The following is a 55586-nucleotide window of genomic DNA, read 5'->3' as shown; positions in this document are numbered from 1 at the left end:
ATGCACCAGGACCGCTTTGCGTTCCGCAAGAGGTTCGCCAAGGAGGACCGCTACCAGGCGTTGCTGGACATCCTCGGGGAGGAGGGGGAGTGGGGCCGCTCGCTGCCCGCCGGGGTGGCGCAGGGCGTTGCGCTTGCGCACGAGTACAGGGCGGTCGCCGGCGGGCCTTCCGCTCGAGGGCAGCTGGGACAACGGTTCCTACGCGCGGCGGTGGAACGTCCCACCCGAGGTGGAGACATCTCCTGCCGGATTCCAGCAGCGATCCAGGCGGCGCGGGAGAGCTGGCGGTCGCGTCGGCGATGGCGGCGTGGCCTGCCCGTACGCGAGAGCGACCGGCACGATGCCACCAGTTTCCCGATCAACCACCACGAGCCGCTGCGCTTCGAGCCGCTACCGCTGGAACCGTCCATGCCGCATAGCTCATGGTCGCCTCAGTCGCAGTGCTTTCCGCGTCCAGAGTGTTCCGCCCGCTCTGGACGCTGTCCTGGCCGAGCCCGATGTCGCGGCCGCCGAGCGCATAGTGCTCCCGGGGAGACATCGCTGCGGGGCCGCAGCCCGTAGAGGTGCTGGACCGCCTCGTCGAAATCGGCGAGCGCGTGATCTGGGTGCGCGGCAAAATCCGGCGACGGACGACGACGGAGTCGAGCCAGAAGCCATGCCTCAGCCGGAACTGACGACCCCGGCTCCTGCCCTTCGCTCATCGCTGCTCGTCGAGGTTGAGGAGTTTTTCGGCGGTCTGGCGCATTTCGACCTTGCGGATCTTCCCAGTCACCGTCATTGGGAACTCGTCCACGACGTGGACGTAGCGGGGGATCTTGTAGTGCGCGAGCTTGCCGGTGCAGAACTCCCGCAGCGCCTCCACGGTCAGGGCCTTGGCGCCCTCGCGCATGCGGATCCAGGCCATCAGCTCCTCGCCGTAGCGCTGGTCGGGGACTCCGATGACCTGGGCGTCGAGGATGTCCGGGTGGGTGTAGAGGAATTCCTCGATCTCGCGGGGGTAGATGTTCTCGCCACCTCGGATCACCATGTCCTTGATCCGGCCGGTGATGCTGACGTAGCCGTCCGCGTCCATCACCGCAAGGTCGCCGGTGTGCATCCAGCGGGCGGCGTCGATGGCCTCCGCGGTCGTGTCGGCTTGCTGCCAGTAGCCGAGCATCACCGAGTACCCGCGGGTGCAGAACTCGCCCGGCGTGCCGCGCGGCACGGTCAGTCCGGTGGCCGGGTCGATGATCTTGACCTCCAGGTGCGGCCCGACCCGGCCGACCGTCGAAACCCGGCGCTCCAGGGAGTCGTCGGCGCGGGTCTGCATGGACACCGGCGAGGTTTCGGTCATGCCGTAGCAGATCGAGACCTCCGCCATGCCCATCCGGTCGATGACCTGCTTCATCACCTCTACCGGGCAGGGCGAGCCGGCCATGATCCCAGTGCGCAGCGACGACAGGTCGAAGGAGTCGAAGTCCGGGTGGTCGAGCTCGGCGATGAACATCGTCGGCACCCCGTACAACGACGTGCACCGCTCCGCCGCGACCGACGCCAGCGACGCGGCGGGGTCGAAGCCCGTGGCGGGGATGATCATGGCGGCGCCGTGGCTGGTGGCGGCGAGGTTACCCATGACCATGCCGAAGCAGTGGTAGAAGGGCACCGGGATGCAGATCCGGTCGTCCTCGGTGTAGCCGCAGAGCTCACCAACGAAGAAACCGTTGTTGAGGATGTTGTGGTGCGACAGCGTCGCGCCCTTGGGGAATCCGGTGGTGCCGGAGGTGTACTGGATGTTGATCGGGTCGTCGGTGGACAGCCCGATCCCGCCCAGCCGGACCGGATCTGCCGGGCTGGCCGTGAGAGCAGTCCACTCCGGGGTGTCGAAGAAGACCGTCTGCTCCAGGCCGGGGCACCTCGGGTGGATCTCCGCCACCATTGCGGCGTAGTCGGAGGATTTGAACGACTGGGCGGAGACCAGCAACCGGACCCCGGCCTGGTTCAGCACGTACTCCAGCTCGTGCACCCGGTACGCCGGGTTGATGTTGACCAGGATCGCGCCGATCTTGGCCGTGGCGTACTGGATCAGCGTCCACTCCGCCCGGTTCGGCGACCAGATCCCCACCCGGTCGCCCTTGCCGATCCCGGCATTCAGCAGTCCCACGGCCAGCGAGTCCGCCGCCGCGCCGAACTCCCGGTACGTCCACCGCCGCCCCGAGGCGCACTCCACCAGCGCGTCCCGATCCCCGAACTTCGCCACCGCCCGATCGAGGTTGGCACCGATCGTTTCCCCCAACAACGGAACCTCGGAAACACCCGAGTCGTAGGACAGCTGCTCGGTCGCCACCTTTGCCTCCCGAAAAGCGATGCTCAGCAGTAGTCGCAGACAGTAGAGTCCTTCGGCGCAATCCGTCACGCCCGGATGGGGGTAATGTCCCGGGACACCCGCCGCAGTGTGTACGCGTGGAACTCACCACTGGGCACGAACGGCATCGAAACGTTCACCGTGCTGCCGTGGATCTTCGTCGCTCATCCGGCGTAGTCGCGGAACGCCGCTCGACAACGGCAAGTCGGCGGCCGATCGCGACGCTTCCAGCTGCCCGAACTCCGCTGCCCGCTCGGTCAGGACGCCGACCCGCTGGCGGTCCACGATCCGGCAGGTGCTGTCGGCGAGCGCGACGCAGAAGGTGGTGCCTTCCAGCCGAATGGCGAGTTCGTCCAGCACCGGCCCTGCGGCCCCCATGAACGCCTGGCTGTTCACCCAGGGGCAGTGCTGCGTCGCGGGCACCCGGTTGTTCGTCGAGGACGACATCTTCGACGAGTTCACCGCCACGGTTGCCGAAGCGGCCAGCGAGGTCAAGATCGGCCCGGGACTGGACCCCACCACCTAGCCCGGCCCGCTGGGCTCGCAGGAGCAGTTCGGAACGCGTCACCGTACGTCGAGGAAGGCCTGTCGGACGGGGCGCGGGCGCTGACCGGCGGCAAGCGCTGTGGTGAAAGCGGATTCTTGGTGGAACCGACGGTGCTGGTGGACGTGCAGCCGCAGTTCAGCGTGGTGCGCGAGGAGATCTTCGGACCGGTGGTGGCCGCATTGCCGTTCAACGCCGCGCAGGGCGTCGCCGCCTCCGCCAACGAGAGCGTGTACGAGCTGGCAGCGGGGGTGTGGACCCGGGACATCTCCAAGGCGCACCGGGTCGCCATGCGGCTCAAGGCGGGTTCTGTTTGGATCAACAAGTACAACGGTTTCGACACCGCGCTTCCCTTCGGAGGTTTCGAGCAGTCCCGGTGGGGGCGAGAGTTGGGGCCGGACGCGATCGACCTCTACACCCAGACCAAAGCAGTCAACGTGGCGCTGTGATCGGAGGAATTCGGACTTGAAGACCAAGGCAGCGGTCCTGCGGGAAGTGGGCAAGCCGTTCGAGATCGTCGAACTGGACCTGGACGGCCCGGGACCGGGCGAGGTCCTGATCAAGTACACCGCGGCCGGGCTGTGCCACTCGGACCTGCACCTCACCGACGGCGACCTGCCGCCCCGGTATCCGATCGTCGGCGGGCACGAGGGCGCCGGGATCATCGAGGAAGTGGGGCCCGGCGTCACCAAGGTCAAGCCCGGCGATCACGTGGTGTGCAGCTTCATCCCCAACTGCGGCACCTGCCGCTACTGCTCGACCGGTCGGCAGAACCTGTGTGACATGGGTGCGACGATCCTGGCCGGGTCCATGCCCGACGGGACGTTCCGCTTCCACGGCGAGGGCCAGGACTTCGGTGCCATGTGCATGCTGGGCACCTTCTCCGAACGGGCGACGATCTCGCAGCATTCGGTGGTCAAGGTGGACGATTGGCTGCCGCTGGAGATCGCGGTGGTGGTCGGCTGTGGGGTGCCCAGCGGTTGGGGCACCGCAGTCAACGCCGGCAGCGTCCGGGCCGGTGACACCGTGATCATCTACGGCATCGGCGGGCTGGGCATCAACGCCGTGCAGGGTGCGGTGCAGGCGGGGGCCAAGTACGTGGTCGTCGTCGACCCCCTGGAGTTCAAGCGGGAAACGGCGTTGAAGTTCGGTGCCACGCACGCGTTCGCGGATGCCGACGAGGCCCAGGCGAAGGTCACCGAGCTGACCTGGGGACAGGGCGCGGATGCGGCGCTGATCCTGGTCGGGACGGTCGACGAGACCGTGGTGTCGAAGGCGACCGCGGCGATCGGCAAGGGCGGCACCGTCGTCATCACCGGCCTCGCCGATCCGGCGAAGCTCACGGTGCACGTCTCCGGCGCGGACCTGACGCTGAACGAGAAGACCATCAAGGGCACGCTGTTCGGCTCGTCCAACCCGCAGTACGACATCGTGCGGCTGCTGCGCCTCTACGACGCCGGGATGCTCAAGCTCGAAGAGCTGATCACGACGCGCTACACGCTGGAACAGGTCAACGAGGGCTACCAGGACCTGCGCGACGGCAAGAACATCCGCGGCGTGATCGTGCACGACTGATCCGCCTGCCGGCGCCCTCGGGTGCTTCGCACCAGAAGCACCCAGGGGCGCCGCAGTTCGTCGCAACGGCAGCGATCAGGCGCCCCGGGCGAAGGTTTCGACGATCTTGCTGTTGAACGAGGGCAGGTCGCGTGGGCTGCGACTGGTCACCAGCCCGTGGTCGACCACGACCTCCTCGTCGACGACCTCGCCGCCCGCGTTGCGGATGTCGGTGCGGATGCTGTGGAACGACGTCAGCTTGCGGTCCCGCACCACGTCGGCCTCCACGAGCGTCCAGGGCCCGTGGCAGATCGCGCCGACCGGCTTGCCCGAGTTCACGAAGCTCCGGACGAACTCCACCGCGCGTGCGTCGCGCCGGAGGTTGTCCGGGTTGATCGTGCCGCCGGGCAGGATCAACGCGTCGTAGTCGTCGGCCGAGGCGTCGGAGATCTCCCGGTCGACGGTGAACCGGTCGCCTGGGTTGATGTCGTGGTTCATCGCCTGGATCTGGCCGGCGTGCACCGAAACCAGCTCGGCCTCGGCGCCGGCCTGCTCCACGGCTTGGCGCGGCTGTTCGAGTTCGACCTGCTCGACACCGTCGGCGGCGAGGATGGCCACTCGGCGGCCGCGCAGTTCGTTCGCCATGTCCGATCACCTTTCCCGATGTGGATCTGCTGCGCGGTTTCCGGCACCGGCTCGACTCGCGGGTACCGGCCAGTTCCAGGGTGCGCCGCCGTGTTCGGCGCGCAACTCGGCGACGCCGCCGTTGCGGACTGACATCGGCGGGGACCCTTCGGTACGACTTGACCGAACAGCCCTTGCTAGTTCCAGACCGGGTCTGGTGATTCCCTGACGAGTCCGTTCGCGTCGAAGACGAGTAACCGGTCGAGCGAGCGCGCGAACCAGCGGTCACGGGTTACCGCGATGACAGTGCCCTCGAACTCGTCCAAACCGGACTGCAGCGCGTCGGCCGATACCAGGTCCAGGCTGTCCGTGGGTTCGTCGAGCAGCAGGTTGAGGCCTTCCAGCTCCAGCAGCAGGATCTTGAACTCGCCTGCTGCCCGCCGGAAAGCGTGTCGAACGGCCGCTGCGCGGCGTGCACGCGGGCTGCCGGAGCGAACCGAAGTCGCGTCAGGTCTTCCTGCACGAACCGTGCACGCGGCACGTTCCTGCATGCCAGCTCCAGTTGTACTGCGGAAGCGTCGACACCGAGGACGTCGTCGTGCCCGGCCAGCACGGTCGTGCATGGCTTGCCCGGGCCGCAGCCGAGACTTACCACGGAGGCCGCCGAGGAAAACCGATTCGTGTGCTCCTCGGGGAGGTAGATCCGGGGATTGTCGTGAATGCGTCTGATCCGTTCCCCGTAGCGATGCGAGATGCGGTCGTATCCCGTCTCCACCGTGTGCTTGGGGTCGGTTGCCATAGCGCGACTGTGAATCACCGACCTGCCGGGGAACCAGCGATTTCGTTGCAGTGCGCAGCCTCCGGCAGTCGGTGGGAGCCGTCAGCTAACGTGCAGATGTGACTGCTACTGAGGCAAGCGGGTTGGTCGGCATCGGGGACATCGAGGCAGCGGCCGAGAGCATCGCCGGACACGTCGTGCGGACGCCGACGGTGCCAAGCCCGGGCCTCGCCGAGCTGCTCGGGGCGCCGGTCACTGCGAAGCTTGAGCTCCTGCAGCGCACTGGCTCGTTCAAGGTGCGGGGAGCGACGGCGAAGCTTAACGCGCTGAGCGAAGCCGGACGCGCGGCTGGGGTCGTCGCGGTGAGCGGCGGAAACCACGGGATCGCCCTCGCGGTCATGGCCGGTGCATTGGAGATCAAGGCGACCGTCGTCATGCCGCGCTCGGCGCCAGCGCGCGCCGTCGAGGTCGCTGAGGCGGCCGGTGCCCTCGTCCGAGTCACCGACGACATGGCTGCGGCGTTCGCGCTGATGACGGAGTTGCAGGCCAGCGGGCTCACCCTCGTGCACCCGTTCGACGATCCAGTTGTCATCGCAGGTCAGGGCACGGTTGGCCTGGAGTTCGCCGACGACGCGGATGACGTCACCGACGTGCTGGTGAGCATCGGTGGCGGCGGTCTGATCGCCGGCGTCGCAGCGGCGCTGCGCGCGCGGCGCCCCGATGTGCGGATCTGGGGAGTGGAGACCCGCGGTGCGCAGGCCATGTCCGAGGCGCTGGCAGCCGGCGGTCCGGTGCCGGTGGAGCTGTCGTCGGTGGTGTCCACGCTCAGTGCCCCGGCGGTCTCGCAGCTGACCTACGACCACGTGTCCACATTGGTCACCGATGTCCTGGTGGTGCCCGACGCCGAAGCGGTGCAGGGGACCCTCGATCTCGCCAACCACGCGAAGGTCTGGGCCGAGCCGGCCGCGGGATGCCTCCTCCCGGCCGCCCGACGCGTGCTGGCGGAGGTCGGGGCCGAGGCCAAGCTCGGCCTGGTGGTCTGCGGCGGAAATGCGACGACCGGGGACGTCGCTACCTGGGCGGACCGCTTCGGCCTGAGCTGACCCCGACCCGTCGCGCCCACAGTCGAGCAGGCCACCAAGGTTCGCTGGTGGCCGCAGCGCCTCGATGCTGCCGAACTCTGGTGTACCCGGGCGTACCGGGCGGTGCTTTACGCACCGCGGATGCAGAGGGGGCTGTGATGAACGAGCGGTCATGGGAGCGGGCGGGTGCGGTCAGGGGGCTGGTCGCCGCCGTGTTGTTACTGGTCAGCGTGCTCCTCAATCCCACGCCGCCGGCCAGCGACGAGGCGGTCCTGACCTTCTTCTACGTTGCCGCGCACCGCTCAACCGTGTTGCTGGCGGCGTTGCTCATGACAGTTGCCGCCGTGGTGTTCCTGTGGTTCGTGGGGCGCCTTCACCACCGCGAGCAGCTGTGCGGCGCCGTGGGCGGGCAGTTCGTCGGCCGCTGCAACGGCGCTTGCCAGCGTGTCGCGGGCGGTCTCGGCGACCGCTGTTGGAGTCGCCGCAGGAATCGCGTCCCCGGCCAGCTGGGCACGGTAGACGGCAGCTCCGATGCTGCCCGCGATCGCCACGCCGACGGCTATGCCCAGTTCGTCGCCGGTCTCGGCCGAACCGGAAGCCGTTCCCGCACGCTCCGGTGGGGCGCTGCTGATGATCAGGTCGTAGGTCAGCACCTTCGCCGGGTTCATCGCGAGGTTGAGCAACCTGAACCCAGTGACCGCGAGCCCGGGGCCGGGGGGACCGGCCGTGGCGACGACCACCAGAGCCACCACCCCCAGCGCCAGCGGTCATGATGATCCACTTTGCCCTGGTGCGGCGGGTCAGCGCAGGGACCCCGAGCGTTCCGGGGATGACGGCCAGCATCACCGGAACCGTCCACAACCCGGCCACCAACGACGACATTCCCAGCACTAGTTGCAGGTACTGCACGACGAAGAACTGGATAGCGCCGGCGATGAACACCGGGTCGCCTGCGCCCCGAGAGACATGTTATTGATCAGCGAAAGCGTCGGAGGCAGCAGCGCGGCCCCCGTGATCCCGAGCAGCGCACGTGCCACGATCAGCATCTCCGCGCTGGTGGCGAACGCGGCCAGCAGCGACGCGGCGCCGAAGGCCGCCCCGCCGGCGAGCAGCAGCTTTCGGCGGCCGATCCGGTCGCCGAGAGTGCCCGCCCATCGCCGATCAGCAGTCCCGCGATCACGAAGCCGTAGATGTCGACGATCCTTAATGAATCGTCGGGAGCCGGTAAGGAAGGTCATGCTCGGAGTCCGTCCGGGGTGGGGGAGGTTGGGCCGTTGGCGCTCGTTCCAGTCAGTCGTCGAGGAACGTCAGGTCGAGGTCGTGGAGGCGGTCCGGGTCGGTGAGGATGTCGAGCGCCACGACCTTTCCGCGGGCGACCGTGAACGCCGCGAGCGAGATCGGTCGGCTTCCCGAGATCGCAACCGCCCCGGGGGCGCCGTTGACGATCGCGGGTCGGGTCAGCTCGGCGATCTGCGAGAAGATGATCGCGCCCCCCGCCACCAACTTCGCGCCGCGCCGGGTGGTGCTCGGGCGCAGCGAGCCGCCGTCGGTGCGCACCACGACGTCTGGGTCGAGGACCGCGAGGAGACCATTGAAATCCCCGGTGCGCGCGGCCGCGAGGAAGGCGTCTACGACTTCGCGCTGCTGGGCCAGATTTGCGTCCGGGGCTGGCGCTGCGCTCTGCACCCGCCGGCGGGCCCGGCTGGCGAGTTGGCGGGTCGCAGTTGAGGTGCGCCCGACGATGGGGGCGATCTCGTCGAAAGGCACCGCGAACATGTCATGCAGCACGAAAGCGAGCCGTTCGGCGGGCGTGAGTGTTTCGAGTACCACCAGCAGTGCGAGGCCGACCGAGTCGGCCATCAGCGCCTCGTGCTCCGGGGTGAAGTTGTCCGGGCTGCTGATGACCGGGTCGGGTACGTGCACGTCCAGCGGCTCCTCGCGGCGGGCGGTTCGCGCGCGGAGCATGTTCAGGCACACCCGGCCGACGACCGTGGTCAGCCAGCCGCCAAGGTTCTCGATCTCGTCGGTGTCGGAGCGGCTGAGCCTGAGCCAGGCTTCCTGGACCGCGTCGTCGGCCTCGCTCAGCGAGCCGAGCATCCGGTAGGCCACCGCCCGTAGGTGGTCGCGGTGGGCCTCGAATCGGCCCGCCAGAAAATCCCTCTCGTCCATCGGCCACATCCCTCCGTTGCGTCGTGTCGTAGGAGTGACCCGCCGAACTCGGCCGATGTGACACGCCTACGCCGCCGACGCTTCCTGGAGGGCAGCGATCAGGCAACTTGGGGTGAAGGACCCGGCCGTGGTGCTCCTGGACGCCATGAAGGGCATCCAGCACCTGTCGAACGTCGTGGACGTCGGTGGCGTGCCGCGGCGGACCCGGAGTTGATCGGGCTGCGCGTCAGCCGGATCAACGGTTGCAACGCCTGCATCCAAGGCCGCTTCCCGCGGCATCACCGCCCGGTCACGATTGCGGCCAGATACCGGATGTGCCGCGACGGTGGCTGTCGACGAGGTGCGTGTCGACCATGCCGATCGCCTCCATGAGCGCGAACATCGTCGTCGGGCCGACGAACGCGAATCCCTTGCGCCGCAGTGCTTTTGATAACGACACGGATTCAGGTGACGTGGTGGGGATCTCTGCGATCGTCCGCGGGCGTGGCGTGGTGTCCGGTTTGAACGACCAGACGAATGCCTCCAGCCCGTCGTCGGCGCGCAGCTCGATGGTCGCGCGGGCGTTGCCGATGGCTGCTCGTATCTTGGCTTTGTTGCGTACGATTCCTGAGTTGTCGAGCAGGCGCGCGACATCGTCCTCGGTGTAGGCCGCGACGGCATCCGGATCGAAGTGGTCGAACGCTTCGCGGAAGGCGGGGCGCTTGCGCAGGATCGTCGCCCAGGAGAGCCCGGCCTGGAAGCCTTCCAGGCTGATCCGCTCGAAAAGGGCCTGCTCGCCGCGCACTGCCATTCCCCATTCGGTGTCGTAGTACTCGCGCAGCAGGGGATCGCGGGCGGCCCACGGCGGACGCGCCAACCCGTCCTCGCCGATCACGACCCCGGCATCGGTCGTGGTGTCTGCCGCTGCGGGACTCAATGTCTCGTTCTCCTCGGGTTCTCGTGGTGTGCGACCGGTACCTGGTCACACGTGCTTTTGGGTTATACCACCAGAGAATGCTCAAGGGGCCGAATCGGTGCGGTGCAGGAGGATGGTGCGGACCACTTCCCAGGTGCCGCCGTCACGGGTTGCGCCGCGCAGCCCGTCGAAGGTTCCCACGCCGCCGAGCGCGATCAGGTCTTCGGTGGCGAGGGCGGCGGTGCTGATCGTGCGTGCCGGGTTCCAGCTGGTGGAGTGCACGAGGCGCCGTCCCATCTGCACCCAGCCGGAAACCTGTGCGGTCACCACCCATGCGTCCGGGTCCTGCGCGGCGAAGCGTCGTGCCTGCCGCAGCCACGACGCGGCCCGCTCGGGCCAGTCGACGACGTCGAGCACGTGCCCGCCCCGCTGCGCCCAGGCCTGGGCGATGGCATCGGCGGTGTCCCGTGACTGGGCGTCGCGGGATGAGCCGATCACGATCGAAACCGTTCGCGGACGCAGCTCGGCGAGCAACTGGACCACAGTCTCCAGCTCGATTTCGCTGCGCGGCGGTAGAATTCCGGTCTTCGTCCTGGTTTCACGGGCCAGCGGCGAATGGGTTCGTCGCATCATCGAAGCAGTCCTCAACCGTTCTTCCACTCCCGGTACCGATCGGGCAGGCACACCGCGCAGGGCCGGTAGCCGGCCGCACGCGCGGTGGGCTCGTCCGCGAAGAACACCCGGTGCGCCACGTAGCCTCCGTCGGCGATCGCGCGCAACGCGGACGGGCAGTCGAGCCGCCCGTAGATCCTGCCGCGCCGGTAGCCGCCGAGGCGGCCTGGCACGGCGCTTTCGTACGGCCGCCCGTCGGCCCCAAGCAGCGTGTAGATCATCAGGCCGCGTCGTGGAAGACCAGTCCCAGCGTGTGGCGCCGACCGGAACGCACCGGCGAGACTCCGTGCCGCACCGGGGACGCGGACCAGCCGCGCGCCGAGCGCACCGGCCGGTCGCGAGTGGTGAACACCAGGCCGTGCCCCTGCGGGATCAGCGTTGCGGTGCCCCGGGACTGGGCGCGGGGGCGCTGCTCCACCAGTATGAACTCGCCTCCGGTGTGATCGGTTCCCGGGCTGTTGAGGTTGATCACGACCTGCAGCGGGAACACCTTGTCGCCGTACAGATCGCGGTGCAACGCGTTCCATCCACCCGTTTCGTAGCGCAGCAGGATGGGCGTGGGGCGGGCCTGCCCGGCTCGGTGGCAGCGCTCCAGCCACTCGTCGAGCGTGTCCGGCCACTCCGCTTCCCGGTTGAGCTTTTCGTACCAGTCCCGAGCGATCGGCAGCAGGCGTGGGTACAGGGCCTGCCGCAGCTTCTCCACCGGTTCTGGGAACGGTGCGGCGAAGTAGTGGTAATCGCCGTTGTCGCCGAATCGGTGGCGGCGAAGGTTGATCGTGGCGCGGAAATGCGCCGGCTCGTCCCACAAGGTCGCAATCCGCTCGCACTCGGCGGCGGTCAGCAACCGCGGCAGCAGCGCGCAGCCGTAGTCGTTGACCTCCTCCGCGACCGCGCGCCAGTCCGCGCTGGCGACCCGCTTCGCGAACCGGTCCGTCTTCGGCGTGCTCATGCTGCCTCCAGGTTCAGCATCGCTTTGGCCTCCACGCCGCCGACGTATCCGCCCGAAGTGCCGTCCGAGCGCACGACGCGGTGGCACGGCACCACGACCGGCAGCGGGTTCGTCGCGCACGCGGTACCCACCGCGCGCACCGCTCTCGGGCTCCCTGCGGCCACGGCGACCTCGGCGTAGCTGGCGGTGCGGCCGTAGGCGATGTCGGGCAGGTGCGACAGCACGTTGAGCCGGAACCCGCGCGAGAGGCGCCAGTCCAGCGGCAGGTCGAAGGTGCGCCGCTGACCGGAGAAGTACTGCTCGATCTGCCGGGCGACCTTCTCCAACCGGTCCGGTGTCCGCAGGATGCGCGGGCTGATCGTCGCGGCCAGCGACTCCAGGACCTCGTCGTGCCCCTGGCGGGCGAAGGCGACCCGCACCAGGCCGCGTTCGGTCGCGGCCAGCAGCAGCTCGCCGACCGGGGTGTTTATCGTGCGGTAGGCGACGTCGAGCAGCCCTTCCCGCTGGGCCGCGTTCACCAGCTCAATGTGCAGCCGCTTGCTGGCGTCGAAGTCGATCGCCGGGATCGCGTCGAACAGGTGCCTGTCGTCGTTCTCGTGGATCGTCATCATCACGCTTCCCCTCCCACACTCGTGGCATGTCTGTACGTCGTGCGCAGGGTCTTTATGCCGTCCGCCGCGGCCCGGCGGGCGGCATCGGTGCTGCCGCCGAGGATCGCGGCGATCTCGGCGTAGGGCAGGCCGGCCAGGTAGTGGTAGGCCACCGCCATGCGCTGCTTGGTGGGCAGCGCCCTCAGCGCCGCCCACAGGTCTCCGTCCCAGTCCTCCGGGCGGCCCGTGGTGCTGGGCCGCTCGGGCACGCGCTCGACCATCACCGGTCGGCGTGCCGTCGCCCGGGTGGCGTCGACCGCCTTGCGGTGGGCGATCGTGACCAGCCAGGCCTCCACGTTCGCGTCCTCGGTGAGCTCCGGGAAGGCGCGCAGCGCGGCCAGGAACGTCTCGGACCAGGCGTCCTCGGCGTCAGCCGGTCCGAGCACGGCCCGGCACACCCGCAGCACCATCGGGCCGTACTCGTCAACGATCTGCTCGAACGGTTTCACTTTCACTCCCCGTAGACGGCCCGGCCCAGCGGAACGTGAGATGCGGATCCGGCCCACTCCGCGATCGTCACCCGCCCGGGTGGCCCCCGCCGGTCGCACACCGCGTTGGCCCCGCGGCTCGGGCGTGGCGACCCTGTGTGACGAGCCTCTCACCGACGGCGGGAGGGAGGGCAGGAAGGGCGTGTTCACCACGGAAGTCACCGGATGCGCGGTGGCCGTCCGGCACGGTCCGCGCAAGCCCCGGCCCCTTGCCAACGGCTTCCCAGTCGGTAGCCTCCGTTGTGCTGGTGGTTCGTCCACCCCGGATCGCGACGGGAGTCGCGGCCGCGGGCGGGCGAGGCAAGAGGGAATCCGGTGCGAATCCGGAACTGCCCCGCAGCGGTAAGTGGGAACGAACGCCGTCCCCGGTCCGAGACCGGGCACAGCACTGGGCACGTGTGCCTGGGAAGCGACGGCCAGTAGGAACCCCGGCGTCGGCCGGGACGCGCCCGCGAGTCCGAAGACCTGCCACCGGTGCGCGCACCCGGTGGTGCGCGGTCCGGGGTCTCGCGGGAGGACCTGGCGGACGAACGGTTCGCGCCGCGTGACGCTGCCGGTTCGCCTACGCCTTCCCAGACCTCGGGGCATCCGTCGTCGAGCTCGCGAGGAGAGGGCGTTGACCAGCAGAATCGGATCTACCGTACTCGGCTATCCCAGGATCGGTCCCAACCGGGAACTCAAGCGCGCATTGGAGAGCTACTGGTCGTCCCGCATCGACGAGGCGGAACTGCGCGCGGTCGCGCGGGAACTGCGCGTCGACGCGTGGCGCGCGCTGCGGGACGCGGGCCTGGATTCGGTGCCGGGCAACACGTTCTCGTTCTACGACCACGTGTTGGACACCGCGGTCACCTTCGGCGCGGTCCCGCCGCGCTTCGCCGGGCTCGGGCTGGGTCCGCTGGACACCTACTTCGCGATGGCGCGCGGGGTGGAATCCGCGCCGCCGCTGGAGATGACGAAGTGGTTCGACACCAACTACCACTACCTGGTGCCCGAGATCGGTCCGGACACGCGGTTCTCGCTGGCCGACCGCACGCCGGTGGAGCAGTACCGGGAGGCCGCGGCGGAGGGCGTGATCACCCGACCGGTGCTCGTCGGCCCGCTCACCTTCCTGCTGCTGGCCAAAGCCGCCGACGGAGCCCCCGAGTCGTTCCAGCCGCTGGATCGGCTCCTTGGGCTGCTTGATGCTTATGCGGAGCTGCTGGGCGAACTGCGCCGGGCCGGTGTGGAGTGGGTGCAGCTGGACGAGCCAGCGTTCGCCGCGGACCGCACGCCGGACGAGCTCGATGCGCTGAGCGTCGCGTACGAGCGGCTCGGTGAACTGGAGGAGCGCCCGAACCTGCTGGTCGCGGGCTACTTCGGTGATCTCGGTGAGGCTCTGGGTGTGCTGGCGTCCAGCCCGGTCGAGGCGCTCGCCGTCGATCTCGTCGCCGGGAAATCCACAGTGGATGCGGTGTCGACGGTTCGGGGGCTGAGCGGCAAAACCCTGGTCGCCGGGCTCGTCGACGGGCGAAACGTCTGGCGCACCGATCTGGACAAGGCGCTTGCAACCGCAGCTACGCTGCTCGGTTCGGCGGACGAGGTAGCGGTCAGCACGTCGTGCTCGTTGCTCCACGTGCCGTACGACGTCGCGGCGGAAGCCGACATCGATCCGCAGGTCAAGTCCTGGTTGGCGTTCGCCGCGCAGAAGGTTCGCGAGGTGGTCGTCCTCGGCCGTGCGTTGAGCGAGGGCCGCGACGCGGTGGCCGGTGAGCTGGCCGAGGCACGAGCCGCGATCGCCGACCGCGCCAGCGCAGACCGGGTCCGCAACCACCGCGTCCGGGCGAGACTGCAGGCTCTGCGGCCGGAGTACTCGCAGCGCAGCGACTACGAGACGAGGCGCGCGGCCCAGCAGAAGTCCTTGCGCCTGCCCGCATTGCCGACCACGACGATCGGTTCGTTCCCGCAGACCACGGACGTCCGCAAGGCGCGCGCCGCGTTGCGCTCCGGCCGCATCGACCAGGCGACCTACCGGCAGCGGATGCGGGACGAGATCGAGCGCGTCATCCGGCTGCAGGAGGAGATCGGGCTCGACGTCCTGGTGCACGGCGAACCCGAGCGCAATGACATGGTGCAGTATTTCGCCGAGAACCTGGACGGCTTCGCCAGCACCGACAACGGCTGGGTCCAGTCGTACGGATCGCGGTGCGTGCGGCCTCCGATCCTGTTCGGCGACGTCGCGCGCCCGAAACCGATCACGGTCGAGTGGACCAGCTACGCCCAGCGGTTGACCGAGAAACCGGTCAAGGGCATGCTCACCGGCCCGGTGACGATCCTGGCGTGGTCGTTCGTACGCGACGACCAGCCGCTGGCGGACACCGCGAAGCAGGTCGCGCTGGCCATCCGGGACGAGGTGAACGACCTGGAGGCCGCCGGCATCCGGATCCTCCAGGTCGACGAGCCCGCCTTGCGCGAACTGCTGCCGCTGCGCTCGGCACAGCACGCGGACTACCTGGACTGGGCGGTGACGTCGTTCCGGCTGGCCAGCTGCGGCGTTGCCGAGTCCACCCAGATCCACACCCACCTTTGCTACTCGGAGTTCGGCGACGTGATCAACGCGATCGTGGCGCTGGACGCCGACGTCACCAGCATCGAGGCCGCCCGCTCGCGGATGGAGGTGCTGGACGACCTCAACGCGGTCGGCTTCGGTCGCGGCGTCGGGCCCGGCGTTTACGACATCCACTCGCCGCGCGTGCCCGAGACCGCCGAGGTCGTGGACCTGTTGCGGGCCGCGCTCGCGGCCGTTCCGGCGGAGCGCTTGTGGGTCAACCCCGACTGCGGGCTGAAGACCCGAGGCTACGCCGAGGTCGAGGCGGCGCTGAAACACATGGTCGAGGCCATCGCCGAGCTGCGCTGACGCTGGACCCGCGGGCGGCGCAGAACTGGCGGCGCCGCCCGCCGCCGCTGCTGAAGCCGGACACGGCCGCGGCCGTCGCGCAGATCCACTCGGTCGGCTACGACCTGGTTTCGCGCGCACAAGGCGTTCGGGCTCGGTTTCAGTTCGGCGGTCGGAATTCCGGGTACGTAGATGTCCTATTTAGACTGATCTACTACCGTGGGGGAACCGAATCTCGGCCGGTCGAACCGGATCCGGGCAGGGCTCGGTGGGGGTCCGAGGTGCCGACCAGGACCGGGTCGTGGCAGCGGAACGCGTGGCCCGGCGCGTCGCGTTGCGGGTCCGGCATCGTCGCCGCACAGGTCTCGTCGGCGCGCTGGCACCGGGTGCGGAAGGGGCAGCCGCTCGGCGGCCCGGTCGCCGAGGGAACCGGGCCGGTGAGCGGGATCGGCTCGATCGGCGACAGCAGGCCGGGGGTCGCGGCGAACAGCGCCTAGGTGTGGGATGGCGGGCACCGAACACCGCTTCGGCCGGCATCTGCTCGACTGTTCGCCCGAGGTACATCGTCGCCGCCCGGTCGTTCATCCGCCGCACGGTCTGGATGTCGTGCGAGACGAAGATCAGCTTTAGGTTCAGCTGTTCCTTGCGTTCGAGCAGCAGGTTGAGGATCTGGGAGCGGACCAAGACGTCGAGGGCGCTCGTTGGTTTTCGGTGAATGCGGACGTCCACCTCCGTCCGAGTAGGACTCCGGTCAGGTGTTCACGCGGCGGATGGGAGTTGGTCGTCGCGTCGGACCAGTGCCGCGTAGCGGCCGTCGGCGGCCAGCAGTTCGTCGTGCGTGCCGTTCTCCACGATCTGTCCGCTGTCGAGCACCACAATCTGGTCCGCGTGGCGCACGGTCGACAACCGGTGCGCGATCGTGATCGTGGTCCGGCCCGAGGACAGCTTGTCGAGAGCTTGCTGCACCGCGCCTTCGGTCTGAGTGTCCAAGGCGCTGGTGGCCTCGTCGAGGATCAGGATCGGCGGGTCGCGCAGGATCGTGCGGGCGATCGCGAGCCGCTGCTTCTCCCCGCCGGAGAACCTGTATCCGCGCTCGCCCACCAAGGTGTCGTAGCCGTCTGGTAGCGCTGCGATGTGGTCGTGGATCTGCGCCGCCTTCGCCGCGGCTACCAGTTGTTCGTCGGTGGCGTCGGGTTTGGCGAAGCGCAGGTTCTCGGCCACCGAGGCGTGCAGCAGGTAAGGCTCCTGGGAGACGACGCCGACTGCGGCGGCGAGCGTGTCGAAGCCTAGTTCGCGCACGTCTACACCGTCGATGCGCACCTGCCCGTCGGTGACGTCGTAGAGGCGCGGCACCAGGTAGCTGAGCGTTGTTTTTCCGGACCCCGTTTCGCCGACCACTGCGAGGCTGGTGCCGGCTGGCACGGTCACGTCGATTCCGGTGAGGGTTCCGTCGGTGCTCTCGGCAGCGTAGGCGAACGACACGTCCGCGAACCGCACTTCGCCCTCGATCCGCGACAGCCGCTCCGGTCGTTCCGGTTCGTCGATGTCGATCGGCAGGTCGAGGTATTCGAAGATGCGGCCGAACAGAGCCAGCGAGCTCTGCACGTCCACACCGGTGGACAGCAGCGACAGCGTCGGCCGGAAAAGGGCCTGCTGCAAGGTTACGAAGGCGACCAGCGTGCCCAAGGTGATCAGCGGGACGCCGAAGGTGCTGGTGACACCGGCCGCCCAGTAAATCAGCGCGGGCAGCGCGGTCATCACGATCTGGATGCTCGACATCCGCCACCGGCCCGCCATGCTGGAACTGACTTCGAGCCGAGCCAGCTCGGCCGACTCGGCGGCGAAGGCATCGGTGAGCGACCGGGCCCGGCCCATCGTGCGGCCCAGCAGGATTCCGTTGACGGAAAGGGATTCCTGCACGCCGGCGGACATCGATGCGAGTTGGCGCTGCCGCCTCGCGGTGATCCTCTTGCGTTCCCGTCCGATCCGGCGGCTGACCCACACGAACACCGGCAGCAGGGCCACCGACGCGATAGTCAGCCGCCAGTCCAGCGCGACCATCGCGATCACGGTGGCCACCACGGTGGTGAGATTGGAGACCAGCGAGGTGGCGGTGGACGTGACAGTGGCCTGCATGCCGCCGATGTCGTTGGCGATGCGGGATTGGATCTCGCCGGTTCGGGTGCGGGTGAAGAACGCCAGCGACATGCGTTGCAGTCGGGCGTAGACCGCGGAACGTAGTCCGTGCATCACGCTCTGCCCGACCTTGGTGGACAGGTACGTCTGCGCGACGTTGAACACGCTGGTCGCGACGGCCACGCCGATCATGCCGAGCACCAGTGCGGTCAGCAGGCCGAGCCGTTGCTGCGGGATGGCGACGTCGAGGATCTCGCGCAGCAGGAACGGCGACGCGACGGAGACCAGGGACGACGCGGCCACCAGCAGCGCGACGACCAGGAGCATGCCCCGGTGCGGCCGGAAGAGGTCGCCGATGCGGCGGAGCTGGGCGGGTGGGGTTTTCTCGGGCGCTGACATAGGCGGCTCCAGTGGCGGGCAGATTCGGAGATGCCTTCATATTTACCATAGTTCACTATTACTGTCACTCTGTTAAACTGGCCGGGTGGATGCCGGTGGTGAAGAAGAACGTCTCGGCGGGCTGTTCCTGCGGCTCGCCAAGTCCGCGCACGTCCTGCAGCGGTGCGGTGCCGGGGATCTCGGGCTGACCCCGGCGCAGGCGCGTGCGCTGTCCGTGCTCGGCAGGTGTGAGACCCCACCGCGCATGGCGGAGCTGGCGGAACTGCTGCACGTGGTGCCGCGAGCGGTGACGCCGATCGTCGACGCCCTCGAGGACGCGGGCCTGCTGCGGCGCGAGGTCGATCCCGGAAATCGCCGCTCCACTCTGCTGGAACTGACCAGGGACGGCCGGAAGATGTGCAAGCGGCTGGCCGGCATCCGCGCCCGCGCGGCGGCGCAGCTGTTCGCCCCGCTCACCGCCGAACAGCGGCAAACCTTGCTGGAACTGCTGGAAAAGGTCGACCCGGCGACGACGGGCTGACCGGCCGCGGTCGGACAAGACGGCTCGCGAGTCCGAACAGGACTCGCGAGCCGGGTGTCGAGGGGTGGATCAGGTAGACGACCTTGCGATCAGGGTCGGCGAATGAAATGGCGGCGGGAGTCGCGATGGTGGCCATATCGCGCACGCCGCGTGACCGTGGCAGTGGCGTTCCGTGTTCAGCCGCCATCGGAGGTCGCCTGATCGTGCAGAACTCGACGGGAGCCGCGAGGATCTGGGGAACCGACGAGGAAAGGCGGAACCGGCATGGATGAGGAGACCCGCCACCGGCTGGCGGAGGTGCGTTCGCTGGCCGAGGAGCTGCAGCCCGAGCAGATCGAGGCCGAGATCGGCCGCGCGCGGGTCGAGGCGTACCAGGAGGGCATGCGGTTCGCCGCCGACTACGTCGAGCACGGACCGCGGCGCAGCGAGCGCGCGGACATCCCGCTGCCCCGGAGCTGACTGCTCCACAGTGGATTCTTGAGGGCCTGGAACCGGGAGATGGTCTCGGCGCCGCTGTCCGACGAAGGCGCCGCGATCCGCGAGAAGGCCAAAGCGGCCCGGGAGAGCTACCTTGTCGACCTGATCGTGGACACCCGGGGGCGCATCGACCCGGCCGTGGACGTCGACGACCAGCCGAGCCTGGCGAGCGCGTTGATCGTCGCCGCCGACGAGCACGACCGGCTCGCCGAGCGGGAGCTGATCGGCACCATCAAACTTCTGCTGATCGCAGGCCACGAAACGACCGTCAACCTGATCGGCAACGGCGTGCTCGCCCTGCTGGCGGACCCGGGCCAGCTGGAGCTGCTGCGTTCGAAGCCGGAACTGCTGGGCCCGCTGTCGAGGAGATGCTGTCGCTTCGACAGGCCCGTCGAACGCGCGACGCCGCGTTTCGCCGTCGAGGACGTCGAGATCGGCGGGGTGACCATCCCAGCGGACAGCGTCGGTCCGTGGTGCTCGGATCGGCCGACCACGACTCGGTGTACGCCCAGGACGGCAGCCGCTTCGACATCCCCCGCACCGACGGCGGCCACCTGTCCTTCGGCCAAGGCATCCACTACTGCCTGGGCGTATCCCTCGCCCGCCTCGAAGGTCAGGTGCCGATCGGTGCCCTGCTGGACGGTGTCCCGAACCTCGCTCTCGCGGCCGCACCCGAAGACCTCCGGTGGCGGCCCGGCGGCCCGGGTGGAGTGCGGCTCCGCTCCGGGTTGACGAGGTGGAGCCGGATGCTGTTCGTTGGAGTGCACGGCTCGATGACGTCGATGGGTTTCAGCGCCGGGACTCCGTGGCTGGGATGCCGCGGAATGCCCCCCGCAGCGCGAGGGCGCTCGCACCGCGGGTGGCCCAGAGCGCCGCGGCGATGTAGAGGATCTGTTCCGGAATGCGCTGCCACAGCGGGGACACGGGTTCGCCGGCGAGCATGACTTCCGCGCTTGTGGCGTAGATGTTCGCTGGCAGCATCACGACGAACAGCAGCGCCAGGCAGTAGCCGGCCGCGCGGCGGGTCCAGGGGACGATCAGGCCCAGGGCGCCGAGGAATTCCAGGACACCGGTGAGGTAGATCATCGCCGACGGGAACGGCACCGCGGGCGGCACCATCCGGACCAGGTCGTCGTGGGTCGGCATGACGGTGACGTCGGCCGGGGCGAAGTGCGCGCTGGCAGTCATGACGAGCATGATCGCCAGCGCGTGCGCCGCGGCGGCGGGCCAGGTGGCGAACCGGCGTACGCCGAGTGCGCCGAGCCCGCGCAGCCCCAGGAGTGCGATGAGGAGGACGAGGAGAGTCATGGCAGGTCCGATCTAGTCACTGTCAAGTTTCATCTGGTTGAAGCTATCGAGTGCCCTGATATCTTGTCAACGACAAGTTTGACTCCGGGTGCAATCCACCTCTGAGTGAAAGGCCGCTGTGAGCAAGATCGGATACCACCACGGGGACCTTCGCCGCACGATCGTCACCGCCGCCGTCGAGGCCATCGGCGATTCGGGTCTCGACGGCTGGAGCCTGCGGGAACTTGCTCGGCGCGCCGGCGTCTCGCACGCTGCGCCCGCGCATCACTTCGGTGACAAGAGCGGCGTGCTGACCGCCATCGCCGTCGAAGGGTTCACGCTGCTCGCCGACGCCCTCGAAGCGGCCGAACCTGACTTGCTCGACATGGGCCTCGCCTACGTTTCCTTCGCCGTGACCTATCCGGTTCACTTCGGAGTGATGTTCCAGCCCGGCCTCTACCGGGGCGACGACGAGGCGGTCCGGAAGGCCGAGGCGCGCGCCGGTGACGTGCTGCGCGAAGGTGCGCGGGCCGTAACCATCCCGCCGTCCGGCCCGGAGCACACCACCCTCGCGGCCTGGTCGATCGTGCACGGCTTCGCCAACCTGTGGCTCAGCGGCGCATTGCGGATGCCCGCCGACACGGATCCGGTCCAAGCAGCCCGGCCGGTCCTGCGCCGGCTCCTCGAACATTGACGATTTTGCGCGCGGCCCCAACGGTTTCGGCCGCCGATCCGGCGCGCGCCCTTGCCGGTAGTTCGTAGCCTGCTGCCGCGCAGGAGCCCGTTGGCCAGCTTGCCCGGCCCGGGGTGCAGGGACCGGGATTCCCAGGAGGCTTCGTTGGGGCAGGTGCAAGCGTTCCGTGCGCGTGCGGCTTCGTGCGGCAGCTGAAAGTCAGGCAGGCGAAGCCGTTGTAGTCACCGTGCAAGCCCCCTGCTACGTCGGCTGGTTGTCCGTAGCCGTGGCGGTTGACGACATGCGATCTCGGTTGGCTTGGAGTAGGCAGACCTCTTGGGGCAGTTGATGGACGACGTTCGCAGACTGCTCCATTCGAACCGAAACTACGGGGGTTCAGAAATGACACGTCAGATGAGCACCGAGATGCAGCAGTGCATTGACATGTGCAACAAGTGCCATGACAAGTGCGAGCAGATGTTGTCCCGCTGCATGGAGATGCGCAGTGAGCAATCGATGCAGATGAGCATGATGTTGATGTCCTGCGCGGAAATGTGTCGCATGTGTGCGGACATGATGATGCGCTGTTCGAGCATGACGAAGGCCGGCGCGGACATGGTGCAGATGTGCGTACGGATGTGCGGAATGTGCGCCGACATGTGCGAGATGTCCGCCGACATGTGCAGGCAGATGGGTGCCAAGGAGATGACCGAGCTGGCGGATCTGATGACGCAGTGCGCAGCCATGTGCCGTCAGGTGACGCCGCAAGCGATGCAGCCTGCGTGACCGGGCAGGACCACGTCCGCTGCCTCGTGCCTTCTGGGCGGAGGACGTGGTCCTTTACTCGCGTGGTTGCTCAGCACGTCACGGCTGTGGTTCAAGCCCGCTCCCGACGCTACGCAGCGTGCCGACGGCTGCGCCCGAGGGACGTGTTGCGGATTGCCCACCACCTGCCGCGGTGGGCCGTCTTCGACGACGCCCCACCGTCCGTGAAAACCACTGTCCGTGACCTCGCGGGCGAAACCCACCACGTGCGAGACGACGAGCATCGTCATCCCGTCGTTGGTGAGGCCTCGCATGACGCTGAGCACGTCGCCCACGAGTTCCGGATCGAGCGCCCTGGTGAGCTGCGCGGCGACGAGATCGATCAACGCGAAGCCGACGATCTCGCCGTCCCGTTCGAACTGGAACGGCGGATAGCAGTGCTGAACTAGAAGTCCGGGCTGCTGGCGTCCGTCCAGGTTCGGGGAACCATGACGTGGAGGGCGTTGCGCGCGACCGAGAAGCGTTGCGGGGTGGCGTCGACGAGTTCGCCGTCGACGTTGATCGGCAGGTCGGGTTCAGTCACCACGTCGACCCGCGCGGTGCGGAGATGATGGATGTGGTCGCTGTCCAGCGCACCGCGTTTGAGATCGCGCGCGGCGATGACCAGGTCGTGGACGCTGCCGTGCCGCATCACGGAGATGTCCAGCGTCGCGTCGTCGATCCCGGCGTCGTGCGCCGCAAGCTGCCCGCCGCCGAAGTAGCGGCCGTTGGCGATCGAGAGCTGTAGCAGCCCGTGGTGCTCCTGCGGCTCGTGATCACCATCGGGGAAGGTCAGACGCGCCGAGAACCGTTGGTGCCGCAGCAATGCCTTGATGGTCGCCACTGGGTATGCCAGTGCTCCGGTCCACTTCTTCAGCTTCGGCGACATCGCTTCGGCCACGCCTGCGCCGAGGCCGACCGATGCGCGGTTGACGTAGTAGTTGTTCCCGCAGCGGCCGAGGTCGATGTCGACGATTCTGCCGTGCGCGATGGTGCGGCACGCCTCGTCGAGATTCGTGGGAATGTGCAGGGTGCGGGCGAAGTCGTTGGCGGTGCCCAGGGGAAGCAGGCCCATCGGCACTCCGCGGTGTGCAAGGACGTCGACGACCGAGCTGACGCTGCCATCACCGCCGCCGAGGATGATCAGGTCGTGGCCCGCGTCCACGGCTGCGTTCACGGTTTCTGGCAGGCGGGCCGGATCGTGCAGCGGAAAGGTCGAGTGCAGCGGCACGCTCAGGCCGCGCAGCTTCTCGATCGCCCGCAGGTATGCCTTGCTGCCCGTGCGGGCCCGTGCATTGACCACCAGGGCTGCCCGCGTGGCGAGACCGTCGGTTGAAATGACCGCTCCTCACGAGAACAAACTGCCAGTACCTGCAGTGTAAAGGCATCCGGCGCACGCTCCAGCGGCTCGACCGAGCGCCCAGGCAACGAGGTACTGGGCGCGCGTATCGCGATGACCTCCGGGACGTCATCCGCGACGCTCCCCGGAGGACCGATTGCCCGGCCTCCGGCTGACCGCGAAGTAGATCGCGCTCCACACGATGAAGAACGGCACGCCCGTCCACCAGGCAATCAGCTCCGCGAAGCCTCGATCGAGGACGCGGCGCCGGGTTCCAGGTAGCCCTCGAGCAGCTCCAAGCGGCTCGAGCCGGGAGAGAGGCGTGTGTAGCTGATCCCGCCGTGCGGTGTGTTGACCTTCATGGCTCAGCTTCCGCGCCTTCGACTTCGGTGAAGTTTTTTCAGTAAGATGAATTCGGCTTCGAGTGAAGTCAAGAGCGCGGGACCGTCGATCGCCGAGCGCCAGGAGGTCTGGTGCCGCACCCTGCGACTGCCGCTGGTGTGGCCCAGAACAGCGCCCGTGATCGCAGCTGCCGACGGCTGTGGTGGGCAACGGAATCAGCGCGGATTCGCGCGATTGCGGCAGAATTGCTTGGGCTGCCACAGAAGCGCTCTGTCGAGGATCCATCGGTCCCGGAGCCTGCGTCGTCCAGCTATCGATATGTCGCTTGTGACGGCTGTCAGTAATCTGTCGGGGTCAGTGGCCGCGGAATGCTTCGACGAGCCACCAGGCGCCTTCGCTGGAGGCGATCTTGGCGTCGATCAGCAGCGGCGTGGTCCGCGGTCCGGCCAGCCAATTGCGTACCGGCGCGAGGTCTCCTGCGGTGCGCACCGTGACTCCGGTGCAGCCGAAGCCGCGCGCGGCGGCGGCGAGGTCGGTGTCCGGGAACTTGACGGTGTCCAGCGTGTGCCCGTCCGGTCCGAAGTGGTGGACCTCCGCGCCGTAGGCGTGGTCGTTGTAGACCACGATCACCATCGGCAGGCCGAGCCGGACCGCGGTTTCCAGTTCGGCGATGCCCATCAGCGCGCCGCCGTCGCCGAGCGCGGCTACCGGCAGCCGGTCCGGGCGGGCCAGCGCAGCGCCGATTGCGGTGGCCAGGCCGAGGCCGATGGACTGGAAGGCTTGGGTGAAGCAGAAGCCGTGCTCGTCGGGAACCCGCAGGAACATGCTCGGGTATCCCATGAAGTTGCCGGAATCCACCGCCACCACGCGCTCTTCGGGTAGCAGCCCGTTCAAGGCGATGGTCAGCGTGCGCGGATCGATGGCGTCCGGTGTGGACTGATCGACGAATTCCACGTCGCGCCAGGAACCTTCGCGGGCGATCCGCTCCCGCACCAACGGGACGCGGTAGCCGACGCGCTGGATGCCGCGATCGGCGAGTTCGGCCTGCGTCGCCTCGGCGGTCGCGGCGACGTCGCCGAGCACCCCGAGGTCTACTGGGCGGTGCGCGCCGATCGCCTCGCTCTCGAGATCGACCTGCACCAGCGTGCACCCGGGGCCGATCAGGTTGCCGTGCCGCATGGTCCACATGTTCATGGCGGTGCCCCAACCGACGATGAGGTCGGCTCCGGAGATCAACTCGACGGCCAGCGGCGTGGCGAACCCGCCGGAGACGTCCAACGACCACGGGTCGTCGCGGAACAGGCCCCGCGCCACCGCCGAGGTGGCCAGCAGCGCCCCGCAGGTCTCGGCCAGCGCCCGCAGCTCGGCGCCGGCGCGCCGGGAACCGCGACCGGCGATGAAGACCGGCCGCTGCGCGGCGACCAGCCGGTCGACCAGTTGCCGCACCGCTGCGGCGGACGGCGCGACCGGGCTCAGCGCCGGGAGCTGTGGGACAGGCGGTTCACCGTCGAGCTCCGCCGCCTGGACGTCTAGCGGCAGGTTCAGCACCACGGTCTGCCTGCCCTCGGTGGCCAGCCGGAACGCCCGCACCACATCGCCGACGGCGGTGGCAACGCTGTGCACCCGCTCCGCGCGGGCGCCGACGGCGGTTGCCAGCGCATCCTGGTCGATCCGGAAGTTCGAGCGGATCGCGGCGGAGGCCGTCTCAGCAGCGAGCACTAGCAGCGGGGTTCGGCTCTTAGCTGCTTCGGTGATACCGGTGAGCGCATTGGTCAACCCGCAGCCCTGGTGCACCGAGAGCACTCCAATGCGGCCGCTGGTGCGCGCGTAGGCGTCGGCCATCGTCGCCGCGCCGCCTTCGTGCCGGGCAGCGACGAACCGGGCACCGGCGGCGACCAGTGCGTTGGTGACGTGGAAGTTGCCGCTGCCGACGACCCCGAAGACGTGATCGGCGCCCAGTGCGGCCAATGTGCGGCCGACGACCTCGGCGACGTTCATCCTTGCTCCTTCCCGGTCCTGCCGTGGCCGTGGGTCACTCCTGCTCGACCAGCGCCAAGAATCTCGTCGGGATGCCCGTGCCGTTGACGATCGGCAGCGGTGCGGCGCTCGACCTGCGTGACCACTGTTATCGGGTTCCCCCTTACGACGGACATGATGACGGACAGCGCCTCGGTGGGCGACGCCGTGGTGGGCCGGCCGCGGCATGCAGCCCAGACAGCTGATCGTCACCGTCTAGGGCTTGTACACGCAAGAGTCCGGTGGCTGGCTGTCGGTGGTGTCGTTGGTGCGGCTGCTCGCCGATCTCGGCATCGACGCGCCGTACAAGTGCCCGAGGGCGATCGGGTTCCTGGAAGTCCTGCCCCGCACCAGCAACGGTAAGGTCCAGCGCTTCGTGCTCCGTGAGCTCGCCCGGGCCTGACCTCGCGAAGCGGGCTGGATCGTCACGGTTTTCCGCGTTCGTCGACCAGTTGGTGGAGTGCGCAGAGACCGTTGTGGACCTCGACGAAACTGGTGCTCAGCGGGGCGAGGCCGATGCGGATTCCGTCGGGTGCGCGGAAGTCCGGGATGACACCGCGTTGCCAGAGCAGCCCGGTGACCTCTCGGAAGTCGGCTCGGCGCAGTGTGATGTGCCCGCCGCGGCGCTCGGGTTCGCGTGGTGAGGCCAGCTGCACGCCCCGGTCGAACAGCCACGCGTCCGCCAGTTCCAGGGCGTAGTGGGTCAGCAGCGACGACTTCGCGCGCACTGCTTCGATCCCCGCTTCATCGAGCATGTCCAGGCCGGTGAGCAGCGGGAGCATCGCCAGGATCGGGGGCGTGCCGCTGAGCAGCCCGCGGATGCCGTCGGCGGGTTGGTATCCGGGCCCCATCGTGAACGGTTCGCGATGTCCCATCCAGCCCCAGATCGGCTGCTGCGCGAGCCCGTGATGGCGCTCGTTGACGTAGCCGAAGGCAGGAGAGCCTGGCCCGCCATTGAGGTACTTGTAGGTGCAGCCGACGGCGAAATCGGCGTCCCACGAGTCGAGGTGCACGGGTACCGAACCGACCGAATGGCAGAGGTCCCACAGCACCAACGCACCGGCTCGGTGTGCCGTGCGCGTGATGGCTTCGGCGTCGGCCAGGTAGCCGGAGCGGTATGCGACGTGGCTGAACACGACCAACGCGGTGTCCGGGCCGACTGCTCCGGCGACCTGTTCGTCGGTGATGCCCGCCGCCGGGTCGGTTTCGATCCACTTGAGGACCAGGCCGCGTTCGGCGGCGATGCCTTCCAGGACGTAGCGGTCGGTGGGGAAGTTGTCGGTGTCGAGGACGATTTCGCGTCGGCCGGGCCGGGCGGCGACCGCAGCGCGGGCGAGCTTGTAGAGCATGACGGTTGTGGAGTCGGCCACGACGACTTGTCCGGGTGCGGCGCCGAGCGCGGCCCGGCCGAGGCGGTCGCCGATCGCTTCCGGCCAGTTGAGCCATTCGTCGGTCCACCCCCGGATCAGGCGTTGCCCCCACTGCTGGTGGATGAACCGGTGCATGCGCTCGGGGAGCGCACGAGCGGGTCGTCCCAGGGAGTTGCCGTCGAGGTAGGCGACGACATCCGCGCCGTCCGGCGTCAAGAACCGGTCCTGGAAGTCGCGCAGCGGATCGGCTTCATCCAGGACGTGCGCTTTCTCCAGGAGGCCGGTGCGGTCGGACATGCGTTCTTCCTCCGTTGGTGGTCGAGTCAGGACGTCGGCGTCGGGTCGAGGACTCGTGCGGTGCGCAGGGAACTGGCGAACCGGGATGGCGGGCGATCGAGGCCGTTCGGGACCCAGCAGGGAGGTGTCGCGGGGCTGTCGAGATCGGTCATCGCGGTCAGCACGTCGTCGGGTGTGAGGCCAGCGGTTTGGAGTGCGGCGACCTCGCGCGGGTTGATCCCCATCGGGAGCGGCCCGTTGCCGAGATCGGTTCCATAGCAGGTGGTTCCGCCGCGATTGAAGAACCGGCGCAGGTTGTCGATCGCGATGCGCAGCTCGACCGTATCAGCACCGTATCCGTGGATGTCGAGCGTGCTGATCCAGCTCATCCGCTGTGCCACGTCGGTCAGCAGCCGGTCGTCGATGCGTTCGGTCCAAGGCGTGTGCGCGAGCCTGTCAACGCCTGCTTCGTAGGCGTCGCGGACGGTGTTGTCGCCTTCGGTGTGGGCTATGACGGGCAGATCGAGGTCGTGCGCCGTGGAGACGATCTCTTCGAGCACACGTGCGGGGAGCGTGGGCCCTGCCTCGGGATGCAGGACGACCTTGATGGCCCGGGCGCCGAACTGGTGTTGCTCCCCCACGGCGGATTCGGCATCGATCACCGATTGCACCTCCCGGAAACTGCCGGGCGGCGCCCAGGATCGATCGCTGGGATATCCGCCCGGCGCGGTCAGGAAGGCTCCGACCGCCCGGACCCGCGGCAACCTCGGATCGTCGGCGGCCACCAGTTCCGCGATCAGGGCGGGAACGCTGCCCAGGTCGTCGACCTGCGCAATGCCGCCGGCGCGGACGGCGCGGAGGTCCACCAGGCTCGAGTGCACGTGGGCGTCGCGCAGCCCGGGCAGCAGGGTGCCCTCGACGTGCCGGACCCGTGCACCCCTCGGCACCGACCAGGGTGGCAGCGGCCCGGTACCGACGGCACGGCCACCGCGCAGGCGTACCGCGCACCGGTCGAACCACCGTCCCCACCAGGCGGAATCGGCGATCACCCATTCGTCCTCGTCGCTCGGCATCGTGGTCCTCCTGGCCGTCTACCGGGTGATCTCGGTGCGCACCGCGTACAGCTCGGGGAAGAAGGTCAGGTCTAGCGCGTCGCGGAGGAAGGGCACGCCGCTGGACCCACCGGTGCCCCGCTTGAACCCGATCGTGCGCTCCACGGTCTTCAGGTGCCGGAAGCGCCATAACTGGAAGTTCTCCTCCAAGTCCACGAGTTCCTCGCAGGCTTCGTAGGCATCCCAGTTCTCCGCGACCGACTCGTAGATCTTCCGGAAGACGGGCACGAGGTCGGGCACGTAGGTGTGCGCGCGGCTGACGTCGCGCACCAGCAGCGGGGCAGGGACCTGGTACCCACGCCGCGCGAGGTACCGGAGGAATTCGTCGTAGATGCTGGGTTGTCCGAGCAGCCCGGACAGCAGTGCGTGGGCGTGCTCATCGTGCCGGAACACCTTCAGCATATCGACATTCTTGTTACCGAGGATGAACTCCACGGCGCGATACTGGTAGGACTGGAATCCTGATGACCTGCCGAGGAATCCGCGGAACTGCGCGAATTCCGGCGGTGTCAGGGTTGCCAGTACCGACCACTGCTCGGTGAGGGTGTGCTGGATGTGCTTGACCCTGGCCAGTACCTTCAGCGCGGGTTGCAGCCGGTCGCCTGCCAGGTGCTCGCGCGCCGTCCGAAGTTCGTGCAGCACGAGCTTGAGCCACAACTCCGCAGCCTGGTGCTGGATGATGAACAACAGCTCGTCGTGGTGCTCGGGTTCGCTGACCGGCCGCTGGGCGCCGAGCAACTGGTCGAGGTTCAAGTATTGGCCGTAGGACATGGTGGTGCCGAAATCCCTGACCACATCTTCCTCGATGGGACGGGTGTTCGTCGCATCGACCATCGATTCTCCTAACGCGCCGCCCGAGCGGGCGGAGCCGACTCCGAGAGCTGCAACACCGCCCCACAGCCACAACGCAGACCTTTGATCGGTAGCAGGGACTTAACGACGGGTCACGCGGTGACCATCCGTCATGCTCCCAGATCTTCGGTAGGTCCGGGGCCCATTGGCTCAATTGCCGCGTCCGCAGGGGCGGTTCGTCATCTCCGTGGGCGCGCCGGCGGATTTTCCAACGGCACGCCGTCTTTCGAGAGCTTCGGTGCGGGCAGGTCCGCGCTGGAGGTGAGGGGCGCCGCCCCCGCCAGCGGCTGTCCGGCTGACTCTTTGAGGAAAAAGGCGCTCACGAGCCCGATCGCACCTGCCCCGATGAGGTAGTAGCCAGGCCAGTCGAGGTTGCCCGTCGTGGTCACCGCGACACCGATGACCGTGGGTGCGGTGCCCGCGAACACCGAAACGAAGAAGTTGAAGATGATGGCGAGGCTGCCGTACCGGATGAAGGTGGGAAAGAGCGCGGGCAGCGTCGAGGGGGTCACCGCCGCGAAGCAGAGCAGCGCGAAACCCATGATCAGCAAGCCGAGGACCTGGCCGGTGAGCCCCGCTCTCAGCAGCCAGACCGAAGGCAGGCCGAGCAGGAGGAGCGAAACGCTGCCGGTGATCAGGATCGGCTTCCTGCCGATCCTGTCGCTGAGCTTGCCGACGAACACGATGACGCAGAGCATCGCCAGCATGACGGTCACCTGGAGCGTGGTCGAAAGCGCCTCGCTGGTCCCGCTTTTGCCGTAGGCCGGTAGGGTGCCCGCCAGGTAGGTCGGCACGTAGTTCGTCAGAACGTAGTTGGTGACGTTCCAGGCCACGATCAGTCCGCCAGCGATCAGCGCCGCCGAGCGGTAATGGTTCACCAAGATCTGGAAGACGCGGCGGAGCGACATGGTGGCCATCGCCGGTGAGCGCTCGATCAGCTGCCGGAACGCGGGCGTCTCCTCCAGGCGCATCCGCAGGTAGATCCCGGTGATTCCCACCGGAATGGCGAGCATGAAGGGCAGCCGCCAGCCCCAGGTCAACAGATCATCCGCTGGCAGCACGGCGACCAGGATCGTGCAGATTCCCGCGCCGAGGGTGTACCCGACCAGCGTGCCGAACTCCAGCCAGCTGCCCAGGAAACCGCGCCGCCGGTCCGGGGCGTACTCCGCGACGAGGGTCAGTGCACCGGTGTATTCGCCGCCCGCGGAAAAGCCCTGCAGCATCCGGATGAACAACACGATCAACGGGGCCGCGATACCGATCGCGCCGTAGCTGGGAACGAGCCCGAGCAGTGCAGTGGCCATCGCCATCAGGAGAACCGTGGCGGAGAGGACCCTGGTCCGGCCGATGCGGTCACCCAGCGGGCCGAGGATGAGCCCGCCGAGCGGGCGAACCAAGAACGCGGCGGCGAACGTGCCCAGGGTGAACACCGCCGCCCACTCCCCAGCATCGGGGAAGAAAACCCGATCCAGGGCAATTGCTGCGAGATACGAATAGATGCCGAAGTCGTACCACTCGGCGACGTTTCCCAATGTTGCAGCCGTTGTCGCGCGACGAATGGTCTGCGCATCCACGACCGCTACCTGGTCGACCGAGGCCCGAGGATCTGGATTCATGATCACCCGTGTTTCATGCGACTGATATATTTCTGTAAGCTATTAGATGTGTTAGTGGTGGTCAAGGTCGCTGCGCCGGCTACGGGCCCGCGAGACTTTGCAAGCGATCGTGGATCTCCTCGGCGGCTTGGGTGAGAATGCGTGAAATGCCCTGGAAGTCCGCGGGGCGGAGATGGGCCTCGTCTGCCGATACGCTCAGCGCTCCGGCGATGCGCCCGCCCGGGCCGCGCACCGGGACGGCGACGGTGTGGAGGTCGGGTTCGAACTCGCCGCTCGCGGCTGCCCAGCCGCGAGCGCGCACCCGGTTCAGGTCGGCCAGCAAGGCGCCGCGCGAGGTAACGGTGTGCGTGGTGAAACGCCGCAGCGGTTGCTTCATGGCGTCCTCGAGCTCCTCGAATCCGAAGCTCGCCAGCAGCACTTTTCCGCTCGCAGTCGCATGGAGCGGGACTCGGAGGCCGATCCAGTTGCGCTCGGTGCTCGGCTCCTGCACGACGGCGGTCGCGCCGCCGCCCTCGAAGACGCTGAGGCTCACCGTTCCGCGCAGTTCGGATGCCAGCCGAGCGCAGATCGGCCTGCTTTCGCCGGCGATGTCCAGTTGTGCCGCCGTCGCTCCGGCGAGCCGGACAATGCCGAATCCGAGCCGATATCTTCCGCGCGGGCCTACCTGTTCGACGAACCGATGCTTCTCCAGGGCGGTCATGAGGCGGGATGCCGTGGACTTGTGGACCCCCAGTTTGCGGGCCAGCTCGGTCACGCCGGACGGCCCGCGCTGGGCCAGCAGGACGAGCATCGACAGCGCCCGGTCGACGGCCTGAGTCTGCGTCCGGGGCTCAGACGTGGCCACGATCTTGTCGTTGTTGTGCATGTTGCAACTCCGAACCTGAGGTGAGTCGATCTGGGATCGGTTAATTGACGGGAAACGATAAGTGCCGGATGCTCTGTTGCGAATAGCACGTCGTGTTCCGCAATGAGCAACAGGAGCAACGATGATCTTAGTTGGCGCGGTGTCCGACATCCCGGTTGGGGAGTCCGTACGTGTGCAGGGCAGCGTGGCAATCGCGGTCTTCAACGCTGACGGCACCTTCTACGCGATCGACGACACGTGCACCCACCAGGATGCTTCGCTGTCGGACGGCTGGCTCGAAGGATGTGCGGTCGAGTGTCCGCTGCACGCCGCCTGCTTCGACCTCCGCACCGGGCGGCCCAGCGGGCCGCCTGCGCGGAAACCAGTACGCACGCACGAAATCGTCATCTCCGACGGGCAGATCTACGTGTACGAGTCGGTGGAGGTCGGTGCGGAAGTCGCTGAGGCGCTTACGGAAGAGGTCCGGTGATGCGGACGATTGCTGTTGTCGGGGCTTCCCTCGCCGGGCTCACGGCGACCCGCGCGCTGCGTGATCAGGGTTTCGAGGGACGCATCGTCGTCGTCGGCGACGAAACGCACGCGCCGTATGACCGCCCCCCGTTGTCGAAGGAGTTCTTGGGCGGAACGGTTTCGGAAGACGACCTGAAGCTGGCGACGCCTGAGGACGCCGCACTGCTCGCGGAGTGGCGCCTCGGATGCACCGCGACTGCCCTCGACACCGGTGGGCGGGCGGTGGTGCTCGACGAAGGTGAACGGATCGTGTCCGACGGCGTGGTCCTGGCGACTGGTGCCCGGGCCAAGAACCTCGCCGGGGAGATGCCAAAGGGAGTGCACACGCTCCGCACGCTCGACGATGCGATGGCGCTGCGCGAGGAGTTGGTCGCGGGAGCCCGTCTGGTTGTGATCGGGGCGGGGTTCATCGGTTCCGAGATCGCGTCGACGGCGGTGGGACTGGGCGTCGAGGTCGATGTCGTCGAGACCGCGCCCGTGCCGCTGCTGAAGCCGCTCGGCGCTGAGATGGGCGAGATCTGCGCCGGGCTGCACGCCACCAGGGGAGTGCGGCTGCACACCGGCGTTTCGCTCGCCGAACTGGTCGGCAGCACGCAGGTGAAGGCCGTCCGCCTGACCGATGGCCGCGAACTTCCCGCCGATGTGGTGGTGGTCGGGATCGGGGCGGCACCGTCCGTGGATTGGCTGGGCGGGTCGGGCGTCGACCTCGACGATGGTGTGGTGACCGATGCGCAGGGCGTCACGAACATCCCTGGTGTTGTCGCGGTCGGCGACTGCGCCAACTCCCACCGGAACTACCTCGGCTCGGCGCGGCGCATGGAGCACTGGACCAATGCCGTGCAACAGCCGGTTGCGGCAGTGTCTGCTCTCCTCGGTCGGAGCTACACGCCGCCAGCGCATCACGAGGTGCCGTACTTCTGGTCGGACCAGTATGGCCACAAGATCCAATTCGCCGGTCACCGCACCGCGGATTCGATGATCGAAGTGATCGAGGGCGACCTCGAATCGCTCGACTTCCTCGCGCTCTACCGCAATCAGGCCGGCAACCCGGTAGCAGTTCTCGCGGTCGACCGCGCCCGCTCGTTCGGGAGATGGCGTCGCCAGCTAGCAGGATTCCGGCCGGCGCAACGCTGATCCGACGATCGTTTGGCCCTTCTCGTCCAGTTCCGTTCCCGTGCTAGCGCGGTGATCCTCGGGCACCAGTTCGGCCCAGGTGTTTCCTCGAGCTCTCAGCTGCCCCGGATCCGCGCTGACTATTCATCGCCGCATTGAAAGAGCAGGAAAGGGTCTTTGTGAGCTCTGTCGAAGTCCACAGCCAGCAGCCGGAATCCGCCTCCAGCCTGATTCCGACCTTGCCCGGATCGCACTACACCGATACCGCGGTCTTCGAGATCGAGCAGTCCCGGATCTTCCAGCGCAACTGGTTCGCCGCGGCCCGCAGCAATGACATGGCCACACTGGGCAGCTTCCGCAGCGTCGACGTCGGAGGGGAGAGCGTGCTGATCGTGCGTGCCCGTGACGGCGCGTTGCGAGCTTTCCTCAACGTATGCCGGCACCGCGGCGCACGCCTGTGCCTCGAGGAGTCCGGATCGGTCCGCAGGTCCTTGCAGTGCCCGTACCACGCGTGGACCTACGGCCTCGATGGCTCGCTCATCGCGGCACCGAATCTGAACTCCATGAACGACGTGAACCGCGACGAATACGGCCTCATCGGCGTCGCCCTGCAGGAATGGCTCGGAACTGTCTGGGTCTGCCTCGCTGACGAGCCGCCGTCCTTCGCCGACACGGTGCAGGCAGCGGTTGCTGCCCGGCTCGGTGATCCCGACGTCATCGATGGGTGGAGGATCGAGGACCTCGTGGTCGGTCGCCGGATCACTTACGACGTGAAGGCGAACTGGAAGCTCATCGTTGAGAACTTCATGGAGTGCTACCACTGCGCGACCATCCATCCTGAACTGACTGAAGTGCTGCCCGAGTTCGCCGATGGCTACGCGGCGCAGTACTTCGTGGGGCACGGAGCGGAGTTCGGCGAGGAGATCACCGGCTTCACGGTGGACGGGCAGAGCGGCTTCGAAACCCTCTCCGGCGTTGATGAGGACCACGATCGGCGCTACTACGCGATCACGATTAACCCCCAGGCGTTCATCAACCTCGTCCCGGACCACGTGATCTTCCACCGCATGTACCCGGTGGCGGTGGACCGGACGATCGTCGAGTGCGACTGGCTCTACACGCAGGAGGTCATCGACACCGGGGCCGATCTCTCGCGTTCGGTAGAGCTCTTCCACCGGGTCAACCAGCAGGACTTCGACGCATGCGAGCGTTGCCAGCCGGCGATGTCCTCGCGGGCATACGCCTCGGGTGGTGTGCTGGTTCCCAGCGAGCACCACATCGGCGAGTTCCGGGATTGGGTGGCGGCCGCGATCTCCGGCTGATGTCGGCCTGCCGGGAGAAGCGTCCTCCCGGCAGCTACGGCCCGGGGCCGGATCGGTGCGTTCTCCTCGCCGCTCCGGCCCCGGGCCGCGCCGCCACCGAGCAATCCCAGTTGATGATGGACTGATATACCAGCCGTATGTCACATTAGGCGTCGCAATCCGCACCGCTACCCCAGAACCGAGGTCCGCGTCGTCCGACGAGCAGTGGGTCGTCGTCGGGTTCGTCCGGGCCTGAAAAGCAACCAGGAACAGGAGAAAGCAGCATGTCGCAAGAAGTCCGCGGAGTCGTCTCGCTCGCGCAGGGCAAGCCCGTCACCGTTGAGACGATCGTGGTCCCCGGCCCAGGCCCCGGTGAGGCCGTAGTGCGGGTGCAGGCGTGCGGGGTGTGCCACACGGACCTGCACTACCGGGAGGGCGGGATCAATGATGAGTTCCCGTTCCTGCTCGGGCACGAGGCCGCCGGGGTCGTGGAATCGGTTGGCGAGGGCGTCGCCAACGTGGTGCCCGGTGATTACGTGGTCCTGAACTGGCGGGCGGTGTGCGGGCAGTGCCGGGCCTGCAGCAAGGGAAAGCCGCAGTACTGCTTCAACACGCACAACGCGACGCAGAAGATGACGCTGGCCTCGGGGCAGGAGCTGAGCCCGGCGCTGGGGATCGGGGCTTTCGCGGAGAAGACGCTGGTGGCCGCAGGGCAGTGCACCAAGGTCGATTCACGGGTGAGGCCGCAGGCGGCGGGGTTGCTCGGGTGTGGGGTGATGGCCGGTATCGGTGCCGCGATCAACACCGGGGGCGTGGGCCGCGGCGATTCGGTTGCGGTGATCGGCTGCGGAGGCGTTGGAGACGCAGCCATCGCCGGGGCTGGGCTCGCGGGGGCGAGCACGATCGTGGCGGTGGACCGAGACCCGCGGAAACTGGACAAAGCCCGGGATTTCGGAGCCACCCACTTCGTCGATGCCCGAAACGCGGATGTCGTCGAGGCCATCCGGAGCTGCACCGGTGGGTTCGGTGCCGACGTGGTGATCGATGCCGTTGGCCGACCGGAGACGTGGAAGCAGGCGTTCGAGGCCCGTGACCTGGCTGGCACCGTCGTTCTCGTCGGCGTGCCGACGCCGGAGATGATGGCACCGGAGTTGCCCCTGATCGAGTACTTCGCTCGTGGTGGAGCGCTCAAGTCCTCGTGGTACGGCGACTGCCTGCCCTCGCGCGACTTCCCGGCCCTCGTCGATTTGCACCTGCAGGGCCGTTTGCCGCTGGAGGAATTCGTTACCGAGGAGATCTCCCTCGATGCGGTGGAGGACGCCTTCGAGAAGATGCACCGCGGCGAGGTGCTGCGTTCGGTGGTGGTCCTGTGAGTCCCATCGAGCACCTGGTCACCTCGGGCACCTTCTCTCTCGACGGGGGGACCTGGGAGGTCGACAACAACGTCTGGCTCATCGGTGACGACTGCGAGGTTCTCGTCATCGACCCGGCCCACAACGCCGACGCCATCGCCGAGAAGATCGGCGATCGCCGCGTGACGGCGGTCGTGTGCACCCACGCCCACGACGACCACATCAACCAGGCACCGGTGCTGGCTGACGAATTCGATGCACCCATCGTGCTCAGCCCCGCCGAGGCGCCGCTGTGGAAGCTGACCCATCCGGATCGTCAACCGGATCGGGAATTGCGGGACATGCAGACCTTCACCGTGGCCGGCATCGAGTTGCGCGCGCTTTCGACGCCGGGGCACTCGCCGGGCTCGACGTGTCTCCAAGTGCCTGAGTTGAAGACCGTGTTCACCGGCGACACTTTGTTCCGGGGAGGCCCTGGCGCAACCGGGCGGTCCTACTCCAGCTTCGACACGATCATCGGCTCGATCGGCCGAACTCTGCTTGCCCTGCCGGGCGAAACCACCGTGCACACCGGACATGGCGACTCGACCACCATCGGCGCCGAGGCGCCGCACCTGGAGGAGTGGATAGCGCGGGGGCACTGACGTCTCTCGAATTCCGGGAGAAGTTCCCCGGGCTGTTGACCGAGCCCGGCACGGCGGTTAACGTGACGTCTAATTGATATATCAATCATCGCACACAGATACACGGGAGGTCGGCCGCATGTCCGCAACGGTTGATCGTCAAGTGGTACCGAGCGCCGAACGCGCGCTCGGCCTGCCGCTGGCGGAGACGGACCCGGAGGTCCATGCGGCCGTCAACCGGGAATTGGCGCGGCAGCGCGACACGCTGGAGATGATCGCGAGTGAGAACTTCGCGCCGTTGAGCGTGATGCAGGCCCAGGGCTCGGTGCTGACCAACAAGTACGCCGAAGGGTACCCGGGGCGTCGCTACTACGGTGGTTGCGAGAACGTCGACGAGATCGAGCAACTGGCGATTGACCGGGTCAAGCTCTTCGGGGCCGACTACGCGAACGTGCAGCCGCATTCCGGCGCTCAGGCGAACTCGGCGGTCATGGCTGCGCTGCTGGAGCCGGGAGACACGTTCCTCGGTCTGGATCTCGCGCACGGCGGGCATCTGACGCATGGAATGCGCCTGACCTTCTCCGGGAAGTACTTCGACGCCGTGGCGTACCACGTGCGCGAAGACGACCACCTCGTCGACATGGCCGAGGTGGAGCGGCTGGCGAAGCAGCGGCGGCCGAAGCTGATCATCGCGGGCTGGTCGGCTTATCCGCGGCAGCTGGACTTCGCGGAGTTCCGGCGGATCGCCGACGAGGTCGGCGCCTACCTGATGGTGGACATGGCGCACTTCGCCGGGCTGGTGGCTGCGGGGCTGCACCCATCACCGGTGCCACACGCGCACGTGGTCACCTCGACCACTCACAAGACGCTCGGAGGCCCGCGCGGCGGGGTCGTGCTCGCTCAGGGGAACCTGGCGAAGAAGCTCAACTCCAGTGTCTTCCCCGGCCTGCAGGGCGGCCCGCTCGAGCACGTGATCGCGGGCAAGGCGGTAGCGTTCAAGCTTGCCGGAGAAGCCGCCTTCCGCGAGCGGCAGGAGCGCACTCTCGCCGGCGCCAAAATCCTCGCCGACCGGCTGCTGCAGGAGCGCAACGTCGGCGTCGTCTCCGGTGGCACCGACGTCCACCTCGTGCTGGTGGATCTCCGCAACTCCGAGATGGACGGGAAGCAGGCCGAGGACCGGCTGCACAGGGTTGGGATCACGGTGAACCGCAACGCCGTCCCGTTCGACCCGCGCCCGCCGATGGTCTCCTCCGGGGTGCGCATCGGTACCCCGGCGCTGGCTGCGCGCGGTTTCGACGATGAGGAGTTCGTGGAGGTGTCGGACATCATCGCGCTGGCGCTACGTCCCGAGACCCCGGAAGTCGGCCTTGACGCCCTCGCTGACCGCGTCGCGGATCTCGCCCAAAGTCGTCCTCTCTACCCGGAGCTGCAGGCATGAGTGCAACCACCACGCCTCCTGGCGCGCATCTGCCCGAACATCCTGACTTCCTCTGGCGCAACCCGGAACCGAAGAAGTCCTACGACGTGGTCATCGTCGGTGGCGGTGGGCACGGCCTGGCGACCGCGCACTACCTGGCGAAGAACCACGGCATCACCAACGTCGCGGTTCTGGAGAAGGGCTGGCTCGCGGGCGGCAACATGGCCCGCAACACCACGCTGATCCGGTCCAACTACCTGTGGGACGAATCCGCGGCGATCTACGAGCACTCCCTGAAGCTGTGGGAGGGCCTGGAAGAGGACCTCGGCTACCCGATCCTGTTCTCGCAGCGCGGTGTGCTCAACCTCGCGCACACCGAGCAGGACGTCCGCGACTCGGTCCGTCGCGTGGAGGCCAACAAACTCAACGGGATCGACGCGGAGTGGATCGAGCCCGAGCAGGTCAAGGAGATCTGCCCGATCGTCAACATCTCCGCCGATATCCGCTACCCGGTCCAGGGCGCGACCTATCAGCCGCGCGCGGGCATCGCCAAGCACGACTACGTGGCCTGGGGCTTCGCTCGCCGCGCGGACGAGGCCGGGATCGACGTGATCCAGAACTGCGAGGTGACCGGGTTCGCAGTGGACGGTGACCGGGTGACCGGGGTGCGCACCTCCCGCGGTGACATCGCCTGCGGCACCGTCGCACTCTGCGCGGCCGGGCACACGTCGGTGCTGCTGGACGTGCTCGGCGTGCGCGCCCCGCTGCAATCGCACCCGCTGCAGGCGCTGGTCTCCGAGCTGCTGGAGCCGGTGCACCCGACGATCGTGATGTCCAACGCCGTGCACGTGTACGTCTCGCAGGCGCACAAGGGCGAACTGGTGATGGGTGCGGGTGTGGACTCGTACAACGGCTACGGCCAGCGCGGCGCCTTCCACATCATCGAGCGCCAGATGGCTGCTGCGGTCGAGCTGTTCCCGGTGTTCGCGCGGGCGCACCTGCTGCGCTCCTGGGCGGGCATCGTGGACGTCACCCCGGACGCGAGCCCGATCGTTGGCCACACCCCGTACGAGAACCTGTTCGTCAACTCGGGTTGGGGGACCGGCGGTTTCAAAGCCACGCCGGGGATCGGTTGGTGCTACGCGCACACCATCGCCCACGGCGATCCACACCCGTACGTCGCCCCGTTCGGCCTCGACCGGTTCGCCACCGGCGCGCTCGTCGACGAGCACGGCGCCGCGGCCGTCGCCCACTGAATCCGAGGACTGCCATGCAACTCATCCACTGCCCGTGGTGCGGCCCCCGCGAGGAGGTCGAGTTCCACTACGGCGGCCAGGCCGACATCGCCTACCCCGAAAAGCCCGCCGAACTGTCGGACCAGGAATGGGCGGAGTTCGTGTTCTACCGCGACAACCCCAAGGGGCCGTTCGCGGAACGCTGGAGCCACAGTCTTGGCTGCCGCCGCTGGTTCAACGCCGTCCGCGACACCCGCACCTACGCGTTCCTCGCCACCTACGAGGTCGGCGGACCGGTCGCCGGTGTGGCGCGGGCCGAACAGGAGGTGACCGCATGAACCGGGTCGACGGGTACGGCCGCATCGACCGCAGCCGCACGCTCACCTTCACCTTCGACGGCCGGACCTACACCGGCCACCCGGGTGACACGCTCGCCTCGGCCCTGCTGGCCAACGGCGTCCACCGCGTCGGCACCAGTGTGAAACTGGGCCGCCCGCACGGGATCGGAGCCGCTTGGACCGAAGACCCCACCGGCTTGGTGCAGATCGAGAAGCCGTTCCCGACCCCCCCCGCTACGACCGCAAGCACACCCACACGAGCTCACCGATGGGCTCGTCGCCCGTGGCGTCAACGGGCAGGGACGTCTCGCCGACGTGCCCGACCCCGCCCGCTACGACCGCAAGCACACCCACACCGACACGCTGGTGATCGGCGCCGGACCGGCCGGGCTGGTCGCCGCCCGCAGCGCGGCGCGCGCGGGGGAGAGCGTCGTCCTCGTCGACGACCGCGTCGCCCCTGGCGGCAGCCTCACTGGTACCGAGCGCATCGACGGTCGTCCGGCCCGGGAGTTCGTCGACGAGGTCGTCGCCGAACTGGCGGGGAATCAGGAAGTGCTGCACCTGCAGCGCACCACCGCGTTCGGGCAGTACGACGACGGGTTCGTGCTGGCGCTGGAGCGGCGCACCGACCACCTCGGCGCTGCCGCGCCCGCGAACCGCGCCCGGCAGCGGGTGCACCGCATCCGGGCGCTCAAGGTCGTCGTCGCCACCGGCGCACACGAGCGGCCGATCGTGTTCGAGGACAACGACCGTCCCGGCATCCTGCTCGCCTCCGCAGCACGGGACTACCTGCACCGCTACGGCGTGCTCGCCGGACGCGAGATCGTCGTGTTCACCAGCGACGACACCGCCTATGCCGCGGCGATCGACCTCGCCGACGCGGGCGCGCGTGTGACCATCCTCGACGCGCGGGACACCGCGCCCGAGGAATGGAAGAATCGTGCCGTGGCGCGTGGAACCACGGTCCATCCGTCCACTGTGGTCACCGGAACCGAAGGCGAGGAGCGCGTTTCCGGCGTGCTCGCCCGCAACGCCGGCGGTGCGGTGCGGCTGCCCGCTGACCTGCTGCTGGTCTCCGGCGGCTGGAACCCGGTGGTGCACCTGTTCAGCCACATCAAGGGAGCGCTGGCCTACGACGCCGCGCTCGGCGCCTTCCGCCCGTCCGGAACGCTGCCCGGCGTGACCGTGATCGGCGCCGCGAACGGCACCTTCGACCTGGCCGGGGTGGTGCGCGAAGGCGCCGGTGACGGAGCTCCGTCCGTCGACGCCGAACCCGCCCGCACACCGACGAAGGTGTTGTGGCGGACCGAAGGCGACCCGGACCGCCAGTTCGTCGACATCCAGCGCGACGCCACCGTCGCGGACATCCAGCGGGCTGTCGGCGCCGGGCTGCGGTCGGTGGAGCACGTCAAGCGCTACACCACCATCGGCACCGCGCACGATCAGGGCAAGACCTCCGGCGTGATCGCCTCCGGCATCACGGCCGAGCTCCTCGACCGCCCGATCGAGGAACTGGGCACCACCACCTTCCGTCCCCCGTACACCCCCGTGGCGTTCGCCGCGCTAGCCGGGAGTGAGCGCGGCAAGCTGTTCGACCCGGAGCGCACCACCTCGCTGCACGCCTGGCACGTAGCGGCCGGGGCGGTGTTCGAGGACGTCGGGCAGTGGAAGCGCGCGCGTTACTACCCGAAGCCAGGCGAGGACATGGACACCGCCGTGCTGCGCGAATGCGCCGCCACCCGAGCGAGTGTTGGCATCCTCGACGGCTCCACCCTGGGCAAGATCGACGTTCAGGGCCCGGATGCCGGGGTGCTGCTCGACCGGATCTACACGAACATGATGAGCACGCTCAAGGTCGGACGGGTGCGCTACGGCGTGATGTGCGGCAACGACGGCATGGTCATCGACGACGGCACGGTGCTGCGGATCGCGGAGAACCGCTTCCTGGTCACCACGACGACCGGCGGCGCCGCGGCCGTTCTGGAGTGGATGGAGGAGTGGCTCCAGACCGAGTGGCCGGAACTGCGTGTGCACCTGGCTTCGGTCACCGAGCACTGGGCGGTGTTCCCGGTCGTCGGCCCGCGGTCGAGGGACGTGGTCGGCGAGGTGTTCCCCAACCTCGACGTGTCGAACGAGGCGTTCTCATTCATGTCCTGGAAGGACACCGCACTCGACGGTGTGCCGGCCCGCGTCGCGCGGATTTCCTTCTCCGGCGAGCTGGCCTACGAGGTCAACGTCAACTCCTGGTACGCGTTGTCGCTGTGGAAGCGCTTGCTGGAGGCCGGGAAGCGCTTCGATATCACCCCGTACGGCACCGAGACCATGCACGTGCTCCGCGCGGAGAAGGGCTACCCGATCATCGGGCAGGACACCGATGGCACGGTCACGCCTCAGGACCTCGGCATGAACTGGGTGGTGTCGAAGAAGAAGGAAGACTTCATCGGCAAGCGCTCGTTCGCCCGGCCCGAGAACCACAACCCGCTTCGCAAGCAATTCGTTTCCCTGCTGCCGACCGATGGACTCACCAAGCTGCGCGAGGGCTCGCAGATCGTGGAACTCCGCGAGGACGGGGCGCTACCCGAGCCGCCGGTCCCGATGCTCGGGCACATCACCTCCAGCTACCACAGCGCCGAGCTCGGGCGACCGTTCGCGCTCGCACTGGTGAAGAACGGCCGTGCCCGCATCGGTGACCTGGTGCACGTTCCGATGGGCGGCAAGCTCATCGAGGCCGAGATCGGCGACACCGTGCTGGTGGACCCGGAAGGAGCACGCCGCGATGGCTGAAACCCTCTACCCCGCGCACCCCCTGCAAGCGTGGAAAGCCGCTCTGGCCGAGCTAACGTGGGCGGTTGACGGGCTGATGGTCAAGCCCGAGGAGTCAATGGCTGCGGTGGACCTGCGCGTCGATGCTGCAGGACCGGGCGCCGAGGCAGTGGAGCGCGCGTTGGGTTCGGCGCTGCCCGTCGAACCCAACACCTGGACCCACACCACGGACGGCCAGATCATCTGGCTCGGACCAGATGAGTGGCTGGTGACCAGCAAGAACGCCCGCCCGCACGAGCTGGAGGACTCGCTCGGCCAGGTTGTATCCGCTCACGGCGGCGCTGCCGTGGACGTGTCCGCACAGCGCACCACCATCCGGCTGAGCGGTGGGAGGGCACGAGAGCTGCTGTCGTTCGGGTGCTCGATCGACCTGCGGGCCTCGGCCTTCCCCAACGGATCGAGCGCGCAGACCAGCATCGGGCAGACCGGTGTGCTGATCCTCGCCCTCGGCAGCGGCGACGACTTCCGGCTCTTCGTCCGGCCGTCGTTCGCCGGGTACCTCGCAGACTGGCTGCTCGACACGTCCCAGGAATTCCGCCCCGCCCACTAGGGCCCAGGCGTCCTCGATCGTGCACGGCTCGACTTTCCGTCCTTCACAGGCGTTCTCGTAGCGGTCGCAGTGGACCGTGCATTTAGGAGAGACCCGTCATGAGCACCACCCCTCGCGTCGTCATCATCGGAGCCGGGATCGTCGGTGCGAACCTGGCCGACGAGCTCACCGAGCGCGGCTGGACCGAGGTCGCTGTTCTCGACCAGGGGCCGCTGCCCCTCACCGGAGGCTCGACCTCCCACGCGCCTGGTCTCGTGTACCAGACCAGCGCCTCGAAGGTCATGACCGAGCTGGCAACCTACACGGTGGAGAAGTTCAAGAGCCTCGACGTGGACGGCGCCTGGTGCTTCAACCAGGTCGGCGGCCTCGAGGTCGCCACCACCCCGGAGCGGCTCGCCGACCTGCACCGCAGGCAGGGGTGGGCCACCTCCTGGGGGGTGCCCGGCGAGGTCGTCGGGCCGGAGCGATGCGCCGAACTGCACCCGCTGCTGGACCGCGAACGGGTGCTCGGCGGGTTCCACACCCCGACGGACGGCCTGGCCAAGGCGTCCCGCGCCGTCGTCGCAGTGGCCCGCCGCGCCGAGTCCCGCGGCGCGGTGTTCCGCGGCTCGACCCGCGTCATCGAGGTCCTTCAGCAGGGCGGTCGGGTCACCGGTGTGCGCACCGACGGCGGCGAGGAGATCCCCGCCGACATCGTGGTGTCCTGCGCCGGGTTCTGGGGGCAGGCCGTCGGTGAGCTCGTCGGGATGACGGTGCCCCTGCTCCCGATGGCCCACCAATACGTGCGCACCGGGCAGATCGCTGAGCTCGTCGGCCGCAACGACGAGCGGATCGAGGCACGGCTGCCGATCCTGCGCCACCAGGACCACGACCTCTACTACCGCGAGCACAACGACTGCGTCGGCATCGGAACCTACGCCCACCGCCCCATGCCGACACGGCTGTCCGAGCTGTCCGAAGTCGACGACGACGATCTCACCGAGGCGGCGATGCCATCGATGTTGCCGTTCACCGAGGAGGATTTCGCGCCGTCCTGGGAGCACAGCAAGGTGCTGCTGCCGTCGCTGCGGGAGGCGAAGATCGAGTCCGGGTTCAACGGCGTCTTCTCCTTCACCCCTGACGGCGGACCGCTGGTCGGAGAGTCCCAGCAGGTGGCCGGGTTCTGGATCGCCGAGGCGGTGTGGGTGACCCACTCCGCAGGTGTCGCCCGCGCCGTCGCGCAGCTGCTCGTGGACGGCCGCAGCGACGCCGAGCTCCACGGTTGTGACGTGAACCGGTTCGACGAGATCGAGACGACCAAGGCTTACGTCAGCGAGACCTCGCAGCAGAGCTTCGTGGAGATCTACGATGTGCGGCACCCGCTGCAACCGAAGCTGTCGCCGCGCGACCTGCGGGTAAGTCCGTTCCACGCGCGGCAGAAGGAACTGGGCGCGTTCTTCCTCGAGGCCCACGCCTGGGAGCGGCCGCACTGGTACGAGGCCAATGCGCGCTTGGTCAAGGAACTGCCGACCGACTGGCAGCCGCCGTCGCGCGACGCTTGGTCAGCGATGTTCCACTCGCCGATCGCCGCGGGGGAGGCGTGGAAGACCCGCACGGCGGTCGCCATGTACGACATGACCCCGCTCAAGCGCATCGAGGTCAGCGGCCCGGGGGCGATCGAGTTCCTGCAGCGGCTGACCACCGGCAAGATGGACAAGTCAGTCGGCTCGGTGACCTACACCCTCGCCCTGGACAAGGCCGGTGGTATCCGCTCGGACCTGACCGTCGCCCGGCTCGGCGAGCACCTGTTCCAGGTCGGCGCCAACGGCAACCTCGACCTGGACTACTTCCTGCGCGAGGCACCGGACGACCACAGCGTCCAGATTCGCGACATCACCGGCGGTACCTGCTGCGTCGGCGTGTGGGGGCCGCTGGCGCGTGACCTGGTGCAGCCGTTGAGCGGCGATGACTTCTCCCACGAGGCGCTGAAGTACTTCCGCCTGAAGCAGGCACACATCGCCGGCATCCCGGTCACCGCGATGCGACTGTCCTATGTGGGCGAACTCGGCTGGGAGATCTACACCAGCGCCGAATACGGCCAGCGGCTGTGGGATGTGCTGTGGGAAGCGGGGCAACCGCTGGGCGTCATCGCCGCCGGGCGCGCCGCGTTCAACAGCCTCCGCCTGGAGAAGGGCTACCGGTCGTGGGGCAGCGACATGACGACCGAGCACAACCCCTACGAGGCCGGTCTCGGGTTCGCCGTGAACAAGAAGAAGACCGGCTACGTCGGCTACGAGGCGATCGCCGGGCTGAGTGACGAATCGGTCACCCGCCGTCTTGCCTGCCTGACCATCGACGACGGTCGTAGCGTGGTGCTGGGCAACGAACCCGTCTTCCTCGATGGCGAAGCCGCGGGTTATGTGACCTCGGCCGCGTTCGGCCACACGATCGGCAAGCCGATCGCTTACGCCTGGCTCCCCGCGTCGGCTGCGGCAGGCACCTCGGTGGAGATCCAGTACTTCGGGCGGAAGGTGCGCGCCACCGTCGCCGCAGAACCGCTGGTCGACCCGGAGATGGCCCGAATTCGTCGCTGAGCGGCCCCGAGCAGGGTGCGGGGTCCGCAAACGGTCGGTGTCCGCACCCACCCGACTGCGGGCCCAGCCCCTGAGAACGAAAGACCGATGCCATGCGCATGGACAGTCTCGAAACCTTCCTGCAAGAACTCGCAGCTCGGGTACCGGCACCTGGCGGCGGGGCTAGCCCCGTCATCCGCACATGGGCATAGGTGAGTTGATCGGCCGGGCCTGTGTCTTCCCGTTCAAGGGCTCTGACAGGGTGTTCGGTCGTGGATCAAAGAACATGACGACCAGGCCGAGTTGATCAACCCTCATGTGCGGAATGCCCGGCTAGCGCCGGGCTGCACGCCGCCCAGGCCGCCGCGCTGGTCGGGATGGTTGCCCGCTACAGCGACGGCGAGAAGTACGCCGAGCACGCCGCTGCTGTCACCTCGGTGCGGAACTCCGCCGATGATCTCCGCGAGCTCGCGTTGACCTTGGCCGAAGATGATGCCACGGCTTTCGGAGCCGTCGGGGACGCTTATGCGCTCCCTCGTTCCACCGGTGAGGAGAAGGCCGCGCGTTCGCAGGCGATCGCGGCGTCGCTGGCCGAGGCGGGGCGGGTGCCTGGAAGGGTAGTCGCGGTCGCCGAGCGGGTCGTCGGTTCCCGCTACACCCGGGATCTCGCCGAGCACACTCGTTCGGCCGAGATCCTCGTCGTGGCCGTCGGGCGGATCGGTCTGATCGGCACCGACCACGTCAGTGCGGGCGCGGTTGTAGTCGACGTCGGCACCAATCCGACTGCCGATGGCGGCCTCGCCGGCGACGTTGACGCGGCAGCCGTGACCGACCTGGTGGCTGGGCTGACCCCGGTGCCCGGCGGGGTCGGACGGGTGACCACGGCGTTGTTGCTGCGCCACACGGTCGAATCCGCTTCGCGGAGCGCAATATGACCGAGCCGCGAACCGCTGGTACAGACCTGAGCGCTCCCACACCTGCCGCTGCTGTGGGGAATCTGCTGAAGATGCTGCGCGGCCCGCGCAAACTGGTGTGCGGAATCCTCAACGTCACACCGGATTCGTTCTCCGACGGCGGCGCGTACTGGAACAGCGGCGCAGCCGTTCGGCACGGGCTGCGCTTGATCGAAGAGGGTGCGGACATTCTCGACATCGGCGGCGAATCCACGCGGCCGGGCGCCCGCCCGCCTAGCACCGCAGCGGAGCTCGACCGCGTTGTGCGGGTCATCGAGCAGTTGGCACGTTGGACGGACACTCCGCTGTCGATCGACACCTCCCGCCCGGAGGTGATGAGGGAAGCGGTGGCCGCGGGCGCGACGATGATCAACGATGTGCGCGCACTGCGCTATCCCGGTGCAGTCGAGATGGCAGCCGGTTCGGGGGTGCCCGTCTGCCTGTCGCACATGCTCCGGCCGCCTCACCTGATGCAGCGCAACCCGAGCTACGTCGACGTGCTTGCCGAAGTAAGGGAGTTCCTGTGGGAACGGATCGAAGTGTGTGCAGGTGCGGGCATGCCGCGCGAGCAATTCGTGATCGACCCTGGTTTCGGCTTCGGCAAGAACCGGGAGCACAACTTGACCTTGCTGCGGTCGCTGAGCGCGTTCACCGAGCTCGGTGCACCTGTGATGGCTGGACTGTCGCGGAAGGCAGTGCTCGGGGAAATCACCGGGCGGCCGGTGCAGGAGCGTGAGGCAGCTTCGGTCACCGCCGCTGTGCTGGCGGCGCAGCGCGGCGCGAAGATCCTCCGCGTGCACGACGTGGCCGCCACGGTCGACGCGCTCAAAGTGCTTGCCGCGATCGAAGATTGAGCCGCTCGCGATGTGGCGGTCAGATGATCGCCCGTATCGCCTTCTCGAATCCGGTGACGTGGTCTCGGGCGATCTTTTCGGCCCTCCGGCTCTCGCCATCGGCGACCGCTCGCAGCAGGCCCACGTGTTCCTCGATGTGCCGGTCGAAATGCGTGATGCGTTCCAGGAACACGCAGAAGATCCGGGTGGCGAGGTTGTTGTAGCGAACCAGCGTGTCTTCCAGGTGGGGGTTGCCGGCTGCGCGGTAGATCGAGCGGTGCACCCGCAGGTCCCACTGCATCAGCTCGTTGCGCGACATGATCAGCACGTCGTTGTCCTGGATGGTGTCGGCGAGCTCGGCCAGCTTCTCGCGCAGGGCCTTCCCGGCGTTCTCGGCGGCCCGGCGGGCGGCCAGCGGTTCAAGCTGCACGCGGATTTCGGAGATGTAGGCGAGGTCGGTGATGTCCACGCCGGTCGCGAAGGTGCCGCGACGCGGGTACGAGACCACCAGACGATCCACCTCGAGACGTTTGAGGGCCTCGCGGACGGGGGTGCGTCCAATGCCGAGCGACTCGCTCAGCGCCAAGTCGTCGATCGGCGCCATCGGCGGGATGTCCAGCATGATCAGCTGGTCCTGGATCGCGGCGTAGGCGCGGTCGGCCAGCGAGGTGGTCGACGATTCGAGTTCCTGTCGGGCAGTGGACACGGGCATCATCTTAGGACCTGAAATCCAGGGGGACATGCGCCGGCACTTCTTTGGTGCAGGTCTTGCATCAGATTGATATATTAGTTCAATATCTGAGGGAGCGATGAAGCGACCAGGGAGCGCTGATGACCATCTCCGTGTTCGACCTGTTCAAGGTCGGGATCGGACCCTCGAGTTCGCACACGGTCGGCCCGATGCGGGCCGCGTATCTGTTCGTCACCCGGCTTCGCGAGTCCGGGGCGCTCGGCCGCACGGCCAGGGTGCGTTGTGAACTGTTCGGCTCTCTCGGCGCCACTGGCCACGGCCACGGCAGCGTCAAGGCGGTGGTGCTCGGGCTGGCTGGTGAGCAGCCGCACCTGGTCGACCCCGTGGCCGCCGACCCGGCGGTCGAGGCCGTGCGCGCGGACGGGCGGATCAGCCTTGGCGGAAAACACGAGATCTCGTTCTCCGCGGACAACGACGTGGTGCTGCACCGCCGCAAGCGGCTGGACTTCCACAGCAACGGCATGGTGTTCGCGGCCTACGGTTCTGACGGCGCCGAGCTCGACCGTCGCGAGTACTACTCGGTTGGTGGCGGGTTCGTTCTCGACGAGGACGAGGCTGGCCGGCCGGTGCTGGTCGACGACGACACGCCGGTTCGCTACCCGTTCACCACGGGCGACGAGCTGCTTGCGCTGACGAGGGAGACCGGGCTTCGTATCAGCGACATCATGCTCGCCAACGAGCTGTCCTGGCGTGGCGAGGAGGAGGTCGGTGCGGGGCTCCTGAACATCTGGTCGGTGATGCGCGAGTGCGTCGACCGCGGCACGCGCACCGGGGGAACCCTGCCTGGTGGGCTGAAGGTCCGTCGCCGCGCCGCGAAGCTGCGGGAGCAGCTGGAGGCCGGTGCGAAAGACGCGGACTCGCTGCACGCGATGGAGTGGGTCACGCTTTTCGCCCTCGCGGTGAACGAAGAGAACGCCGCGGGCGGTCGAGTGGTTACTGCCCCCACCAACGGTGCCGCCGGGATCGTGCCGGCAGTACTTCATTACAGCCAGAAGTTCCTGCCCTCGTTCACCGATGACGATGCCGTGCGGTTCTTGCTCACCGCGGGCGCGATCGGCTTGCTGTTCAAGAAGAACGCGTCCATTTCGGGCGCTGAGGTCGGTTGCCAGGGCGAGGTCGGTTCGGCCTGTTCGATGGCCGCTGCCGGTCTCGCTGAGATCATCGGCGGCACCCCGGAGCAGGTTGAGAATGCCGCGGAGATCGGCATCGAGCACAACCTGGGCCTGACGTGCGACCCGGTCGGTGGGCTGGTGCAGATCCCCTGCATCGAGCGCAATGCCGTCGCCTCGGTCAAAGCGATCACCGCAGCCCGGATGGCTGTGCGCGGCGATGGTGCGCACCACGTGTCGCTGGACAAGGCGATCAAGACCATGCGCGAAACCGGCGCGGACATGAAGGACAAGTACAAGGAGACAGCCCGCGGCGGGCTGGCTCTCAACATCGTGGAGTGCTGAGGAGATCTGCGTGAGTCACACCTGCACCCTCACCCTGAGCTGCCCCAACCGGACAGGCATCGTGCGCGCGGTGAGCGGATACCTGTTCGAACACGGATGCGACATCGGTGAGCACCAGCAGTTCGACGACGCCGTGCGTGACCGGCTTTTCATGCGCACCCAGGTCACGGCGCCCGACGGCACCGATCTGGAGGAGCTGTCGCGCGGATTCGCGCCGGTGGCCGCTGAGTTCCAGATGACCTACGACTTCAACGCCAACCGGAACGCCCGGATCCTGGTCATGGCATCGAAGCTCGGCCACTGCCTGAACGACCTGATCTACCGGTGGCGGGCCGGAAGCCTCGGGGGTGACATCGTCGCAGTGGTGTCCAACCACCAGGACCTGCGCCCGATGGCCGAGGCCGCTGGCTTGCCGTTCGTGCACGTACCGGTCGCCCCGGAGACGAAGGAGGCTGCCGAGGCGCGCCTGTTGCAGCTCGTGGATGAGTACGACGCCGAGCTGGTCGTGCTGGCGCGGTACATGCAGATCCTCTCGGACGAGACCAGCAAGGCTCTGTACGGCCGCGCAATCAACATCCACCACTCGTTCCTGCCCGGGTTCAAGGGTGCCAAGCCGTACCACCAAGCGTACCAGCGCGGTGTGAAACTCGTCGGTGCCACCGCGCATTACGTCACCTCGGACCTGGACGAGGGGCCGATCATCGAACAGGAAGTCATCCGGATCGACCACACCTACGACCCCCGTGCACTGCAAACTGTGGGGCGCGACGCCGAGGCGCTCGCGTTGTCCCGCGCGGTGCGCTGGCACTGCGAACGCCGGGTGCTGCTCAACGGCCACAGCACGGTCGTTTTCCCGTGACCACGGTGCCTGATCGGACTGCCCCGACGAACGCCTCGAGCGGGCCAGGGCAGTCTGGTGCGTACCGGGTCGCGCTGCTGGCAGCGTTCGACCGGGCGATCCGTGATCCAGCCGCCGGGTTTTGATCTCATCCAAGCAGATCGCACCGGGCCCGGACGCGATCGTCCACACCGGACACTGCTGCACGACGATCGGAGCGGAGTCGCCGAACCTGAAGTGGTGGCTGGCCCGACGCCGCTGAGTTCGTGGAGCCAGGTGGAGCGGCGGAAACAACGCCGATGACCTTCGCTTCCCCCCTGCTCCAGCGAGCGCGGGGTTCGACGAGGCGGTCCAGGAGACAGCGGTGCCTTGAACTCCGTGATTGGGGCAGAAAGGCCTTGGTTCGGCTCGGCTGTGCTGCGGCAGTCTGGCGAAATGAGGGCGCCGTGGAACGGCATGACCAGCTTCGTCATCTGAAGGTCTGCTCGGGCCTGAGAAACATGAGCGATCTTGGTGGCCGGTGGTGTGGCTGAGGGGATCTCCTGGTAGCGGCTCGGAGGGTTCGATGATCGGGTCCGATCTCGGGAACGGCCCACGGGTCGCTGCGCCTCGCTGGGAGGGGTACGCGCCGCTGCGGGAGTACGCGGCATTGGGCGATGGCCGTACCGTTGCCCTCCTCGCCCGGGACGGCTCGGTGGACTGGCTGACGATGCCGGACCTCGACTCGCCGACGGTCTTCGGCGCAGTGCTCGACGCGCGTCGGGGAGGCTGTTTCGCCCTGCAACCGGAGCTGCCCTACCAGGTGAGCCGCCGGTACCTCCCGAGTACCAACGTGGTGGAGACGACGTGTACCACGGCTGCGGGCGCGGTCCAGGTGACCGACGCTTTGACACTGCCCGGAGCGGCGTTGACGCCCACCCGGGAACTGGTCCGCAAGGTCGAAGGACTGTCCGGGGCAGTACCCATGCGCTGGAGAGTGCAGCCCCGCTTCGGCTACGGCGCCGCAAGCCCACGTATCAGCCAGCGAGCAGGCTTGCCGGTGGCGTCGGCAGGTACGGATGCGGTGGCCGTGTGCACCTGGGGTGCGGGCGAGCCGGTGTGCGCCGGTGACGGGATCGAAGGCGCCTTCGAGATCCGGCTGGGTTCGCGGGCGGATCTCGCGCTGAGCTTCGCGCACGAGGAGCCGCTGGTGGTGCCCGCACGCGCGGAGTGCGCGGCGCGGCTGGCGGAGACCGGCCACCGTTGGCGGGCCTGGCTGCGGGATCGCGCCTGCGCCGGGCGATGGCGGGAAGCCGTGACGCGCAGTGCGTTGGCGCTGAAACTGCTGGTGTTCGCCCCGTCGGGCGCGGTGGCCGCCGCTGCGACCTCGTCGCTTCCAGAGGAGATCGGCGGAGAGCGCAACTGGGATTACCGGTTCTCCTGGCTGCGGGATTCCGTCTTCACCCTGGACGCCCTTCTCGCACTCGGGTGCCCTAGCGAGGCGCAGGCCTACTTCTGGTGGCTGATGCATGCCACCCAGTTCAACGAGCCGCGCCTGCGCCCGCTGTACCGGCTCGACGGAGGGGTCCGAGCACCCGAGCGGGTGCTCCCATTGGAGGGGTACCGCGGGTCGGCGCCGGTGCGGGTGGGCAATGCGGCAGCCGGGCAGCTGCAGCTGGACACCTACGGCGAACTGCTGCAGACGGCCTGGCTGTATGCGACGGCCAGCGGCCAGCTCGATCCCGACATCGCTCGACGGTTGGCAAGGGTGGCCGATTTCGTGTGCGCGAGCTGGCGGCAACCGGACGAGGGGATCTGGGAAGTCCGCAGTCCGCCCCAACATTTCACCCAGTCGAAGATGATGTGCTGGATCGCTCTCGACTGCGCGCTGCGTTTGGTCGAACGCGGGCTGCTCTCCCGTCGGCACGCACCCGCGTGGCGACGTGAGCAGGCCGTGATCGAAGATTTCATCGAAACGCGCTGTCTGAGCGCGAACCGGAACAGCTACGTGCGCAGCGCCGACGCAGAGGAGGTGGACGTCAGCGTCTTGCTCGGCCTGCTGCGCGGCTATGCGAATCCGCAGCATCCTCGGATGCATGGCACGATCGAGGCCATCCGCCGCGACCTGGCGCACGGACCGTTCGTGTACCGCTACGGCGGTGACGATGGTCTGCAGGGGACTGAGGGGGCGTTTGTGGCCTGCTCGTTCTGGTTGGCTGAGGCCCTGGCTCGCTGCGGCCACCTCGAGGAGGCCGCGGAGCTGATGGACCAACTCGTCGGACTGGCCAACGACGTGGGCCTCTACAGCGAGGAAATCGACCCGAACACGGGGGAGTTCCTGGGAAACATGCCGCAGGGCCTGACCCATCTGGCGTTGATCAGCGCAGCCTGTGCGATCACCGAGCAGGCGATGACGCGGTGACGATCTGGGGAGCGCTCGCTGGCGGGTTCATCGGCACCCTGGTGCTGACCACGGCGTTGCGCGCGGCGAATGAGCTCAAACTGACCCGCATCGACATCCCCTTCCTGCTCGGCACCTGCGTAACGGTCAACCGTTCCCGAGCGAAAGCCCTCGGCTACCTGGCGCACTTCGTGTTCGGGGAGCTGTTCGCCTTGGGCTACTACGGGCTGTTCGTCGCCCTGGGAACCAGCAGCTGGTGGTTGGGGGCGCTGTTCGGTCTGGTCCACGGCATGTTCGCAGGCACTGCACTGGTGAACATCCTGCTGCCGGTAGTGCACCCGCGCATGGGAACGAACCTGACCAGTGCTCCCCAGAGCGCGCTGCTCGAACCGCCGGGGTTCCTCTTGCTCAACTACGGAGTGGTGACACCGATCGTCAGCCTGCTGGGACATGTCCTCTACGGCGTCCTCGTCGGCGGATTCATCTCCTTCACCAGCTGACCGGGCGATGTGGACAGGGCAGCGGCACCAGTGCACCCGTCGTTGAAGCGCTGGTACCGGACTGGTTAGCGGCGAGTGGGCACCCGCGTGAAGAGGCGGAGGGCATCGGCGAGGCGTTCGCGGTGTTCGCTGAAGGTGTCCGGGGAAATCCCCTCGGTGGCAATGGAAACGAGGTGGTCGGTCGCCGCGCGCAGCGCCGCGCTCGTGGCGGCGGCCTGCATTCGGACTTCGAGCGCGTCGGCCGGCATGCCCATGCGCTCGGCGAGCACGTCGGCGAAGGCGGACTCGTCACGCTCCCGCAGCACGAGGTAGGCGGCGCGCAGCGTGGGCTCGTCGTGCGTCATGCGTACCACGGCGAGCACCGCCTCGACGTCGGAGTCGGCGGAGTCGAGCACGGGCATGTAGGCCGCGCGCAGGTGCTCGGCCAGCTCCAGTTCGGGCGGCCAGGTGCGCAGCACCTCCTGGAATGCGTCGATCGTCTTCGTCAGCAGCGGTTCGACGCAGCTTTCCTTGCTGCGGAAGTAGCGCCACAGCGTGCGCTCGGACACCCCGGCGGCCCTCGCGATCTGCTCGCCCGATGTCGCGGCCACGCCCTGCTCGCGGAACAGCCGCACTGCGTGGCGGGAGATGTCGAGCCGTTGCTGTTGGCGTTGCTGGTCGCTCACGGGAGGACGCCCGCGGCGGGTCGTGCGGTCGTGTCGGTCAACCACGGGCACCTCCACCAGCAGCTCGACGGTTACGCGTTGACACACCCTAACCGACTCAGCATTATTGGCAGTGACTGTCAATAATCGTAGGTTCACGGTGCTGCGAGACACCACAGGAGGAAGCCATGAGCGTTGCCGCCCAGCGCCTGCAGTTGCCCTTCGAGAGGCCGAACGTGCTTGATCTCGCACCGCTGTACGAGGTGCTGCGCCGAGAAGCGCCGGTCACGCCGGTCACCAGCCCAGCCGGTGACCCCGCCTGGCTGGTCACGCGCTTCGACGAGGTCCGCGAGCTGCTCAGCGACAAGCGACTCGGGCGGTCGCACCCCGAGCCGGAACGGGCATCGCGCATCACGACCGCCGCGGTGCAGGACGGCCCCACGGGCAACTACGAGACCGAAGAAGCCGATCACGCGCGGATGCGCCGACTGCTAACCCCGGCGTTCTCGGCCAAACGGATGCGGATGCTCGCCGGTCACGTGCAAGACCTAGTCGACGACTACATCGACCAGCTGGTCGCCGAGCACGGCGCCGCGCCCGACGGAATCGTCGACCTGCATGCCGGGCTGGCCTTCCCGCTGCCGGTGGCGATTATCTGCCAGCTGCTGGGAGTGCCCGAGAGCGACCGCGAGCACTTCCGGTCGCTGTCCGATCGCATGGCCAACTACGCCAGCGGAGACGACGCCCACCAGGCGCAGGCCGAGTTCGGCAAGTACATGGCGGGGCTGGCGGAGGGCAAACGTGCCGAGCCGGGCGAGGACGTCATCTCCGACATCGTGCGCGCCCAGAGCACTGACGACGGGTTCGACTACGACGAGATGGTCCGCCTGTGCGTCGGACTGCTTTTCGCCGGGCACGAGACCACGGTCAACCGCATCGGACTGGGCACCCTGTTCCTGCTCACCCGTCCCGATCAGTGGCAGTCGCTGACCGCCGACCCCACCGGCCGGGTCAACGCCACCGTCGAGGAGATCATGCGCCTGGGAGCACCGGGCGACCTCGGCCTGCTGCGCTACGCCCACACCGACCTCGACGTCGCAGGAACCACCATCCACCGCGGCGATGCCGTCATCCTGTCCATCAACGCCGCCAACCGGGACCAGGCCACCTACTCGAACGCCGAGACCTTCGACCCCGACCGCGAGGAACGCGCCCACCTCGGGTTCGGGCACGGCTCGCACTTCTGCATCGGCGCCAGCCTCGCCCGCACCGAACTCCGGATCGTCTTCGCCACCCTCGCCCAGCGCCTCCCCGGCCTGCGCCTGGCCAAGCACATCGACGAGCTGGAGGTGCGCACCACCATCACCGGCGGCGTCATTGAACTGCCCGTGACCTGGTAGCCGCACCACCACCGAGGAGACCTGGCACCGGGCGAGCGAAGCCCTCACGGCCATCCGCGAGTTCGCGACACCGTCGCCGGAAGATCGAGTGCGACGCGGTTGCGGCGGAGGAAGTCGGCGGCCCAGTCGTCCAGCTGCTTCGCGCGCAGCGCGACACCGAACCGGTTGCTCGCCAACCCGGGTTGCCGCAGCTTCCGCCAGTCGTAGTCGATCCGGCGCACCGCCTCGACAGCGGTGTGGTCGAGGAGGATCGAATCCTCCGAGCGGCTTTCCAGCGCCCGCAGGTACAGGGTGACGAGCATCGTGGACTGGACGCC

54 protein-coding genes, 6 pseudogenes and 1 riboswitch (2 of these 61 running past the window's edge) are annotated in these 55586 nt (G+C 68.0%); of the genes and pseudogenes, 32 read left to right on the top strand and 28 right to left on the bottom strand.

Features of this window, described 5'->3' with window-relative positions:
- A protein-coding gene (locus SSPN_RS57555; protein WP_187764600.1) for a hypothetical protein crosses the window boundary here: on the top strand, positions 1-561 show its 3' portion. It extends 69 nt beyond the left edge of the window; the window shows 561 of its 630 coding nt (coding positions 70-630); its start codon lies beyond the left edge, outside the window; it ends in the stop codon at positions 559-561.
- Between the two features lie 136 nt (positions 562-697).
- On the opposite strand, the gene SSPN_RS0107280 is transcribed toward SSPN_RS57555, so the two are convergent.
- Positions 698-2323 carry an AMP-binding protein gene (locus tag SSPN_RS0107280; RefSeq protein WP_010693225.1) on the bottom strand — a complete coding sequence of 542 codons (1626 nt, stop codon included), beginning with the start codon at positions 2321-2323 and terminating at the stop codon, positions 698-700.
- A gap of 123 nt (positions 2324-2446) precedes the next feature.
- Complete coding sequence (locus SSPN_RS58260) at positions 2447-2719, bottom strand: hypothetical protein (protein ID WP_010693223.1); 273 nt, start codon at positions 2717-2719, stop codon at positions 2447-2449.
- On the opposite strand from SSPN_RS58260, the gene SSPN_RS59415 reads away from it, so the two are divergent.
- The 3 genes from SSPN_RS59415 to SSPN_RS0107260 are packed head-to-tail and all read left to right on the top strand — an operon-like array spanning position 2718 to position 4460.
- Positions 2718-2867: an aldehyde dehydrogenase family protein gene (locus tag SSPN_RS59415; protein WP_237710475.1), complete on the top strand. Its 150-nt coding sequence runs from the start codon at positions 2718-2720 to the stop codon at positions 2865-2867. The genes SSPN_RS58260 and SSPN_RS59415 overlap by 2 nt on opposite strands.
- Before the next feature lie 59 nt (positions 2868-2926).
- A complete protein-coding gene (locus SSPN_RS59410) occupies positions 2927-3334 on the top strand; it encodes an aldehyde dehydrogenase family protein (protein WP_237710612.1) in 408 nt (135 codons plus the stop codon).
- A gap of 16 nt (positions 3335-3350) precedes the next feature.
- Entirely contained in the window at positions 3351-4460 is a 1110-nt protein-coding gene (locus SSPN_RS0107260; RefSeq protein ID WP_010693221.1) for an NDMA-dependent alcohol dehydrogenase, read from the top strand.
- A 75-nt stretch (positions 4461-4535) separates the two neighbouring features.
- Here SSPN_RS0107260 and SSPN_RS0107255 read toward each other — a convergent pair whose 3' ends face one another.
- The 3 genes and pseudogenes from SSPN_RS0107255 to SSPN_RS62485 all read right to left on the bottom strand — a co-directional run.
- The gene (locus SSPN_RS0107255) at positions 4536-5084 is read right to left on the bottom strand and encodes a type 1 glutamine amidotransferase domain-containing protein (RefSeq protein WP_010693219.1); all 549 of its coding nucleotides are present in this window, start codon (positions 5082-5084) and stop codon (positions 4536-4538) included.
- Positions 5085-5260: 176 nt separating this feature from the next.
- A pseudogene (locus SSPN_RS58255) lies at positions 5261-5532 on the bottom strand (ABC transporter ATP-binding protein); the annotation flags it as partial.
- A gap of 78 nt (positions 5533-5610) precedes the next feature.
- Positions 5611-5862: pseudogene (locus SSPN_RS62485) on the bottom strand (class I SAM-dependent methyltransferase); the annotation flags it as partial.
- 98 nt (positions 5863-5960) lie between these two features.
- Here SSPN_RS62485 and SSPN_RS0107245 point away from each other — a divergent pair.
- Positions 5961-6944 (top strand): threonine/serine dehydratase family protein, encoded by a 984-nt coding sequence (locus SSPN_RS0107245; RefSeq protein ID WP_202798799.1) that lies wholly within the window; start codon positions 5961-5963, stop codon positions 6942-6944.
- Positions 6945-7225: 281 nt separating this feature from the next.
- Here SSPN_RS0107245 and SSPN_RS0107240 read toward each other — a convergent pair whose 3' ends face one another.
- The 9 genes and pseudogenes from SSPN_RS0107240 to SSPN_RS0107195 form a co-directional block, all read right to left on the bottom strand.
- Positions 7226-7663, bottom strand: a complete 438-nt coding sequence (locus tag SSPN_RS0107240; RefSeq protein ID WP_143539630.1) for an MFS transporter — start codon at positions 7661-7663, stop codon at positions 7226-7228.
- Between the two features lie 225 nt (positions 7664-7888).
- Positions 7889-8130 (bottom strand): annotated as a pseudogene (locus SSPN_RS0107235) (MFS transporter); the annotation flags it as partial.
- An 83-nt stretch (positions 8131-8213) separates the two neighbouring features.
- A complete protein-coding gene (locus SSPN_RS0107230; RefSeq protein WP_029535059.1) occupies positions 8214-9092 on the bottom strand; it encodes a sigma-70 family RNA polymerase sigma factor in 879 nt (292 codons plus the stop codon).
- Positions 9093-9381: 289 nt separating this feature from the next.
- On the bottom strand, positions 9382-10008 hold the full coding sequence (locus SSPN_RS0107220) for a DNA-3-methyladenine glycosylase I (protein WP_010693207.1): 627 nt from the start codon (positions 10006-10008) through the stop codon (positions 9382-9384).
- A gap of 81 nt (positions 10009-10089) precedes the next feature.
- Positions 10090-10620 (bottom strand): type 1 periplasmic-binding domain-containing protein, encoded by a 531-nt coding sequence (locus SSPN_RS0107215; RefSeq protein WP_010693206.1) that lies wholly within the window; start codon positions 10618-10620, stop codon positions 10090-10092.
- Between the two features lie 11 nt (positions 10621-10631).
- The gene (locus SSPN_RS0107210; protein ID WP_010693205.1) at positions 10632-10880 is read right to left on the bottom strand and encodes an Ada metal-binding domain-containing protein; all 249 of its coding nucleotides are present in this window, start codon (positions 10878-10880) and stop codon (positions 10632-10634) included.
- Positions 10880-11608 carry a 2OG-Fe(II) oxygenase gene (locus SSPN_RS0107205; protein ID WP_010693204.1) on the bottom strand — a complete coding sequence of 243 codons (729 nt, stop codon included), beginning with the start codon at positions 11606-11608 and terminating at the stop codon, positions 10880-10882. The genes SSPN_RS0107210 and SSPN_RS0107205 overlap by 1 nt, the downstream gene beginning before the upstream one ends.
- Positions 11605-12219, bottom strand: a complete 615-nt coding sequence (locus tag SSPN_RS0107200; protein WP_010693203.1) for a methylated-DNA--[protein]-cysteine S-methyltransferase — start codon at positions 12217-12219, stop codon at positions 11605-11607. Before SSPN_RS0107200 ends, SSPN_RS0107205 begins: the two co-directional genes overlap by 4 nt.
- Positions 12219-12713 carry a sigma-70 family RNA polymerase sigma factor gene (locus SSPN_RS0107195; protein ID WP_083821618.1) on the bottom strand — a complete coding sequence of 165 codons (495 nt, stop codon included), beginning with the start codon at positions 12711-12713 and terminating at the stop codon, positions 12219-12221. The genes SSPN_RS0107200 and SSPN_RS0107195 overlap by 1 nt, the downstream gene beginning before the upstream one ends.
- Positions 12714-12978: 265 nt before the next feature.
- Positions 12979-13233: riboswitch (cobalamin riboswitch) on the top strand.
- A gap of 129 nt (positions 13234-13362) precedes the next feature.
- On the opposite strand from SSPN_RS0107195, the gene metE reads away from it, so the two are divergent.
- On the top strand, positions 13363-15639 hold the full coding sequence (gene metE, locus SSPN_RS0107190; protein ID WP_010693201.1) for a 5-methyltetrahydropteroyltriglutamate--homocysteine S-methyltransferase: 2277 nt from the start codon (positions 13363-13365) through the stop codon (positions 15637-15639).
- Between the two features lie 193 nt (positions 15640-15832).
- Here metE and SSPN_RS59405 read toward each other — a convergent pair whose 3' ends face one another.
- Together SSPN_RS59405 and SSPN_RS0107180 are read right to left on the bottom strand one after the other, a co-directional pair.
- On the bottom strand, positions 15833-16066 hold the full coding sequence (locus SSPN_RS59405) for an oligopeptide/dipeptide ABC transporter ATP-binding protein (RefSeq protein WP_237710611.1): 234 nt from the start codon (positions 16064-16066) through the stop codon (positions 15833-15835).
- Between the two features lie 311 nt (positions 16067-16377).
- On the bottom strand, positions 16378-18153 hold the full coding sequence (locus SSPN_RS0107180; RefSeq protein ID WP_010693199.1) for an ABC transporter ATP-binding protein: 1776 nt from the start codon (positions 18151-18153) through the stop codon (positions 16378-16380).
- Between the two features lie 85 nt (positions 18154-18238).
- Here SSPN_RS0107180 and SSPN_RS0107175 point away from each other — a divergent pair, with 85 nt between their 5' ends.
- From SSPN_RS0107175 to SSPN_RS42795, 3 genes are all read left to right on the top strand, one after another.
- Positions 18239-18673 (top strand): MarR family winged helix-turn-helix transcriptional regulator, encoded by a 435-nt coding sequence (locus SSPN_RS0107175; RefSeq protein ID WP_010693198.1) that lies wholly within the window; start codon positions 18239-18241, stop codon positions 18671-18673.
- A gap of 264 nt (positions 18674-18937) precedes the next feature.
- Entirely contained in the window at positions 18938-19132 is a 195-nt protein-coding gene (locus SSPN_RS0107170; protein WP_010693197.1) for a hypothetical protein, read from the top strand.
- Between the two features lie 18 nt (positions 19133-19150).
- Positions 19151-19882, top strand: a complete 732-nt coding sequence (locus SSPN_RS42795) for a cytochrome P450 family protein (RefSeq protein ID WP_148271922.1) — start codon at positions 19151-19153, stop codon at positions 19880-19882.
- A 57-nt stretch (positions 19883-19939) separates the two neighbouring features.
- Here SSPN_RS42795 and SSPN_RS0107160 read toward each other — a convergent pair whose 3' ends face one another.
- Positions 19940-20458: a DoxX family protein gene (locus tag SSPN_RS0107160; protein ID WP_010693195.1), complete on the bottom strand. Its 519-nt coding sequence runs from the start codon at positions 20456-20458 to the stop codon at positions 19940-19942.
- Between the two features lie 118 nt (positions 20459-20576).
- Here SSPN_RS0107160 and SSPN_RS0107155 point away from each other — a divergent pair, with 118 nt between their 5' ends.
- From SSPN_RS0107155 to SSPN_RS62095, 3 genes are all read left to right on the top strand, one after another.
- Complete coding sequence (locus SSPN_RS0107155; RefSeq protein ID WP_010693194.1) at positions 20577-21131, top strand: TetR/AcrR family transcriptional regulator; 555 nt, start codon at positions 20577-20579, stop codon at positions 21129-21131.
- A gap of 393 nt (positions 21132-21524) precedes the next feature.
- Positions 21525-21896, top strand: coding sequence for a four-helix bundle copper-binding protein (locus SSPN_RS0107150; protein ID WP_237710474.1), 372 nt, complete (start codon positions 21525-21527; stop codon positions 21894-21896).
- A gap of 143 nt (positions 21897-22039) precedes the next feature.
- Positions 22040-22324 (top strand): hypothetical protein, encoded by a 285-nt coding sequence (locus SSPN_RS62095; RefSeq protein ID WP_010693191.1) that lies wholly within the window; start codon positions 22040-22042, stop codon positions 22322-22324.
- Here SSPN_RS62095 and SSPN_RS0107140 read toward each other — a convergent pair.
- The 3 genes from SSPN_RS0107140 to SSPN_RS0107130 form a co-directional block, all read right to left on the bottom strand.
- Complete coding sequence (locus tag SSPN_RS0107140) at positions 22321-23217, bottom strand: diacylglycerol/lipid kinase family protein (RefSeq protein WP_010693190.1); 897 nt, start codon at positions 23215-23217, stop codon at positions 22321-22323. The two genes, SSPN_RS62095 and SSPN_RS0107140, sit on opposite strands and share 4 nt — an antisense overlap.
- A gap of 269 nt (positions 23218-23486) precedes the next feature.
- On the bottom strand, positions 23487-23615 hold the full coding sequence (locus SSPN_RS61515) for a hypothetical protein (protein ID WP_010693189.1): 129 nt from the start codon (positions 23613-23615) through the stop codon (positions 23487-23489).
- Positions 23616-23949: 334 nt separating this feature from the next.
- Positions 23950-25593, bottom strand: coding sequence for a thiamine pyrophosphate-binding protein (locus SSPN_RS0107130; protein ID WP_010693188.1), 1644 nt, complete (start codon positions 25591-25593; stop codon positions 23950-23952).
- Positions 25594-25834: 241 nt separating this feature from the next.
- On the opposite strand from SSPN_RS0107130, the gene SSPN_RS0107125 reads away from it, so the two are divergent.
- A complete protein-coding gene (locus SSPN_RS0107125) occupies positions 25835-26014 on the top strand; it encodes a hypothetical protein (RefSeq protein ID WP_010693187.1) in 180 nt (59 codons plus the stop codon).
- 22 nt (positions 26015-26036) lie between these two features.
- Here SSPN_RS0107125 and kynU read toward each other — a convergent pair whose 3' ends face one another.
- The 5 genes from kynU to SSPN_RS0107100 all read right to left on the bottom strand — a co-directional run bounded on the left by kynU (position 26037) and on the right by SSPN_RS0107100 (position 31702).
- The gene (gene kynU, locus SSPN_RS0107120) at positions 26037-27278 is read right to left on the bottom strand and encodes a kynureninase (protein WP_010693186.1); all 1242 of its coding nucleotides are present in this window, start codon (positions 27276-27278) and stop codon (positions 26037-26039) included.
- Positions 27279-27304: 26 nt separating this feature from the next.
- A complete protein-coding gene (locus SSPN_RS0107115) occupies positions 27305-28330 on the bottom strand; it encodes an amidohydrolase family protein (RefSeq protein ID WP_010693185.1) in 1026 nt (341 codons plus the stop codon).
- A gap of 18 nt (positions 28331-28348) precedes the next feature.
- Complete coding sequence (locus SSPN_RS0107110; RefSeq protein WP_010693184.1) at positions 28349-29203, bottom strand: tryptophan 2,3-dioxygenase; 855 nt, start codon at positions 29201-29203, stop codon at positions 28349-28351.
- 197 nt (positions 29204-29400) lie between these two features.
- Positions 29401-30837 carry an MFS transporter gene (locus SSPN_RS0107105; RefSeq protein ID WP_044573550.1) on the bottom strand — a complete coding sequence of 479 codons (1437 nt, stop codon included), beginning with the start codon at positions 30835-30837 and terminating at the stop codon, positions 29401-29403.
- 79 nt (positions 30838-30916) lie between these two features.
- Positions 30917-31702 (bottom strand): IclR family transcriptional regulator, encoded by a 786-nt coding sequence (locus tag SSPN_RS0107100; protein ID WP_010693182.1) that lies wholly within the window; start codon positions 31700-31702, stop codon positions 30917-30919.
- A gap of 121 nt (positions 31703-31823) precedes the next feature.
- Between SSPN_RS0107100 and SSPN_RS0107095 the strand changes: the two genes are divergently transcribed.
- The 14 genes and pseudogenes from SSPN_RS0107095 to folP all read left to right on the top strand — a co-directional run bounded on the left by SSPN_RS0107095 (position 31824) and on the right by folP (position 47323).
- Positions 31824-32171: a bifunctional 3-phenylpropionate/cinnamic acid dioxygenase ferredoxin subunit gene (locus SSPN_RS0107095; protein WP_029535056.1), complete on the top strand. Its 348-nt coding sequence runs from the start codon at positions 31824-31826 to the stop codon at positions 32169-32171.
- On the top strand, positions 32171-33346 hold the full coding sequence (locus tag SSPN_RS0107090) for an NAD(P)/FAD-dependent oxidoreductase (RefSeq protein ID WP_010693180.1): 1176 nt from the start codon (positions 32171-32173) through the stop codon (positions 33344-33346). The genes SSPN_RS0107095 and SSPN_RS0107090 overlap by 1 nt, the downstream gene beginning before the upstream one ends.
- 158 nt (positions 33347-33504) lie before the next feature.
- Positions 33505-34647, top strand: a complete 1143-nt coding sequence (locus SSPN_RS0107085; RefSeq protein ID WP_010693179.1) for an aromatic ring-hydroxylating oxygenase subunit alpha — start codon at positions 33505-33507, stop codon at positions 34645-34647.
- A 263-nt stretch (positions 34648-34910) separates the two neighbouring features.
- Positions 34911-35999: an S-(hydroxymethyl)mycothiol dehydrogenase gene (locus SSPN_RS0107080; RefSeq protein ID WP_010693178.1), complete on the top strand. Its 1089-nt coding sequence runs from the start codon at positions 34911-34913 to the stop codon at positions 35997-35999.
- Positions 35996-36622: an MBL fold metallo-hydrolase gene (locus SSPN_RS0107075; RefSeq protein ID WP_010693177.1), complete on the top strand. Its 627-nt coding sequence runs from the start codon at positions 35996-35998 to the stop codon at positions 36620-36622. The genes SSPN_RS0107080 and SSPN_RS0107075 overlap by 4 nt, the downstream gene beginning before the upstream one ends.
- Before the next feature lie 118 nt (positions 36623-36740).
- A complete protein-coding gene (locus tag SSPN_RS0107070; protein WP_044572672.1) occupies positions 36741-38039 on the top strand; it encodes a serine hydroxymethyltransferase in 1299 nt (432 codons plus the stop codon).
- Positions 38036-39274: a sarcosine oxidase subunit beta family protein gene (locus SSPN_RS0107065; protein ID WP_010693175.1), complete on the top strand. Its 1239-nt coding sequence runs from the start codon at positions 38036-38038 to the stop codon at positions 39272-39274. The genes SSPN_RS0107070 and SSPN_RS0107065 overlap by 4 nt, the downstream gene beginning before the upstream one ends.
- 14 nt (positions 39275-39288) lie before the next feature.
- A complete protein-coding gene (locus SSPN_RS0107060) occupies positions 39289-39591 on the top strand; it encodes a sarcosine oxidase subunit delta (protein ID WP_010693174.1) in 303 nt (100 codons plus the stop codon).
- Positions 39588-42375 (top strand): annotated as a pseudogene (locus SSPN_RS42790) (FAD-dependent oxidoreductase). Before SSPN_RS0107060 ends, SSPN_RS42790 begins: the two are co-directional and overlap by 4 nt.
- Positions 42368-42964 carry a sarcosine oxidase subunit gamma gene (locus SSPN_RS0107050; protein WP_010693172.1) on the top strand — a complete coding sequence of 199 codons (597 nt, stop codon included), beginning with the start codon at positions 42368-42370 and terminating at the stop codon, positions 42962-42964. Before SSPN_RS42790 ends, SSPN_RS0107050 begins: the two are co-directional and overlap by 8 nt.
- A gap of 98 nt (positions 42965-43062) precedes the next feature.
- Positions 43063-45537, top strand: a complete 2475-nt coding sequence (locus SSPN_RS0107045; protein ID WP_010693171.1) for a GcvT family protein — start codon at positions 43063-43065, stop codon at positions 45535-45537.
- A gap of 356 nt (positions 45538-45893) precedes the next feature.
- Positions 45894-46100 (top strand): annotated as a pseudogene (locus SSPN_RS59395) (cyclodeaminase/cyclohydrolase family protein); the annotation flags it as partial.
- Between the two features lie 66 nt (positions 46101-46166).
- Positions 46167-46451: pseudogene (locus SSPN_RS58245) on the top strand (bifunctional 5,10-methylene-tetrahydrofolate dehydrogenase/5,10-methylene-tetrahydrofolate cyclohydrolase); the annotation flags it as partial.
- Positions 46448-47323 carry a dihydropteroate synthase gene (folP, locus tag SSPN_RS0107030; RefSeq protein ID WP_044572670.1) on the top strand — a complete coding sequence of 292 codons (876 nt, stop codon included), beginning with the start codon at positions 46448-46450 and terminating at the stop codon, positions 47321-47323. The pseudogene SSPN_RS58245 and the gene folP, both read left to right, overlap by 4 nt.
- A 19-nt stretch (positions 47324-47342) precedes the next feature.
- Here the strand turns inward: folP and SSPN_RS0107025 are convergent, their stop codons facing one another.
- Positions 47343-48014 (bottom strand): GntR family transcriptional regulator, encoded by a 672-nt coding sequence (locus tag SSPN_RS0107025; protein WP_237710610.1) that lies wholly within the window; start codon positions 48012-48014, stop codon positions 47343-47345.
- A gap of 119 nt (positions 48015-48133) precedes the next feature.
- Here SSPN_RS0107025 and SSPN_RS0107020 point away from each other — a divergent pair, with 119 nt between their 5' ends.
- The 4 genes from SSPN_RS0107020 (at position 48134) to SSPN_RS0107000 (ending at position 53225) form a co-directional block, all read left to right on the top strand.
- The gene (locus SSPN_RS0107020) at positions 48134-49507 is read left to right on the top strand and encodes an L-serine ammonia-lyase (RefSeq protein ID WP_010693164.1); all 1374 of its coding nucleotides are present in this window, start codon (positions 48134-48136) and stop codon (positions 49505-49507) included.
- A gap of 10 nt (positions 49508-49517) precedes the next feature.
- Entirely contained in the window at positions 49518-50366 is an 849-nt protein-coding gene (gene purU / locus SSPN_RS0107015; RefSeq protein ID WP_010693162.1) for a formyltetrahydrofolate deformylase, read from the top strand.
- A gap of 544 nt (positions 50367-50910) precedes the next feature.
- Positions 50911-52746 (top strand): glycoside hydrolase family 15 protein, encoded by a 1836-nt coding sequence (locus tag SSPN_RS0107005; protein WP_010693159.1) that lies wholly within the window; start codon positions 50911-50913, stop codon positions 52744-52746.
- The gene (locus SSPN_RS0107000; protein WP_010693158.1) at positions 52743-53225 is read left to right on the top strand and encodes a hypothetical protein; all 483 of its coding nucleotides are present in this window, start codon (positions 52743-52745) and stop codon (positions 53223-53225) included. The genes SSPN_RS0107005 and SSPN_RS0107000 overlap by 4 nt, the downstream gene beginning before the upstream one ends.
- Positions 53226-53290: 65 nt before the next feature.
- Here SSPN_RS0107000 and SSPN_RS0106995 read toward each other — a convergent pair whose 3' ends face one another.
- Positions 53291-53935 carry a TetR/AcrR family transcriptional regulator gene (locus SSPN_RS0106995; protein WP_029535053.1) on the bottom strand — a complete coding sequence of 215 codons (645 nt, stop codon included), beginning with the start codon at positions 53933-53935 and terminating at the stop codon, positions 53291-53293.
- Positions 53936-54057: 122 nt separating this feature from the next.
- Between SSPN_RS0106995 and SSPN_RS0106990 the strand changes: the two genes are divergently transcribed.
- Positions 54058-55269 carry a cytochrome P450 gene (locus SSPN_RS0106990; RefSeq protein ID WP_010693156.1) on the top strand — a complete coding sequence of 404 codons (1212 nt, stop codon included), beginning with the start codon at positions 54058-54060 and terminating at the stop codon, positions 55267-55269.
- Between the two features lie 44 nt (positions 55270-55313).
- Here SSPN_RS0106990 and SSPN_RS57550 read toward each other — a convergent pair whose 3' ends face one another.
- Positions 55314-55586 carry the 3' portion of a putative polyketide synthase protein gene (locus SSPN_RS57550; RefSeq protein ID WP_010693155.1) on the bottom strand. Its footprint extends 24 nt past the window's final position, so only the last 273 of its 297 coding nucleotides appear in the window; its start codon lies beyond the right edge, outside the window; it ends in the stop codon at positions 55314-55316.

Origin of the sequence: Saccharopolyspora spinosa NRRL 18395 (assembly GCF_000194155.1) — a bacterium.
In the GTDB taxonomy this organism is placed as follows: Bacteria; Actinomycetota; Actinomycetes; order Mycobacteriales; family Pseudonocardiaceae; genus Saccharopolyspora; species Saccharopolyspora spinosa.
The sequence above is the reverse complement of the archived record's forward strand: the minus strand, read 5'-3'. Positions and strand labels throughout refer to the sequence as shown.

Coding starts and splice junctions, on each gene's coding strand:
- SSPN_RS59415 (WP_237710475.1), top strand. CDS start 2,718: ATGAACGCCTGGCTGTTCACCCAGGGGCAGTGCTGCGTCGCGGGCACC.
- SSPN_RS58260 (WP_010693223.1), bottom strand. CDS start 2,719: ATGGGGGCCGCAGGGCCGGTGCTGGACGAACTCGCCATTCGGCTGGAA.
- SSPN_RS0107255 (WP_010693219.1), bottom strand. CDS start 5,084: ATGGCGAACGAACTGCGCGGCCGCCGAGTGGCCATCCTCGCCGCCGAC.
- SSPN_RS0107230 (WP_029535059.1), bottom strand. CDS start 9,092: ATGGACGAGAGGGATTTTCTGGCGGGCCGATTCGAGGCCCACCGCGAC.
- SSPN_RS0107215 (WP_010693206.1), bottom strand. CDS start 10,620: ATGATGCGACGAACCCATTCGCCGCTGGCCCGTGAAACCAGGACGAAG.
- SSPN_RS0107210 (WP_010693205.1), bottom strand. CDS start 10,880: ATGATCTACACGCTGCTTGGGGCCGACGGGCGGCCGTACGAAAGCGCC.
- SSPN_RS0107205 (WP_010693204.1), bottom strand. CDS start 11,608: ATGAGCACGCCGAAGACGGACCGGTTCGCGAAGCGGGTCGCCAGCGCG.
- SSPN_RS0107200 (WP_010693203.1), bottom strand. CDS start 12,219: ATGATGACGATCCACGAGAACGACGACAGGCACCTGTTCGACGCGATC.
- SSPN_RS0107180 (WP_010693199.1), bottom strand. CDS start 18,153: ATGTCAGCGCCCGAGAAAACCCCACCCGCCCAGCTCCGCCGCATCGGC.
- SSPN_RS0107170 (WP_010693197.1), top strand. CDS start 18,938: ATGGATGAGGAGACCCGCCACCGGCTGGCGGAGGTGCGTTCGCTGGCC.
- SSPN_RS0107160 (WP_010693195.1), bottom strand. CDS start 20,458: ATGACTCTCCTCGTCCTCCTCATCGCACTCCTGGGGCTGCGCGGGCTC.
- SSPN_RS0107150 (WP_237710474.1), top strand. CDS start 21,525: ATGAGCACCGAGATGCAGCAGTGCATTGACATGTGCAACAAGTGCCAT.
- SSPN_RS61515 (WP_010693189.1), bottom strand. CDS start 23,615: ATGAAGGTCAACACACCGCACGGCGGGATCAGCTACACACGCCTCTCT.
- SSPN_RS0107130 (WP_010693188.1), bottom strand. CDS start 25,593: ATGAACGTCGCCGAGGTCGTCGGCCGCACATTGGCCGCACTGGGCGCC.
- kynU (WP_010693186.1), bottom strand. CDS start 27,278: ATGTCCGACCGCACCGGCCTCCTGGAGAAAGCGCACGTCCTGGATGAA.
- SSPN_RS0107115 (WP_010693185.1), bottom strand. CDS start 28,330: ATGCCGAGCGACGAGGACGAATGGGTGATCGCCGATTCCGCCTGGTGG.
- SSPN_RS0107110 (WP_010693184.1), bottom strand. CDS start 29,203: ATGGTCGATGCGACGAACACCCGTCCCATCGAGGAAGATGTGGTCAGG.
- SSPN_RS0107105 (WP_044573550.1), bottom strand. CDS start 30,837: ATGAATCCAGATCCTCGGGCCTCGGTCGACCAGGTAGCGGTCGTGGAT.
- SSPN_RS0107100 (WP_010693182.1), bottom strand. CDS start 31,702: ATGCACAACAACGACAAGATCGTGGCCACGTCTGAGCCCCGGACGCAG.
- SSPN_RS0107095 (WP_029535056.1), top strand. CDS start 31,824: ATGATCTTAGTTGGCGCGGTGTCCGACATCCCGGTTGGGGAGTCCGTA.
- SSPN_RS0107090 (WP_010693180.1), top strand. CDS start 32,171: ATGCGGACGATTGCTGTTGTCGGGGCTTCCCTCGCCGGGCTCACGGCG.
- SSPN_RS0107080 (WP_010693178.1), top strand. CDS start 34,911: ATGTCGCAAGAAGTCCGCGGAGTCGTCTCGCTCGCGCAGGGCAAGCCC.
- SSPN_RS0107070 (WP_044572672.1), top strand. CDS start 36,741: ATGTCCGCAACGGTTGATCGTCAAGTGGTACCGAGCGCCGAACGCGCG.
- SSPN_RS0107065 (WP_010693175.1), top strand. CDS start 38,036: ATGAGTGCAACCACCACGCCTCCTGGCGCGCATCTGCCCGAACATCCT.
- SSPN_RS0107060 (WP_010693174.1), top strand. CDS start 39,289: ATGCAACTCATCCACTGCCCGTGGTGCGGCCCCCGCGAGGAGGTCGAG.
- SSPN_RS0107050 (WP_010693172.1), top strand. CDS start 42,368: ATGGCTGAAACCCTCTACCCCGCGCACCCCCTGCAAGCGTGGAAAGCC.
- SSPN_RS0107045 (WP_010693171.1), top strand. CDS start 43,063: ATGAGCACCACCCCTCGCGTCGTCATCATCGGAGCCGGGATCGTCGGT.
- folP (WP_044572670.1), top strand. CDS start 46,448: ATGACCGAGCCGCGAACCGCTGGTACAGACCTGAGCGCTCCCACACCT.
- SSPN_RS0107025 (WP_237710610.1), bottom strand. CDS start 48,014: ATGCCCGTGTCCACTGCCCGACAGGAACTCGAATCGTCGACCACCTCG.
- SSPN_RS0107020 (WP_010693164.1), top strand. CDS start 48,134: ATGACCATCTCCGTGTTCGACCTGTTCAAGGTCGGGATCGGACCCTCG.
- SSPN_RS0107005 (WP_010693159.1), top strand. CDS start 50,911: ATGATCGGGTCCGATCTCGGGAACGGCCCACGGGTCGCTGCGCCTCGC.
- SSPN_RS0106990 (WP_010693156.1), top strand. CDS start 54,058: ATGAGCGTTGCCGCCCAGCGCCTGCAGTTGCCCTTCGAGAGGCCGAAC.